The organism is Vreelandella maris (assembly GCF_013371085.1).
In the GTDB taxonomy this organism is placed as follows: Bacteria; Pseudomonadota; Gammaproteobacteria; order Pseudomonadales; family Halomonadaceae; genus Vreelandella; species Vreelandella maris.
In genome coordinates, this window is the sequence record NZ_JABWCV010000007.1 from 1 (window position 1) to 55,997 (window position 55,997).

Annotated in this window: 58 protein-coding genes and 1 other RNA gene (1 of these 59 running past the window's edge); 39 read left to right on the plus strand and 20 right to left on the minus strand. The window is 54.4% G+C overall.

All coding sequences use genetic code 11. From position 1 onward, the window contains the following. Positions 1–134 precede the first annotated feature (134 nt). From HUO07_RS07540 to sixA, 4 genes are all read left to right on the plus strand, one after another. Entirely contained in the window at positions 135–467 is a 333-nt protein-coding gene (locus tag HUO07_RS07540) for a YkvA family protein (protein WP_176303068.1), read from the plus strand. Positions 468–600: 133 nt separating this feature from the next. Then, on the plus strand, positions 601–2,535 hold the full coding sequence (gene htpG, locus HUO07_RS07545; RefSeq protein ID WP_176303069.1) for a molecular chaperone HtpG: 1,935 nt from the start codon (positions 601–603) through the stop codon (positions 2,533–2,535). Positions 2,536–2,701: 166 nt separating this feature from the next. Beyond that, on the plus strand, positions 2,702–3,805 hold the full coding sequence (locus tag HUO07_RS07550) for an NAD(P)H-dependent glycerol-3-phosphate dehydrogenase (protein ID WP_101146251.1): 1,104 nt from the start codon (positions 2,702–2,704) through the stop codon (positions 3,803–3,805). Further along, positions 3,798–4,277, plus strand: coding sequence for a phosphohistidine phosphatase SixA (gene sixA, locus HUO07_RS07555; protein WP_176303070.1), 480 nt, complete (start codon positions 3,798–3,800; stop codon positions 4,275–4,277). Before HUO07_RS07550 ends, sixA begins: the two co-directional genes overlap by 8 nt. Before the next feature lie 67 nt (positions 4,278–4,344). On the opposite strand, the gene gatB is transcribed toward sixA, so the two are convergent. The 3 genes from gatB to gatC all read right to left on the minus strand — a co-directional run bounded on the left by gatB (position 4,345) and on the right by gatC (position 7,618). After that, positions 4,345–5,799: an Asp-tRNA(Asn)/Glu-tRNA(Gln) amidotransferase subunit GatB gene (gene gatB / locus HUO07_RS07560; RefSeq protein ID WP_176303071.1), complete on the minus strand. Its 1,455-nt coding sequence runs from the start codon at positions 5,797–5,799 to the stop codon at positions 4,345–4,347. Next, complete coding sequence (gene gatA, locus HUO07_RS07565) at positions 5,799–7,259, minus strand: Asp-tRNA(Asn)/Glu-tRNA(Gln) amidotransferase subunit GatA (protein WP_176303072.1); 1,461 nt, start codon at positions 7,257–7,259, stop codon at positions 5,799–5,801. The genes gatB and gatA overlap by 1 nt, the downstream gene beginning before the upstream one ends. A gap of 71 nt (positions 7,260–7,330) precedes the next feature. Next, positions 7,331–7,618 (minus strand): Asp-tRNA(Asn)/Glu-tRNA(Gln) amidotransferase subunit GatC, encoded by a 288-nt coding sequence (gene gatC, locus HUO07_RS07570; RefSeq protein ID WP_008958637.1) that lies wholly within the window; start codon positions 7,616–7,618, stop codon positions 7,331–7,333. A 228-nt stretch (positions 7,619–7,846) separates the two neighbouring features. Here gatC and HUO07_RS07575 point away from each other — a divergent pair, with 228 nt between their 5' ends. From HUO07_RS07575 to tldD, 7 genes are all read left to right on the plus strand, one after another. Beyond that, positions 7,847–8,884: a rod shape-determining protein gene (locus HUO07_RS07575; protein ID WP_008958638.1), complete on the plus strand. Its 1,038-nt coding sequence runs from the start codon at positions 7,847–7,849 to the stop codon at positions 8,882–8,884. Between the two features lie 23 nt (positions 8,885–8,907). Next, the gene (gene mreC / locus HUO07_RS07580) at positions 8,908–9,837 is read left to right on the plus strand and encodes a rod shape-determining protein MreC (RefSeq protein ID WP_176303073.1); all 930 of its coding nucleotides are present in this window, start codon (positions 8,908–8,910) and stop codon (positions 9,835–9,837) included. Next, a complete protein-coding gene (gene mreD / locus HUO07_RS07585) occupies positions 9,837–10,325 on the plus strand; it encodes a rod shape-determining protein MreD (RefSeq protein ID WP_176303074.1) in 489 nt (162 codons plus the stop codon). The genes mreC and mreD overlap by 1 nt, the downstream gene beginning before the upstream one ends. Next, complete coding sequence (locus HUO07_RS07590; protein WP_176303075.1) at positions 10,322–10,903, plus strand: Maf family protein; 582 nt, start codon at positions 10,322–10,324, stop codon at positions 10,901–10,903. The genes mreD and HUO07_RS07590 overlap by 4 nt, the downstream gene beginning before the upstream one ends. 67 nt (positions 10,904–10,970) lie before the next feature. Further along, positions 10,971–12,434 (plus strand): ribonuclease G, encoded by a 1,464-nt coding sequence (gene rng / locus HUO07_RS07595; protein ID WP_176303076.1) that lies wholly within the window; start codon positions 10,971–10,973, stop codon positions 12,432–12,434. A 2-nt stretch (positions 12,435–12,436) separates the two neighbouring features. Then, the gene (locus HUO07_RS07600; RefSeq protein WP_176303077.1) at positions 12,437–16,291 is read left to right on the plus strand and encodes a YhdP family phospholipid transporter; all 3,855 of its coding nucleotides are present in this window, start codon (positions 12,437–12,439) and stop codon (positions 16,289–16,291) included. Beyond that, a complete protein-coding gene (tldD, locus tag HUO07_RS07605) occupies positions 16,288–17,739 on the plus strand; it encodes a metalloprotease TldD (protein ID WP_176303078.1) in 1,452 nt (483 codons plus the stop codon). The genes HUO07_RS07600 and tldD overlap by 4 nt, the downstream gene beginning before the upstream one ends. A 37-nt stretch (positions 17,740–17,776) precedes the next feature. Here tldD and yjgA read toward each other — a convergent pair whose 3' ends face one another. Beyond that, positions 17,777–18,298 (minus strand): ribosome biogenesis factor YjgA, encoded by a 522-nt coding sequence (gene yjgA, locus HUO07_RS07610; RefSeq protein ID WP_008958645.1) that lies wholly within the window; start codon positions 18,296–18,298, stop codon positions 17,777–17,779. Positions 18,299–18,406: 108 nt separating this feature from the next. On the opposite strand from yjgA, the gene pmbA reads away from it, so the two are divergent. Continuing rightward, positions 18,407–19,747, plus strand: a complete 1,341-nt coding sequence (gene pmbA, locus HUO07_RS07615; RefSeq protein ID WP_101146243.1) for a metalloprotease PmbA — start codon at positions 18,407–18,409, stop codon at positions 19,745–19,747. A 3-nt stretch (positions 19,748–19,750) separates the two neighbouring features. On the opposite strand, the gene HUO07_RS07620 is transcribed toward pmbA, so the two are convergent. From HUO07_RS07620 to HUO07_RS07665, 10 genes are all read right to left on the minus strand, one after another. Continuing rightward, positions 19,751–20,020 (minus strand): HPr family phosphocarrier protein, encoded by a 270-nt coding sequence (locus tag HUO07_RS07620; protein WP_008958647.1) that lies wholly within the window; start codon positions 20,018–20,020, stop codon positions 19,751–19,753. A gap of 45 nt (positions 20,021–20,065) precedes the next feature. Then, positions 20,066–20,998 (minus strand): RNase adapter RapZ, encoded by a 933-nt coding sequence (gene rapZ, locus HUO07_RS07625; RefSeq protein ID WP_176303079.1) that lies wholly within the window; start codon positions 20,996–20,998, stop codon positions 20,066–20,068. A gap of 89 nt (positions 20,999–21,087) precedes the next feature. Beyond that, a complete protein-coding gene (locus HUO07_RS07630; protein WP_008958649.1) occupies positions 21,088–21,558 on the minus strand; it encodes a PTS sugar transporter subunit IIA in 471 nt (156 codons plus the stop codon). Positions 21,559–21,562: 4 nt separating this feature from the next. Continuing rightward, positions 21,563–21,871, minus strand: a complete 309-nt coding sequence (gene hpf / locus HUO07_RS07635; protein WP_176303080.1) for a ribosome hibernation-promoting factor, HPF/YfiA family — start codon at positions 21,869–21,871, stop codon at positions 21,563–21,565. Positions 21,872–21,969: 98 nt separating this feature from the next. Then, entirely contained in the window at positions 21,970–23,385 is a 1,416-nt protein-coding gene (locus tag HUO07_RS07640; RefSeq protein ID WP_176303081.1) for an RNA polymerase factor sigma-54, read from the minus strand. A gap of 123 nt (positions 23,386–23,508) precedes the next feature. Beyond that, positions 23,509–24,258, minus strand: a complete 750-nt coding sequence (lptB, locus tag HUO07_RS07645; protein WP_176303082.1) for an LPS export ABC transporter ATP-binding protein — start codon at positions 24,256–24,258, stop codon at positions 23,509–23,511. 11 nt (positions 24,259–24,269) lie between these two features. Continuing rightward, entirely contained in the window at positions 24,270–24,761 is a 492-nt protein-coding gene (lptA, locus tag HUO07_RS07650; RefSeq protein ID WP_176303083.1) for a lipopolysaccharide transport periplasmic protein LptA, read from the minus strand. 11 nt (positions 24,762–24,772) lie between these two features. After that, on the minus strand, positions 24,773–25,342 hold the full coding sequence (gene lptC, locus HUO07_RS07655; RefSeq protein WP_176303084.1) for an LPS export ABC transporter periplasmic protein LptC: 570 nt from the start codon (positions 25,340–25,342) through the stop codon (positions 24,773–24,775). Then, positions 25,342–25,884 carry a KdsC family phosphatase gene (locus tag HUO07_RS07660; RefSeq protein WP_176303085.1) on the minus strand — a complete coding sequence of 181 codons (543 nt, stop codon included), beginning with the start codon at positions 25,882–25,884 and terminating at the stop codon, positions 25,342–25,344. Before HUO07_RS07660 ends, lptC begins: the two co-directional genes overlap by 1 nt. Before the next feature lie 63 nt (positions 25,885–25,947). Next, positions 25,948–26,934: a KpsF/GutQ family sugar-phosphate isomerase gene (locus HUO07_RS07665; protein ID WP_176303086.1), complete on the minus strand. Its 987-nt coding sequence runs from the start codon at positions 26,932–26,934 to the stop codon at positions 25,948–25,950. Between the two features lie 317 nt (positions 26,935–27,251). Between HUO07_RS07665 and HUO07_RS07670 the strand changes: the two genes are divergently transcribed. From HUO07_RS07670 to hisD, 9 genes are all read left to right on the plus strand, one after another. Then, positions 27,252–28,073, plus strand: coding sequence for an ABC transporter ATP-binding protein (locus tag HUO07_RS07670; protein WP_101146239.1), 822 nt, complete (start codon positions 27,252–27,254; stop codon positions 28,071–28,073). A gap of 36 nt (positions 28,074–28,109) precedes the next feature. Continuing rightward, on the plus strand, positions 28,110–28,910 hold the full coding sequence (gene mlaE, locus HUO07_RS07675; RefSeq protein ID WP_176303087.1) for a lipid asymmetry maintenance ABC transporter permease subunit MlaE: 801 nt from the start codon (positions 28,110–28,112) through the stop codon (positions 28,908–28,910). A 16-nt stretch (positions 28,911–28,926) separates the two neighbouring features. Then, positions 28,927–29,391 carry an outer membrane lipid asymmetry maintenance protein MlaD gene (mlaD, locus tag HUO07_RS07680; protein ID WP_176303088.1) on the plus strand — a complete coding sequence of 155 codons (465 nt, stop codon included), beginning with the start codon at positions 28,927–28,929 and terminating at the stop codon, positions 29,389–29,391. 74 nt (positions 29,392–29,465) lie between these two features. Then, complete coding sequence (locus HUO07_RS07685) at positions 29,466–30,107, plus strand: MlaC/ttg2D family ABC transporter substrate-binding protein (protein WP_246286601.1); 642 nt, start codon at positions 29,466–29,468, stop codon at positions 30,105–30,107. Then, positions 30,104–30,442, plus strand: coding sequence for an STAS domain-containing protein (locus HUO07_RS07690; protein WP_176303090.1), 339 nt, complete (start codon positions 30,104–30,106; stop codon positions 30,440–30,442). Before HUO07_RS07685 ends, HUO07_RS07690 begins: the two co-directional genes overlap by 4 nt. A 108-nt stretch (positions 30,443–30,550) precedes the next feature. After that, a complete protein-coding gene (locus HUO07_RS07695; protein ID WP_007114696.1) occupies positions 30,551–30,802 on the plus strand; it encodes a BolA family protein in 252 nt (83 codons plus the stop codon). A gap of 10 nt (positions 30,803–30,812) precedes the next feature. Beyond that, on the plus strand, positions 30,813–32,075 hold the full coding sequence (gene murA, locus HUO07_RS07700; protein WP_176303091.1) for a UDP-N-acetylglucosamine 1-carboxyvinyltransferase: 1,263 nt from the start codon (positions 30,813–30,815) through the stop codon (positions 32,073–32,075). Between the two features lie 76 nt (positions 32,076–32,151). Next, positions 32,152–32,805 carry an ATP phosphoribosyltransferase gene (gene hisG / locus HUO07_RS07705; RefSeq protein WP_035566316.1) on the plus strand — a complete coding sequence of 218 codons (654 nt, stop codon included), beginning with the start codon at positions 32,152–32,154 and terminating at the stop codon, positions 32,803–32,805. A 13-nt stretch (positions 32,806–32,818) separates the two neighbouring features. Then, entirely contained in the window at positions 32,819–34,135 is a 1,317-nt protein-coding gene (gene hisD, locus HUO07_RS07710) for a histidinol dehydrogenase (protein ID WP_176303092.1), read from the plus strand. A gap of 41 nt (positions 34,136–34,176) precedes the next feature. Here hisD and HUO07_RS07715 read toward each other — a convergent pair whose 3' ends face one another. Further along, positions 34,177–35,442 carry a Do family serine endopeptidase gene (locus HUO07_RS07715; RefSeq protein ID WP_176303093.1) on the minus strand — a complete coding sequence of 422 codons (1,266 nt, stop codon included), beginning with the start codon at positions 35,440–35,442 and terminating at the stop codon, positions 34,177–34,179. A gap of 129 nt (positions 35,443–35,571) precedes the next feature. On the opposite strand from HUO07_RS07715, the gene HUO07_RS07720 reads away from it, so the two are divergent. After that, on the plus strand, positions 35,572–36,333 hold the full coding sequence (locus HUO07_RS07720) for a Nif3-like dinuclear metal center hexameric protein (RefSeq protein ID WP_176303094.1): 762 nt from the start codon (positions 35,572–35,574) through the stop codon (positions 36,331–36,333). Between the two features lie 62 nt (positions 36,334–36,395). On the opposite strand, the gene HUO07_RS07725 is transcribed toward HUO07_RS07720, so the two are convergent. Continuing rightward, a complete protein-coding gene (locus HUO07_RS07725) occupies positions 36,396–36,854 on the minus strand; it encodes a ZapG family protein (protein WP_035587068.1) in 459 nt (152 codons plus the stop codon). Positions 36,855–37,062: 208 nt separating this feature from the next. Between HUO07_RS07725 and zapE the strand changes: the two genes are divergently transcribed. The 8 genes from zapE (at position 37,063) to HUO07_RS07765 (ending at position 43,433) form a co-directional block, all read left to right on the plus strand. Then, positions 37,063–38,247, plus strand: coding sequence for a cell division protein ZapE (gene zapE / locus HUO07_RS07730; protein WP_176303095.1), 1,185 nt, complete (start codon positions 37,063–37,065; stop codon positions 38,245–38,247). A gap of 185 nt (positions 38,248–38,432) precedes the next feature. Continuing rightward, positions 38,433–38,861: a 50S ribosomal protein L13 gene (gene rplM, locus HUO07_RS07735; RefSeq protein ID WP_008958668.1), complete on the plus strand. Its 429-nt coding sequence runs from the start codon at positions 38,433–38,435 to the stop codon at positions 38,859–38,861. Between the two features lie 13 nt (positions 38,862–38,874). Beyond that, complete coding sequence (gene rpsI / locus HUO07_RS07740; protein ID WP_008958669.1) at positions 38,875–39,264, plus strand: 30S ribosomal protein S9; 390 nt, start codon at positions 38,875–38,877, stop codon at positions 39,262–39,264. A gap of 209 nt (positions 39,265–39,473) precedes the next feature. After that, a complete protein-coding gene (gene petA / locus HUO07_RS07745; protein ID WP_176303096.1) occupies positions 39,474–40,073 on the plus strand; it encodes a ubiquinol-cytochrome c reductase iron-sulfur subunit in 600 nt (199 codons plus the stop codon). Further along, entirely contained in the window at positions 40,073–41,332 is a 1,260-nt protein-coding gene (locus HUO07_RS07750) for a cytochrome b (RefSeq protein ID WP_176303097.1), read from the plus strand. The genes petA and HUO07_RS07750 overlap by 1 nt, the downstream gene beginning before the upstream one ends. Beyond that, positions 41,332–42,099 carry a cytochrome c1 gene (locus tag HUO07_RS07755; protein WP_008958672.1) on the plus strand — a complete coding sequence of 256 codons (768 nt, stop codon included), beginning with the start codon at positions 41,332–41,334 and terminating at the stop codon, positions 42,097–42,099. Before HUO07_RS07750 ends, HUO07_RS07755 begins: the two co-directional genes overlap by 1 nt. Before the next feature lie 149 nt (positions 42,100–42,248). After that, positions 42,249–42,875, plus strand: coding sequence for a stringent starvation protein SspA (gene sspA / locus HUO07_RS07760; protein ID WP_008958673.1), 627 nt, complete (start codon positions 42,249–42,251; stop codon positions 42,873–42,875). 66 nt (positions 42,876–42,941) lie between these two features. After that, positions 42,942–43,433 carry a ClpXP protease specificity-enhancing factor gene (locus HUO07_RS07765; RefSeq protein ID WP_176303098.1) on the plus strand — a complete coding sequence of 164 codons (492 nt, stop codon included), beginning with the start codon at positions 42,942–42,944 and terminating at the stop codon, positions 43,431–43,433. 95 nt (positions 43,434–43,528) lie between these two features. Here HUO07_RS07765 and HUO07_RS07770 read toward each other — a convergent pair whose 3' ends face one another. The 4 genes from HUO07_RS07770 to HUO07_RS07785 form a co-directional block, all read right to left on the minus strand. Beyond that, entirely contained in the window at positions 43,529–44,101 is a 573-nt protein-coding gene (locus HUO07_RS07770; RefSeq protein ID WP_176303099.1) for a BON domain-containing protein, read from the minus strand. Positions 44,102–44,186: 85 nt separating this feature from the next. Next, complete coding sequence (locus tag HUO07_RS07775; protein WP_008958676.1) at positions 44,187–44,777, minus strand: phosphoheptose isomerase; 591 nt, start codon at positions 44,775–44,777, stop codon at positions 44,187–44,189. Positions 44,778–44,839: 62 nt separating this feature from the next. Beyond that, positions 44,840–45,211, minus strand: coding sequence for a YraN family protein (locus HUO07_RS07780; RefSeq protein ID WP_176303100.1), 372 nt, complete (start codon positions 45,209–45,211; stop codon positions 44,840–44,842). Further along, positions 45,201–46,706 carry a penicillin-binding protein activator gene (locus HUO07_RS07785; RefSeq protein ID WP_176303101.1) on the minus strand — a complete coding sequence of 502 codons (1,506 nt, stop codon included), beginning with the start codon at positions 46,704–46,706 and terminating at the stop codon, positions 45,201–45,203. The genes HUO07_RS07780 and HUO07_RS07785 overlap by 11 nt, the downstream gene beginning before the upstream one ends. Positions 46,707–46,820: 114 nt before the next feature. On the opposite strand from HUO07_RS07785, the gene rsmI reads away from it, so the two are divergent. The 9 genes from rsmI to murD all read left to right on the plus strand — a co-directional run. Then, positions 46,821–47,678: a 16S rRNA (cytidine(1402)-2'-O)-methyltransferase gene (gene rsmI, locus HUO07_RS07790; RefSeq protein ID WP_176303102.1), complete on the plus strand. Its 858-nt coding sequence runs from the start codon at positions 46,821–46,823 to the stop codon at positions 47,676–47,678. Between the two features lie 32 nt (positions 47,679–47,710). After that, an RNA gene (gene rnpB, locus HUO07_RS07795) (RNase P RNA component class A) lies at positions 47,711–48,081 on the plus strand. Positions 48,082–48,148: 67 nt separating this feature from the next. Then, on the plus strand, positions 48,149–49,105 hold the full coding sequence (gene rsmH / locus HUO07_RS07800; protein WP_176303103.1) for a 16S rRNA (cytosine(1402)-N(4))-methyltransferase RsmH: 957 nt from the start codon (positions 48,149–48,151) through the stop codon (positions 49,103–49,105). Between the two features lie 14 nt (positions 49,106–49,119). Further along, the gene (gene ftsL / locus HUO07_RS07805; RefSeq protein ID WP_101146228.1) at positions 49,120–49,455 is read left to right on the plus strand and encodes a cell division protein FtsL; all 336 of its coding nucleotides are present in this window, start codon (positions 49,120–49,122) and stop codon (positions 49,453–49,455) included. Beyond that, positions 49,452–51,158, plus strand: coding sequence for a peptidoglycan D,D-transpeptidase FtsI family protein (locus HUO07_RS07810; protein WP_176303104.1), 1,707 nt, complete (start codon positions 49,452–49,454; stop codon positions 51,156–51,158). Before ftsL ends, HUO07_RS07810 begins: the two co-directional genes overlap by 4 nt. An 18-nt stretch (positions 51,159–51,176) precedes the next feature. Beyond that, entirely contained in the window at positions 51,177–52,670 is a 1,494-nt protein-coding gene (locus tag HUO07_RS07815) for a UDP-N-acetylmuramoyl-L-alanyl-D-glutamate--2,6-diaminopimelate ligase (protein WP_176303105.1), read from the plus strand. Next, positions 52,670–54,022 carry a UDP-N-acetylmuramoyl-tripeptide--D-alanyl-D-alanine ligase gene (locus HUO07_RS07820; protein WP_176303106.1) on the plus strand — a complete coding sequence of 451 codons (1,353 nt, stop codon included), beginning with the start codon at positions 52,670–52,672 and terminating at the stop codon, positions 54,020–54,022. The genes HUO07_RS07815 and HUO07_RS07820 overlap by 1 nt, the downstream gene beginning before the upstream one ends. 14 nt (positions 54,023–54,036) lie before the next feature. Further along, positions 54,037–55,119 carry a phospho-N-acetylmuramoyl-pentapeptide-transferase gene (gene mraY / locus HUO07_RS07825; RefSeq protein ID WP_008958685.1) on the plus strand — a complete coding sequence of 361 codons (1,083 nt, stop codon included), beginning with the start codon at positions 54,037–54,039 and terminating at the stop codon, positions 55,117–55,119. An 86-nt stretch (positions 55,120–55,205) separates the two neighbouring features. Beyond that, positions 55,206–55,997 carry the 5' portion of a UDP-N-acetylmuramoyl-L-alanine--D-glutamate ligase gene (gene murD / locus HUO07_RS07830; RefSeq protein WP_176303107.1) on the plus strand. The gene runs 597 nt beyond the window's last position, so only the first 792 of its 1,389 coding nucleotides appear in the window; the start codon lies at positions 55,206–55,208; its stop codon lies off the right edge, out of view.

Here is a 55,997-nt window from a genome sequence, read left to right on the forward strand (position 1 = left end):
CATCTGTGAGCATCAGTCGGGGCATGGCAAGCTCGCAGTTTGTTGGTGTCGGAACCTGTATTCTGTGAGTTTGCCCCTATCCTGCCAATGCTATCCCTCAAAACGTCAACAGGCCCTAGGAGGATTTAATTACGATGGCCCCATTATCCACTTGGTGGTTCCTGCGTCGACTCAAATCCCGCGTTTGGGCGGCAAAACGTATTGTGCGTGCGCTAAAGCTGTTTGTACCAATGTCACGTGACGTGATCCGTGGCGATTTTCGCCCCATTCCCTGGTCGGCATTTGGCATGATGGCCTTAGCCTTGGGTTACTTGGTACTGCCGTTTGATCTGATACCCGATTTTCTCATGCTGATCGGTGTGGTGGACGATGTGCTGATTGTCGGCTGGTTGCTCAACCGGATCGACCAGCGCTTAGAAGGCTATCGTGCTTGGAAATTTGGTGACCCCGACCTAACGCCTACTTAACCTCTGTTGTTTCTTAGCCCCAGCTGCTTGAAAAAGCGCTGCTTATCCCCATATTTGATCCACGAAACCTTTTTATGCTTCTGCTGACTAGCGCAGGGGCAATTGACCAACGTGATCCAGAAGGGATAAGCGCATGACTACAGCTACCCACGAACAAGCGACTGATAAATCGGCTAACCACGAAGAAACGCTAGGCTTTCAGACGGAAGTTAAGCAACTGCTGAATTTGATGATCCACTCCCTGTACTCTAACCGGGAGATTTTCTTACGTGAGCTTATCTCAAATGGCGCCGACGCCTGCGATAAGCTTCGCTACGCGGCCCTTGATAACGATGCGCTCTATGAAGGCGACAGTGAGTTGCGTATCGAAATCGAGCACGACCACGATGCCAACACTATCACCCTGCGTGATAACGGTGTAGGCATGACTCGCGAAGATGTGATTGCTAACTTAGGCACCATCGCGCGCTCCGGTACCGCTGAATTTCTCAAACAGCTTTCCGGTGAGCAGCAGAAAGACGCCAAGTTGATTGGTCAGTTCGGCGTTGGTTTCTACTCTGGCTTTATTGTTGCTGATGAAATCGCGGTGCGTACCCGTAAAGCAGGTACCGATGCCAGCGCAGGGGTCGAGTGGCGTTCCAAAGGGGAAGGCGAGTTTACCGTTGCTGATATCGAGCGAGTCCAGCACGGTACTGAAATTACCCTGCACCTGAAAGAGGACGCCAAAGAGTTCGCCGATGATTACCGGCTACAAAGTCTGGTACGTAAATATTCGGATCATATCGAAGTGCCCGTGCGTATGCCGAAGACTGAAACGGCGAAGGACGACGAAGGCAACAGCATTGAGGGTAGTGAAGTAACCACCTGGGAAACTATTAATGAGGCCACGGCGTTATGGTCGCGTCCTAAGAGCGAGGTTTCCGACGATGAGTACAAGGCGTTCTACAAGCACGTTGCCCACGATTTTTCCGACCCGCTGACCTGGAGTCACAATAAAGTCGAAGGCAAGCTTGAATATACCAGCCTGCTGTATGTGCCAGGGCGTGCCCCGTTTGATATGTTCGACCGTGATGGGGCACGAGGGGTGAAACTCTACGTTCAGCGTGTCTTTATCATGGACGATGCTGAACAGTTCCTACCGCTTTATCTGCGCTTTATCAAAGGTGTGCTGGATACCCGCGAGCTGTCGCTCAACGTTTCTCGTGAATTGCTCCAGCAAGACCCCAATGTCGATAAAATCAAGTCGGCGCTTACCAAGCGTGGCTTGGACATGCTCAAGAAACTCGCCAAGGATAAAGAGCAGTATCAAACCTTTTGGAATACCTTTGGTAGCGTATTGAAAGAAGGGCCGGGCGAAGATCCGTCTAACCGTGAAAAAATCGCTGGTTTGTTGCGCTTTGCTTCAACCCACACCGATACCGCTACCCAGGAACATGCGCTGGCTGATTATGTCGAGCGCATGAAAGAAGGCCAGAAGAAGATTTATTACGTGGTGGCGGATAGCTTTAATGCAGCGAAAAATAGCCCGCATCTGGAGATCTTCCGTAAAAAAGGCATCGAAGTACTGCTCTTATCGGATCGTATTGATGATTGGCTGATGAGCCATCTGACTGAGTTCGATGGCAACACCTTTGCCGATGTCGCCAAGGGCGAGCTTGATCTTGGCGATGTAGAAGACGAAGCAGAGAAGAAAGCCCAGGAAGAGACCGCTAAAGCGAAAGAGGATCTGGTTAAGCGCGTCAAAGAAGCGCTAGGCGACGGCGTACAGGAAGTGAAAATCACGCATCGCCTGACCGACTCGCCCGCCTGTGTAGTGTTACCTGAGCATGAGATGGGCTATCAGATGCGCCGCATTATGGAAGCGGCAGGGCAGCCGCTGCCCGAGGTGAAGCCTATTCTTGAGCTGAACCCCAGCCATGCGCTAGTGGCCCGCTTGGAAGGGGCTGAAGGTGATTTGTTCACGCAGCTTTCCTACATCCTGCTGGATCAAGCCATCATTGCTGAAGGCGGTCATTTGGATGATCCTGCCGCCTACGTGAAACGCCTTAACAGTGTGCTGACCGCCTAGAAGGTTCTTACACCAAGGCGCTATGGCTTAGGCGTTAGTAACTAACGCTCATATTTATCAGCGCCCAAAACGGCCCGTTTGGTTACCCAAGCGGGCCGTCTGTTTTAGTAGGCTAGTTTTGATAAAGTGGGCGTGTACGTTCTGCGAGACTTATTAGGACACCATCATGGCTGAGCAGCAAATTAAGGTCGCCGTACTCGGAGGCGGTAGTTTCGGTACGGCATTAGCAAGTATTGCCGCCGATAATGGCGCCCACGTCCGTCAGTGGATGCGTGACGAAACGCTGGTCGCGCAAATAAATAACGAACACCGTAACGGGCGCTATCTGCCGCATTACGCAATGAATCCAGCCGTAGAAGCCTCAACCGATATGCAGGCTGTATTAGCTGATGCCTCCCTGGTACTGATTGCGATTCCCTCAAAGGCCTTTCGCAGCGTGGTGCAAGCAGCAAAAGCGTGGCTGAGGCCTGAGCAAATTCTGGTAAGTACCACCAAAGGGATTGAGCAGGACGGCTTCTTGCTCATGAGCCAGGTGCTTGAACAGGAGACAGGCTTTAGCCACATTGGTGTGATTGCAGGGCCTAACTTGGCATCTGAAATTGCCGATAAACAGTTAACCGCTACGGTCATTGCTAGCGCTGACCCGTTAACCCGCACGCGGGTTCAGCAAGCGCTGGGCTGCCGTTATTTCCGCGTTTACGCCAGCGATGATCGCCACGGTGTTGAGTTAGGTGGCGCACTAAAAAATATTTACGCCATTGCGGCGGGCATGGCGGCGGCGCTGGGTATGGGTGAAAACACCCGCAGTATGTTGATGACCCGCGCGCTGGCTGAAATGAGCCGCTTTGCGGTTGCCCAGGGCGCTAACCCGATGACTTTTTTAGGCTTGGCAGGCGTAGGAGACTTGATCGTTACCTGCTCGTCTAATTTATCGCGTAACTACCGGGTTGGCTATGCCATGGGAGAGGGGCGGACGCTTGAAGAAGCCGTTGATGCACTTGGCCAAGTGGCGGAAGGCGTTAATACAGTGAAGCTGGTATGCGCCAAAGCGAGCGAGATGGGTGTTTATATGCCGTTGGCGGAAGGGCTTCATCACGTACTGTTTGACGGCGTGCCTGCTCAAGAGATGGCGCGCACCCTGATGATGGGCGAGCAGAGTAGTGATGTAGAGTTTATTCTGCCCCGTGAGGCTGTTCAGCAGGCTCATCGCGACCAAGCCCATCATGACCAGGCTCCTCCCTCTCAAAAAAACGGAGGCTCGAATGCCTGATATGTTGATCATGCGCCATGGCGAGGCTGGGCCAGGGTATCCCGATCACGCGCGCCGCTTAACATCGCGCGGTGAGCGTGAGGTCGAAAAAATGGCGCGCTGGCTGGCCGAGCGTGTGGCTGCTGGTGAATTGCCAATGCCAACGCTTTATGCCAGCCCCTACGCACGAGCGCAGCAAACCGCGCAAGCGCTGTGCGACGGGCTGGGTACTCCCCTTGAGACGCTAGATTTTATCACCCCAGAGGACTCACCCAGCGCTGTGAGCGACTGGCTGCTTGAACAGCCTGAGGGCACGCCGATTATGCTGGTGAGTCATATGCCGCTGGTGGGCGATTTGGCGGGGCTGTTGGTCGAGGGGAGTCCAGCCCAAGGCATTGGTTTTCCTACCGCCGCCATCGCTGAGTTTGAAGCCGAGGTCTGGGCGGCAGGCTGCGCGCAGCTGAAGCGTTTTACCCAGCCCAGCCAGCTTTGATGGCCATAAAGACCAAAAAGCGGCTGCCGGGGCAGCCGCTAATGTCGTGCATCGCCCACCGCTGATATTACAACAGCGCGTCGAGCTTCTCTTTTAGCAAGCCATTCACCTGCTGCGGGTTGGCGGTGCCACGCGATGCTTTCATTACCTGACCGACAAAGTAGCCGATCATCTTGCCGCGTTTTTCCGGCTCCGAATCACGATACTGGGCAACCTGGGCGGGACTGTCGGCGATCACTTGATCAATCATCGCTTCAATCGCGCCGGTATCCGTTACTTGTTTGAGCCCTTTGGCATCAATAATATCGTCGGCGGATTCGCCCTGGCCATTCCAAAGCGCCTGAAAAACCTCTTTTGCCGCTTTACCGTTGATGGTGTTGTCCAGCACGCGACTGATCAGCTGGCCTAGCTGGCGCGCCGAAATCGGGCTGTTGGCAATGCTTAGGTTTTCGCGATTAAGGGCGCCGGAAAGCTCACCCTGTACCCAGTTAGCCGACTGCTTAGCGTCGCCGCACTCGTTATGCACGGCCTCAAAGAACTCGGCCATATCGCGGCTGGCTGAAATGACATTGGCGTCATAGGCAGATAGCCCCAGCTCGTTTTGGAACCGTTCGCGCTTATCGGCAGGCAGTTCAGGTAACTGGCTGCGTAAGTGATCCAAGTAGGCTTGATCAAGAACTACTGGCAGCAGGTCGGGGCAGGGGAAGTAGCGATAGTCGTTGGCTTCTTCCTTGGTACGCATGCTGCGGGTTTCATCGCGATCCGGGTCGAATAGGCGCGTTTCTTGAACCACGCTGCCGCCATCTTCGATCAACTCAATTTGACGCTCAACTTCAAACGCAATCGCACGTTCGACGAAGCGGAAAGAGTTAACGTTTTTAATCTCTGCGCGCGTACCAAAGGCCTCCTGACCCGTGGGACGCACTGAAACGTTAACGTCGCAGCGCATGGAGCCTTCCGCCATGTTGCCGTCAGAAATGCCCAGGTAGGTGACGATCGAGTGAATCGCCTTGAGATACGCCGCGGCCTCTTTCGCGCTACGCATATCGGGCTCTGAAACGATTTCCAGCAGTGGGGTGCCAGCCCGGTTCAGGTCGATACCGGTCATGCCATGAAAATCTTCATGCAGCGATTTACCAGCATCTTCTTCAAGGTGGGCATGGTGAATGCGGATAAGTTTGGTGGCGCCATCTTCCAGGGTAATTTCAACATCGCCCGGCCCGACAATGGGGTGATACATCTGGCTGGTCTGATAGCCCTTGGGTAGGTCAGGGTAGAAGTAGTTCTTACGGTCGAATACCGATACTTCTGCGATATCCGCATGCACGGCCAAGCCGAACTGCACGGCCATCGCCACGGCCTGTTCGTTGAGCACCGGCAACGCACCGGGCAGGCCTAAATCGACCGCACACGCTTGGGTATTGGGCTCAGCGCCAAACGCCGTTGAGGCACCGGAGAAAATTTTTGAACGCGTTGCGAGCTGAACGTGGACTTCAAGCCCAATCACGGTTTCCCATTGCATTAGGCGTACTCCTCGGCAAAGGCAGGACGTTGTAGGTGCCAATCGGTCGCTTGTTGAAACTGGTGAGCGACATTTAGCAACTGCGCTTCGGCAAAGTGGGTGCCGAGAATTTGCAGGCCCACCGGCCGACCATTGGAAAAGCCAGCCGGTACGCTGATGCCGGGGATGCCCGCCAGGTTAACCGCGATGGTGTAGATGTCCTGTAAGTACATTGATACGGGATCTTTTTTAGCGCCTAGGTCGAAAGCAGGCGTGGGGGAGGCCGGTCCCATCAGCACATCCACATCTTCAAAGGCGTCTAGGAAGTCTTGGCGGATCAGGCGACGTACTTTTTGAGCCTTGGTGTAGTAGGCGTCAAAGAAACCTTCCGACAGCGTATGAGTGCCGATCAGGATGCGCCGCTTGACCTCTTCACCGAAGCCCTCAGCCCGTGAGCGGGTATACAGATCAATCAAATCGCTGGGATTGTCGCAGCGATAACCAAAGCGCACACCGTCGTAGCGTGACAGGTTCGAAGAGGCTTCGGCGGGGGCGATAACATAGTAAGCCGGAATCGCATAGTGGGTGTGCGGTAGGCTGACTTCGCGCACGGTCGCGCCCAGAGATTCGTACACTTTCACTGCTTCGCGTACGGCCTTTTCAACATCGGGATCTAAGCCATCGCCAAAATACTCTTTAGGCAGGCCAATCTTTAAGCCTGAGAGCGGGGCGTTAAGGTTTTCCACATAATCCGGCACGCCGCGGGTGACGCTGGTGGAATCGCGGCCGTCGTGGCCGGCAATGACTCCCAGCAGGTGCGCGCAATCTTCGGCGCTGCGCGCCATGGGGCCTGCCTGGTCAAGGCTTGAAGCGTAGGCAATGATGCCAAAGCGTGACACACGACCATAAGTGGGCTTTAAGCCAGTGATGCCGCAAAACGCCGCCGGTTGGCGGATGGAGCCGCCGGTATCGGTGCCCATGGCGGCAGGTATCAAGCCAGCCGCGACCGCTGCCGCGCTGCCGCCAGAGCTGCCGCCCGGTACCGCGGTCAAATCCCAAGGGTTTTTAACCGGACCGTAGTAGCTGTTTTCGTTGGACGAGCCCATGGCGAACTCATCCATATTGGTTTTGCCCAGACTAATCGTGCCCGCCGCGTTCAGCTTTTCAACGACGGTGGCATTGTAGGGGGCGATAAAATTATCCAGCATTTTTGAGCCGCAACTGGTTTTTACATCGCGAGTACAAAAAATATCTTTAAGCGCCAGAGGAATGCCTGCCAGCGGCCCTGCAGTGCCCGCCGCCCGGGCGTTATCTGCTATTTCAGCGTGCTTCAGCGCTTGCTCAGCGGTCACGCTGATAAAACTGTTCAGTTTGCCGTCAGCTTTTTCAATGCGCTGCAAATAGTGAGCGGTCAGCTCTCGGCTTGAGAACTCGCCGCTTTTTAAGGCAGCAGCGAGTTGCGTTAATGTTTTCTCATACATGACCCGGAAGCTCCGTTCAGGGGCGAAAAAAAGAGGCGGTGTGGGTGGCTCGGGTTAGCTCGGCAACGTTATTATTCAACGACGCGAGGCACCAGATACAAGCCGTTTTCCACTGCCGGAGCACAGCGCTGAAAGGTATCACGCTGGTTAGATTCGGTGACTTCATCGGCGCGCAGTCGCTGAGTCGCATCTAACGGATGAGCGAGCGGCTTAACACCTTCAGTATCAAGGCTTTGTAGCTGATCGACCATGTCCAGAATCCGGCTTAGGTCTTCTACAAAGCCGCTGGCTTGGTCATCGCTGACGGCGAGTCGGGCCAAGTGAGCGGCCCGGCGCACATGAGATTCTTCAAGCGCCATGATCGATATTCCTCGTAAACGTAATTGAACAATATCCGCTTTAAGCGGTATACATACCGGTATCAAAAAAACGTCTTGTGTAGCAGACGTGGAAAATAGCCGCAAAAGGTACCACATATTGGCCTTCACGGGCAGTATTAGGCACGACTCGTGCTTGCTGCCAGGGGGTTGCGGTGATACCGTTTGCATCCGCACAGGGTTCCCGGTCTGCACTAGGTAACAACATCCATGTTTAAACGTTTAAGGGGGCTGTTTTCCAGCGATCTATCGATTGATCTGGGTACGGCCAACACACTGATTTATGTACGCGGTCGCGGCATCGTGCTTGATGAGCCGTCCGTGGTTGCTATCCGCCAGTCGGGCAATATGCGTAGCGTCGCGGCAGTCGGTACTGATGCCAAGCGAATGCTGGGGCGTACGCCTGGCAACATTACGGCAATTCGGCCGATGAAAGATGGTGTCATTGCCGACTTCACCGTCACCGAGCAGATGCTTCAGCACTTTATCCGCAAAGTGCACCAGAGCACCTTTTTAACCCCCAGTCCACGTGTGCTGGTATGCGTTCCTTGCATGTCAACTCAAGTCGAGCGTCGGGCGATTCGCGAGTCAGCGGAAGGTGCCGGTGCTCGCGAGGTGTTCTTGATTGAAGAACCCATGGCAGCGGCTATTGGTGCGGGTCTTCCGGTTGATGAAGCGCAAGGGTCGATGGTGGTCGATATCGGTGGTGGTACCACTGAAATCGCGATTATTTCACTTAATGGCGTGGTCTATTCCGAGTCTATCCGGGTGGGCGGCGACCGCTTTGATGAAGCGATCACTGCTTACGTGCGTCGCCACTACGGCAGCTTGATTGGTGAAGCGACGGCCGAGCGCATCAAAGAAGAGATCGGCTGTGCCTACCCAGGGGGCGAGCTACGTGAAATTGATGTGCGTGGCCGTAATCTGGCTGAAGGTATCCCGCGCAGCTTTACGCTCAATTCCCACGAAATCCTGGAAGCATTGCAGGAGACGCTGGGTTCCATTGTGGCAGCGATCAAAAGCGCGCTTGAACAGTCGCCCCCTGAATTGGCGTCCGATATCGCCGAGCGTGGCTTGGTGTTAACGGGTGGCGGTGCTTTATTGCGCGATTTGGATAAGCTCATTGCTGAAGAGACAGGTTTGCCGGTGATTGTGGCTGAAGATCCGTTGACCTGCGTTGCTCGTGGCGGTGGTAAAGCGCTGGAAATGATTGATCAGCACACCTTTGAGTTGCTGTCGAGCGACTAATCGCAGCGGTTAATTGCGGGGGATTGCCTATTAAACCGCTGTTTTCGCACGGGCCACTGCCGGGCTATCGGCTGTTTTTTTGCGTATTGGCTGCCAGTGCTTTGATGTTTGTCGACCAGCGTTTCACGCGTATGGAACAAGTGCGTGCGCAACTGTCGACAGTTGTTGCCCCTATCCAATGGGTGGTTAGCGTGCCTAGCGACCTGTTGAACTGGGGGTCGCTGGCGCTTTCTGATCAACAGGCGCTGGTGGATGAAAACCGGCGTTTGCGTGAGCAGATTCTTACCCTTTCCCATCGTGGTCAGCGAATGGCGAATTTAACAGCGGAAAACAGCGAGCTGCGCGAATTGCTGAGGGCCGCTGAACGTCGTAATATTCCCTATATCACGGCGGAGCTTTTATCGCTGGATAATGACCCTTTTAGTCATCAAATGGTGGTCAACCGTGGGCACCGTAACGGCGCCTACGTGGGGCAGCCGGTGATTGATGCCTCTGGCTTGGTGGGCCAAATTACCGCTGTCTCTGCCTACTCCAGCCGTGTGCTGCTATTGGCGGATGCCAGTCATGCCTTGCCGGTTCAGCTAAACCGCAATGGATTACGCTTTATTGTTCAGGGGGCAGGGCGTTACAGCAGTGTTAATGTGATGCATGTTCCCGATACGGCGGATATTCGCGAGGGGGACTTGCTGACCACTTCAGGGTTAGCGGGGCGTTTCCCGCCGGGTTATCCCGTCGCACGCGTAACAGAGGTTTTCCACGACCCTGGCCAGCCCTTTGCGCGTGTAACGGCCGAACCCATGGCGCAGTTACAACGCTCGCGCCACTTCTTGCTGCTTTTCCCACCTCCGCGTGTGGAAGTGGAAGAGCATGCGTGGGATGAAACGCTGGATATCTCGGCAGAGGCGTTACGCTCCTCGCTACGGCTTGCTAATCCCGATCAAGAGGTGCCCTGATGGCGCGCGCACCGGTTGTGCCTATTTTAGCTATTTGGCTAAGCCTGCTATTGGCGTTATGTTTGCAAGTCATGCCGCTTGCCGATGGCTGGCAGGTATATCGGCCTGAATGGCTGGGACTCATGCTAATTTACTGGTGTATGCGAACTCCCGACAGAGTCGGCGTTTTTCATGGCTTTGTACTAGGCATTCTGATGGATTTAATCGAAGGCACTGCGCTGGGGCAGCATGCCCTCATCTATTCGCTCTTAGCGTTTCTTTGTGCATTGGTGTACCCACGCTTCCGGGCTTATTCACTGGTACAACAGTCGGCTCTTGTGTTGGTGTTGCTCGGCTTAGTGCAGCTCGTCGCGCAGTGGCTGCGCACCATCGTGGGTGATTTTTCAATTCACCTGGCCTTTTTAATTCCCTCGCTGATCAGTGCATTTTTATGGCCGTGGCTGTCTACCATGTTCCAAGCATTCGAGCGCCGGTTGGCCGCTTCATGACCGCACCTGTTTTATGCTTAGCGTCTGCCTCACCACGCCGTCGGGCCTTGCTGGAATCTATTGGTGTGTCGGTCACGGTTCACCCCTGTGATATTGATGAGACACCACTGGTTGGTGAGTCGGCCCAAGCGTATGTGCAGCGCTTAGCGATTGCCAAAGCCAAGGCGGCAGCCCCCCTAACTGACTTACCTACGTTAGGTTCAGATACCGCTGTCGTCGTTGATGGGCGAATTCTAGGTAAACCGGTGGATGCCGAGCAGGGGGCTGATATGCTGCAGCTGCTTTCCGGGAGGCAGCATGAAGTGCTTACCGCCGTGGCGGTGAGTGGACCTAAAGGTATGCTCTCCTGCTGCGTGACCACCCAGGTGACCATGCGAGAAATAGAAGCGCATGAGATTGCTGCCTACTGGCGTACCGGCGAGCCCACTGATAAGGCAGGTGGGTACGCCATACAGGGATTAGCAGCGATCTTTGTAAAACAGATTCATGGCAGTCATTCGGCGGTGGTAGGGCTACCACTGTTTGAGACGGCACACTTGCTACGTCGACAGGGAGTTCCCATCTGGCAGCGCGTTTAACTCCCCTTGGATGAGCGCGCCGCCTAGATCGCTGGCAAGGAATACGTCAACCAACAAGGAATTTTGCATGAGCGGTGAAGTTCTCATCAATTTAACGCCAATGGAAACCCGCGTCGCGCTGGTTGAAAATGGTGTTTTGCAAGAGGCACTGATCGAGCGTTCCCGTCGGCGTGGCATCGTGGGCAATATCTACAAAGGCAAAGTAGTGCGTGTGCTGCCTGGAATGCAGGCTGCCTTTGTTGATATTGGCTTAGAGCGGGCGGCGTTTATTCATGCCCATGAAGTAATGCCGCCAGGTACGCCTCCAGATGAGCAGCAAACTATCGGTCAGTTGCTTCACGAGGGGCAGGCTCTGGTGGTACAGGCCACTAAAGATCCTATTGGTAGCAAAGGGGCGCGCTTAACCACGCACCTTTCGATCCCTTCCCGTTATTTGGTCTACATGCCGGACTCGCCGCACCATGGCGTATCGCAGCGCATTGAAGATGAGCGTGAACGCGAGCGCTTAAAGGCATTGCTGGATAGCAGCGTGGCAGAGCAAACGCTGGAAGTAACGGGTGGCTTTATTGTTCGCACCGCCGCTGAAGGGGTGGGCGATGAAGAGCTGAAAGGTGATATGTATTTCTTGCTGCGTCTATGGCGCAAGGTGAGTGAGCGTAAAGTTACCGCAACGCCACAAAGCGTTATTTATGATGATTTACCGCTCTTTATGCGTACCCTGCGCGACGTTATGCGCGACGATATCGAAAAAGTGCGTATCGACTCACGAGAAAACTTCGTCAAGCTGGTGGAATTCGCTGAAGAGTTTATGCCTGATGCGGTCGAACGTATTGAGTACTACCCCGGCGAGCGCCCTATCTTTGATCTCTACAGCGTCGAAGATGAGATCCAGAAAGCGTTAGGCCGTAAGGTACAGCTTAAGTCTGGCGGCTATTTGGTTATTGACCCCACTGAGGCTATGACCACCATCGATGTGAATACCGGTGGTTATGTGGGGCACCGCAATCTTGAAGAGACTATTTTCAAGACCAATCTTGAAGCAGCGACGGCGATTGCCCGCCAGCTTCGGCTGCGTAATCTGGGCGGCATTATCATTATCGACTTTATCGATATGATTGACGTTGAGCATCAGCGGCAGGTATTGCGGGTGCTGGAAAAAGCCTTAGAGCGCGATCACGCCAAAACCAAGTGTACCGGCGTCACTGAACTAGGCCTTGTTCAGCTTACTCGTAAGCGTACCCGGGAAAGTTTGGAGCAGACGCTCTGTGAAGCCTGCCCCACCTGCAGTGGCCGTGGAACGCTGAAAACCCCGGAAACGGTCTGCTATGAAATCTTTCGCGAGATTCTCCGAGAGGAGCGCGCCTACAGTGCCGAAACTTACATGGTGCTTGCCTCGCAGTCCGTCGTTGATCGTCTATTGGATGAGGAGTCAGCTGCGGTAGCAGATCTGGAGACATTTATTAATAAAACGATCCGCTTCCAGGTTGAACAGCACTACTCCCAAGAGCAGTACGATATCGTACTGATGTAATCATGCAGACTCGTTCGCTAGTGCGTTGGAGTTTACTGATAGCGGCCTGGCTGCTAGGCAGCACCGCTATGTTGCTGCTATTGCTCCGCTTGGCCTTCAGTCAATCCGACGCTCTTACCCCTCGCATTGAAGCGCTGCTTGAAGCGCGTATTGGTGTGCCGGTCACTATTGAGCGGTTATCGCTTTCCTTTGCCCGGAGCGACCTGCTGTTACGCCTTGATGGGTTGAGCGCAGAAACGCCTGATGGCCAAGCACTGTTTTCCCTGGAGCATGCGGGGCTGCGTTTGGATACTTGGGCATCGCTTGTCAATAGGGCGCCGATTTTTAGTGACGCACGCATAAGCGGAACCGAGTTTCATCTCTATCAAGGCACGGGAGCCTCTTGGCAATGGCCTGAGCCTGCCGAGCTACCGTTATTAATGGCCGCTGAACCGGATGTCGATCTGGCGACTATTGATGACTGGGCCGGACTCATATTACGCCAGCGTCTATGGGTAGATGACACCCGCGTGGTGCTGCATGGTAGGCACGACACCGTGATGTTACATGCCGAGACACTGTTGCTGACTGGCGATGAGCGGCGCACACGGCTGGAAGGCGCGATCAATATTGCGGAATCTTTACAGCAAGCGCGCAAGGTTGCCCTTCCCGCGGCTGAAGTGAAGGTTGAGATGCAGCCCGGTCAACATGGCTTTAGCGACTTTTCTGCCGCACTGCAGCTGGATATTCAGCTTGACCAATTGGTAGTGCTGGCCGCTATGTTCCGTCCTGATCATGCGGCCTATTTAGAGCAGGCCGGGGGGAGTGCGCGGCTATGGGGCCGCTGGAGCGTTGGGCGTCTTGAGGAGGCCCGTGTTGCCGTCGATGTGCCCCAGTTAACCCTTCGCCATAATGTTCAGTACGCGGTGCTAAGGGATATTGAAGCGGATGGCTTATGGCAGCGTGACGGCGACGGAGGCGAGGCATGGCTGAGCGGTGACGCTGATAGTGTCGAGTGGGCGCAACCCCCCGGGGGCAGCGTTGGCCCGGCCTTGCCGCGATACTGGCACGCCACCCATCAACCAGGGAGGTGGGAAGTTCGCACCAGTGCCTTTGAACTCGCCTCGCTGACAGCCTGGCGCGATTATGTATTGCTACCTGAGTCAGTAACGCGAGTATTGCAAACCCTTGCCCCCCGCGGGCAAGTCCAGGGATTGCACGTTGGGCAGCAAGAGGGCCGCTGGGGAGTCGATGCGGCCCTAACCGGTGTCGAGGTCTCGCCTTGGCAGCAGGCCCCTGGCGGCGGCCCGTTGGATGCCTGGGTGCAGGCGCGGGATTTTCGTGGCCGTGTACTGTTTAGTAGCGACGGCGACAGTTCCCTCTATTTCCCCGAGTTTTTTACCGCTCCCATGCAGTTAAGACGTGCCGAAGGGGAAGTGGAGTGGGTATACGATGGCCCCAATACAATGGTGAGTGGCAAGAACCTCAGCGTTGACTGGGATGGCGCTCAGGTGTCGGGTGGTTTTGGTTTAGTCACCGGTAATCAGCGCGGCCATTTTGGCTTAGATCTAGATTTTAGTGAGGTGGACGCGCTAGACCGACCGCTGGCTCAGTGGCTGCCGCTTAGCGTGATGGATAAAGGACTACGCGATTGGCTGCTCAACGATATCGGTGGCTATGTCACCGAGGGGTCGTTACAGCTAAGCCAACTCTTAGGAGAAACGGTAACCGCTGAGGATTTTACCGCCACACTTGCGCTGGCAATTACACAAGGCCATTTACCGATTGCGCCAGGCTGGCCACGCCTTGATGACGTTGAAGGCCGTCTAAAATGGCAAAATAAGGTGTTAGAGGCTGAAGTTGAACATGCCCAAAGCCATGGCGTGACTGCTTCAGAGGGTGAAGTGGTGATGGAGAATGAGATACTTAATCTATCGGGCCAGCTGCAGGCGGATGGTTCAGCGTTAACGACCTTTTTACAGGCGATGCCCGATATTGATCTTTCCCCACTGAGTGATTTGCGCGTAACGGGCGATGTTAATGGCGATATTGCCTTGTCGCTGCCGCTGGAAACGCCTGATGCGCTGCAACTGGAAATTAATGCCTTGCCAAGCTTCTCCGAAGTGGTTTATCAGCCGTTGGATTTACGGCTTCAGTCGGTCGAGGGTGACCTCGCTTGGCTGCAGGACGGAGAGAGCAGCGGGCTGGTGGGTGACGCCAGTGGCCAATTGCTAGGCGGGCAAATAGCCGCAGATTTTCACACCCAAGACGACAGAATAGAGCTGCAGGGTAATGTAGCGACCTCCGCACTTTTTGAGCTCGCTGGGTTGGATGACAGCCAAGGGCGCCTGCCGCTAGAAGGGCAGCTACAGTGGCAAGGCAATGTCAGCTTAATGCCCACGCCAACCCTGCGCCTGGAAAGCCGTCTACTCGGTGTCACCAGCCATTTACCGGCACCGTTTGCCAAGTCGGCCCAGCAGCCATGGCCCTGGAGTGTGGCGGCTGACATTGAAGCTGGACGGATCCAAAGCCGTTTGGCTGATATTGCTTCCGCACGACTTCAGCAGCGTAATGGCTCTCTTGCCGGGTCGCTATATCTAGGCAATGAGGCAGCGCGCACGCACGCTTGGCCTACGAAGGCTGGGTTAAGCATTGATGCCGATGTGCCGCGTATTGACCCGCTGGCTTGGCAGCAGGCGATTGCACCGTTAATGGCAAAAGGCGCGTCTACGCCCAGCAGTGGCAACGGCCAGGTGCCCTTAACAGTAGCGTTAACGACACCCTGCGTGGTTTATCAAGATGAGTGTTTAGGCAGCCTTAGTGCCATCGGCGGCATGAACGGTGGCCTTATAGATATGGATTTAAGCGGTAATCTTGTGACCGGGCGTTTGCAGTATAATGCGCAATCGCCGCAGCCCTTGGATATGACGATTGAAGCGTTGTCACTTGATCGTTTGCTGGCGTTAGCTAACAAGCAACATGACAGTGATGCGCCTACGCCAGACTCCTGGATGCAAGCGGTTAAAACCCAGCGCCAGGCGCCAGCCGCCATTCCCGATTGGCTGGCCGATGTGCCTAATGGGCGATTGCGATTAGCCGAAATTTCCATGGGGCCACGCCGTTTCGGTCCGTTGACGGCCTACTGGCAAACCGATGGAGAGCGCTTTTCGCTCACTCCGGTTGGGTTGACCCTTGGCCAGCTCTCAGCGCGAGGCGAGTTGTACTGGGAGGGTAATGCCTCTTCCAGCCACACCCGTGCGGATATCTCAATTCAAGGTGGGGATATCGGCACCGCCCTTGAGCGCCTAGACCAGCCTGTGGCCATGCGCAGCCGCAGCACCGATGTGGTGGCCTCGCTGGATTGGCCAGGCGCCCCCTGGCAACTTGCGTTAAGGCATGCCGATGGCTATATCAGCACCGACATTCGTGACGGCAGCTTCGTCACCCTGGAATCGGCACCGGCGCGGTTAATCGGCTTGCTCAATTTCGATAACATCTTACGACGGCTGCGCTTGGATTTTTCTGACGTTACCGGCCAGGGCACTGCATTTGACCGGGTAAACGGTACCGCCGATGTAACCGGTGGACTGCTAACACTTCGCGGCCCATTGCAAATTGACGCCCCGGCCACCACCCTAACGCTAACAGGCAACGTCGATCTTGTAACGCGTGAACTTGACCAGCGGCTTGGCGTCACACTACCAGTGACGCAAAGTTTGCCGATCGCGGCCATTGCCGTTGGTGCGCCCATCGTCGGCGGCGCGCTATTTCTCGCCGATCAACTGTTTGGCGACGCCCTTGATCGCGCCACAACGCTTCATTATCGCGTGCGAGGCCCATGGACTTCGCCGCAGGTTACTTTAGAAGGCCCCCAATGACCGCATATAAAAGTGATGTAGATACCGCTGCAGCCATCCTGTTGACTCCCGGAGGGTTGGATTTAGACGCTCTGGAAACAGGGTTGGGCTACGCCATGGGCGCGGGCATTGACTACGCCGACCTTTATTTCCAGCGGACTTGGCAAGAGGGCTGGGTGCTGGAAGATAGCGAGGTAAAAGAGGCCAGTTATAATATCGATGGTGGTGTCGGCGTGCGTTCGCTGGCGGGTGAGAAGACTGGTTTTGCCTACTCCAACCAAATTACCGCCGATGCATTGATGGATACCGGCCGCACCGCGGCTGGCATTGTGCGCAGTGGTAAGCGCTTGCCTGGGCAACTGGTTAGTCCGGTGTCCGCCATGTCGCGCTATGCAGGGATTGATCCCTTGGCTGGCCTGAGTGCTGAAGAGAAAGTCGCCATGCTGAAACAGGCTGACCGTGTGGCGCGTGCTGCCGACCCCAGTATTAGTCAGGTAAGTGCCTCCTTATCGGGCACCTATGAAGTGGTGTTGGTGCGGGCTAGTGACGGCACGTTGGCGGCCGATATCCGCCCGCTGGTGCGCTTCAATGTCAGCGTGATTGCAGTTAAGAATGGGCGTCGCGAACGCGGCAGCGCCGGTGGCGGCGGTCGTTACTCCATGGCTAAACTGCGTGATGATCAAGTGGCGGAGCAGTACGCCAAAGAGGCGGTGCGTCAGGCGTTGGTTAACCTGGAAGCCATTGATGCACCCGCAGGGCAAATGCCTGTGGTGTTGGCATCCGGCTGGCCGGGAATCTTGCTGCATGAAGCGGTAGGGCACGGCCTTGAAGGTGATTTCAATCGTAAAGGCAGTTCCGCCTTTGCTGGCAAGATGGGCGAGCGTGTGGCCGCTAAAGGCGTCACCATTGTCGACGATGCGACGATATCGGATAGCCGTGGCTCAATGAGCGTGGATGACGAAGGGACGCCGGGTCAGTATACGCCGCTTATTGAAGACGGCATTTTAACAGGCTATATGCAGGATAAGCTCAATGCCCGATTAATGGGCATGGCGCCCACAGGAAACGCGCGGCGTGAATCTTTCGCCCACTTGCCGATGCCACGCATGACCAACACGGTCATGCTGGCTGGTCAGGATGAGCCTAGCGATATTATCAAAAGCGTTAAGCGCGGTATTTACGCGGTCAGCTTTGGCGGCGGCCAGGTGGATATTACCTCGGGTAAATTCGTGTTCTCCGCCAGCGAAGCCTACCTGATTGAAGACGGCAAGGTGACCGCGCCTGTTAAAGGGGCCACTTTAATCGGCAATGGTCCGGAAGCCATGCAGCGCGTTTCCATGATTGGCCACGACATGGCGTTGGACACCGGGATTGGTGTGTGTGGTAAAGAGGGGCAGGGCGTGCCGGTCGGTGTCGGCCAGCCCACCCTGAAATTGGATGAGCTGACCGTTGGCGGCACGCAGTCTTAAAAAGCTTTTTTCAAGAACTGCTTTTAAAGCGCCTGTTTTAAAGCGCTAAGGTTTCGCGAAGGTGTTTGAAGAGCTTACGCGAGCTGGTCGGTGGTTTGCCCTGCTCGCGTTCGCGCTGGGCGTTGCGAATTAATTGACGCAGCGTTTGGCGGTCCGCATCGGGATGCTCCGCCATGAACAGGTCAACAGCATCATCGCCTTCGTCAATTAAGCGTTCACGCCATTTTTCGAGACGGTGAAACGCGTGGTCGCGCTGTTCCTGCTCTTGATCAATGGAATCGAACACGCCTTGGATGGCGGCGAGGTCCTCTTTACGGATAAGTTTGCCGACGTACTGCATATGGCGGCGGCGGCCTTCATGAGAACGAATGCGCGAGGTTTCCTCGATAGCGCGCAGCATATCGTCAGAAAGGGGAAAGCGGGCGCGCTCTGCCGGTCGCATGGCGATTAACGTTTCCCCAAGTGCCTGTAAGGCATGCATTTCGCGTTTGAGTTGCGACTTGCTTGGGCGTTCTTCCTGCTCTTCTACTTCAACGGGGTCGGGACGTTGCTTACGCATAGTGTGGCTCACAGATAAAATTCGTTGCGGCATTATACCAGCTGCGAGTACAACATTGATTCGCCGAAGACATTCTCTTGGAGACATTCGGTTGAGAAAGGAGGCCATATGGCACAGGCATTTGATGCATCCGCGCAGCAGTCGTTACTGACCGCGCGGGCCGAAGAGGCGCTAGCGCTGGCAAAGCGCTTGGGCGCGGATGCTGCCGAAGTAGGCGCAAGCGTCGATCAGGGAATAGGTGTGAGCGTACGCCAGGGCGAAGTTGAAACGGTTGAGTTATCCCGAGATCAGGGCATCGCCGTGACGCTTTACGTAGGCCAGCGTAAAGGTAGTGCCTCATCAACGGATGCTAGCAGCGCCTCGATCCAGGCTGCGGTAGAAAAAGCGCTGGCGATTGCCCGCTATACCGGAGAAGATCCGGCCGCCGGGTTGGCCGATGCATCGTTGATGGCCACCGAGTTACCCGATCTGGAAGTGCATTACCCCTGGGCACTCACAACCGATGAGGCGATCGAGCTAGCGCTTGCTTGCGAGCAGGCGGGGCGTGATGTTGACGGTATCTCGCAGTCAGATGGCGCATCACTTTCGAGTGGCGAAGGCGTGCGCGTTTATGCCAATAGCCACGGCTTTTTAGGTACCCAAAAGGGCAGTAGTCACTCTCTTTCATGCATGCTGATTGCCCAGGATGCGAGCGGTATGCAGCGCGACTATGACTACACTTCTGCACGCGATCCCAAGGCACTGCGCGACCCCGCCGAGGTGGGCCGTGAGGCCGCCGAGCGTACGCTGCGCAGGCTCGGCGCAAAACGTCCGCCCACGGGCACCTTTCCAGTGCTATTTGACCCGTCGCTGTCCAGTGGATTGATTGGTCATTTACTGAGTGGTTTAGCAGGTGGTGCTTTATATCGCCAAGCCTCTTTTCTGTGTGATCGGCTTGGCACGCCGCTGTTTCCCGATTGGTTCAGCCTTGAAGAACGGCCAATGGAAATCGGTGCCACAGCGAGTTCGCCGTTTGATGGCGAGGGCGTGCAAACCCGTAATAATCGTTTTATCGATCAGGGCAGCATTGCCAGCTATATGCTCTCTTCCTACAGTGCTCGTCGGCTGGGTATGCAAACCACGGGCAATGCTGGTGGGGCACGAAATGTGCGTTTAGTGGCACCACTGCAATCCCGTGACAGTCTATTAAAAGAGATGGGGCGGGGTATTTGGGTAACCGAGCTGATGGGGCAGGGCGTTAACGGCGTGACCGGTGATTACTCACGTGGCGCTGCAGGGTTTTGGGTAGAGGATGGAAAAGTACAGTACCCGATCGAGGAGTTTACGATCGCTGGGAACCTGGAGCGGATGTTTGCCGGGTTAGTGGGGATTGGCGATGACACCGATACCCGTGGCAGTGTTCACACGGGTAGTTGGTTAATTGATGCCATGACCGTAGCGGGAGATTAAAAGCTACTGATCTTCCTCAAAACGAGCATCGAACAGCGCTTGAATAGCATCAAGCGCCTGTTCGGCGTCATCGCCTTCAGCGTTGATGGTTAGCTCGGTACCGCAAGGGGCCGCGAGCATCAGCAGTGACATGATGTTGGCGGCGTCAGCGACCTGTTGCTGTTTTTGAACACGTATTGTCGCCGTGAACTGTTGGCCGCATTTTACCAGTTTGGTCGCCGCGCGTGCATGCAGGCCGCGTTGATTGGTAAGTGTGAGAATTCTTTCTGGCACCCTGGTTCCTTTTCGCCGAGTGGTGTCATTAATGGATAGAAGCGCTTAAGAAGTTGCTTGCTGCTCGTCGGTTTGGGATGTGCTGGCAGGCGGAGCAGCTAGCTGTTCATTTAATGTGTACTGCAAGCCTAACTCGCGATGACGTAATTGAATTTCGCCCATACTGTGTACTAATCGCTCTGCTAGCTGTTCGACCATATAGACTGAGCGGTGTTGCCCTCCGGTGCAGCCAATCGCGATAGTCATGTAGCTACGCTGGCTATCTTGGTAAGCGGGCAGCCAGCGCTCAAGCCAAGCCTGAATATCGTTAGTCATGGCGTCTACGATGGGATAACCGCTTAAGAAGGCCACTATGTTCGCATCGCGGCCTGTGAATTGGCGTAGCGTTGGGTCCCAATATGGGTTTGGCAGGCAGCGCACGTCGAAAACCAAATCAGCATCCAACGGTACACCGCGCTTATAACCAAACGACTCAAGCGTCAGCGTGAGCTTGTCGCGCCGCTGATGGGCGACTTGGTCGGTAATGCGACGACGCAGATCGTGAACTGATAGCCGCGAGGTATCGATCAATAAATCGGCTAGATCACGAATGTCGAGCAGCGTTTCTTCTTCTTTATTGATAGCCTCTTCAAGCGTCATTTCGCTATCGCGCGTCAGCGGGTGCCGCCGCCGTGTTGCGGAGTAACGCTCAAGTAAGATGCGCGCATCAGTGGTCAGATAGATCACTTGAAAATCAATTTTACGTTGGCGCAACTCCTCTAACAAAGAGGGCAGTCGTGCCAGGGCGCCAGGCAAGTTACGGGCATCAATACTGACCGCCAAATGGGCGCGGTCGCCCTGGTCGCGTAATTCGTCCACCAACGACCCCAGCAACATAGCAGGGAGGTTATCAATCGCATAGTAGCCAAGATCTTCAAGCGCTTGTAAGGCGATAGATTTACCTGACCCAGAGCGGCCGCTAATGATCACAAGTTGCATAGAGTCTCTCTTTGCTTTGATCAAGATGCGTTAAAGGTGGTGAGCGCAAGTCAACCTGCCGTTGAGTACCGCTTGGCAGGTTTAGGCTTTCAGGAAGTTGTTTGCTCACGAATTTTAGCGGTAAGCAACTCAAGTAGTTCACGCTGGCTGCCTGCTTTACGCAGCTTCTGACGCGTATCCGCATCGTTCATGATGGTCGCTACTTGGCCTAGCAGAGAGAGATGTGTGTCATCAGCCTCTTCTGGAACTAGCAATACAAACACCAGATCCACCGGGTCGCCGTCGATAGCATCAAAATCAATCGCTTCTGCGAGTTTTAAGAACCCTGCGATGGGGGCAGAGCAGTGAGGACTACGCGCATGGGGAATAGCCACGCCGTTACCAATCCCAGTACTGCCTAAGCGCTCACGGCCAATTAAACGGCTAAACACTTCTTGGCTGTCCAGACTGGGGATATTTTGGGCAATAAAGGTGCTGAAAAACTCCAGCACCCTTTTTTTGCTGCCCCCGGGGACGTCAAAGAGAACGCGTTCCGGGGGGAGTATGGTTTCCAACGTCATTGAATTAACGCACGCCTGCGCCTTGGGCGCGAGCTTGTGCTTTTTCCTTATGTTTAACGAGTTGCCGATCAATTTTGTCCGCTAATGCGTCAATAGCGGCGTACATATCACTGTCTAGGGCTTCCGCATGTAAATCAGCACCTGCTGCGTGCAGTATGCAGGCGGCCTGCTGGCGCTCTTTCTCCACAGATAAGGTGACTTGCACCGTGGTTATGTTGTCGTAATGGCGCTCTACACGTTCAAGCTTTTCGTTGACATAGTCACGCAAGGCGTCAGTCAGTTCTACGTGATGACCAGTGATATTAACTTGCATTGACATACTCCTTATCCATCGGACTGTACTTCGATTGTAACCCTTTTTGCCGCGTTGCAAAGCCCTTGTCGAGAGTTTCCCTGAAACGTTGTCTAATGCTAGCGCAAACGACGCCGCTCGCTAGAGGAGGGAATGCCCATGGCTTCACGATATTTAGCCACCGTACGACGCGCTACTTGAATTCCCCCTTCTCCTAACAGCGTGACTAAGCGGCTATCAGAAAGCGGCTTGCCTGGCGGCTCCTCTTGAATCAATTTCTTAAGCCGAGCGCGGATAGCGGTGCTTGAATGGCTGTCACCATCCTGGCCGCTGACTTGGCTTGAGAAAAAGTATTTGAGTTCAAATACGCCGCGAGGCGTATGAATAAATTTCTGAGTGGTCACCCTGGAAATAGTCGATTCGTGCATTTCCACGGCCTCGGCGATATCGGCCAATATAAGCGGCTTCATGGCTTCTTCGCCGTGTTCTAAAAAGTCAATTTGCCGGGTAATGATCTCGCGGCCAACGCGCAGTAGCGTATCGTTGCGGCTAGAGAGGCTCTTAATCAGCCAGCGCGCTTCCTGCAAGTGTTCTTTTAAAAACTGATTGTCCTGACTTTTATCCGCACGCTTTATTAAGCTTGCGTAGTCAGGCTGAATGCGCAGTCTTGGCAATGCCTCAGGATTGAGCTCTAAATGCCAGCCTTCGTGGTCATGGCGTACGACCAGGTCGGGTGTTACATAACTATCATCGGTATCGCCATAGGCGCTGCCTGGGCGTGGGTCGAGGCTACGAATGAGGAGAATGACATCAGCCAGCTGGTCATCATCGAGTCCCAGGCGGCGTTTAAGTAAGCGCATGTCATCTTTGCCTAGTGCTTCCAAAAACTGCCGTACCAAGCGGCGGGCAGGAACCAGTAGCGGCGTATCATCGGGAAGAGTGGCCAGCTGCAGCATTAGGCACTCACGCAGGTCGCGGGCGAATATCCCTGTTGGCTCAAATTGCTGAAGCTTAAGCAGAATAGTTTCTACTTCGCGCAGGCTAAGCCCGTCGATACCTTGAGCGCGAAGCCCTTCGCGTATGTCGTTGAGCGGCTGGGTTAAATAGCCATTAGCATCTAGCGCGTCGATTAAACTTTCTGCGACAAGTTGTTCTCGTACGCCAAAATCGGTCATAGCGAGCTGCCACAGCAAGTGCCCATGAAGACTCTGGCCAGCAGCCTGTCGCTCAAAATCAGGTCCTTCGCTGCTGGTGCCGCCGTGACTCCCCATATCTTGGTAGGTATCAGACCAGTCACTATCTACCGAGAGCTCGGTGGGTATGCTCTCTGACCACTCTTCCTCTTTAGGCTCGCTAACAGCCTGTTCACTAAATTCGTCCTCTTGTTCCAGCATGGGGTTGGCATCTAGAGCCTGCTGAATTTCTTGACGTAAGTCCAGCGTTGATAGCTGTAACAGGGCAATGGCCTGCTGCAGCTGAGGTGTCATGGTCAGCTGTGTGCCGATGCGTAGTTGAAGAGAAGCTTTCATGACCATCTGAGAACCACTCGTTAATCAGAATGCTCCACCCTAGTGCGAGTAGGTCTTAGGTGCAAGTGCAATAAGCATGCCATTGGCAGTAAAGTTGTTGTAGAGCGCTAATTAGACGTGAAAAATCAGTTAGAGTCGGAAATCAGCGCCTAGATAAACCTCTCTTACTTTTTGGTTAGTGAGAATCGAGGCTGGAGAGCCGCTAGCGATAATTTGACCATCGCCCACGATGTAGGCGATATCACAAATATCCAGGGTTTCGCGCACGTTGTGGTCGGTGATCAGTACGCCGATGTGGCGCTGCTTTAATGCGCGAATAATGGTTTTGATCTCGCCTACCGAAATGGGGTCTACGCCAGCAAAGGGCTCGTCCAGCAAAATGAAAGCAGGTTCCGTCGCCAGTGAGCGAGCAATCTCCACACGTCTGCGTTCACCACCTGAAAGGCTCATGCCCAGGTTGTCGCGAATATGGGTAATGTGAAAATCTTCCAGTAGCGCTTCCAGGCGTTGCTCGCGGTCACTACGGCTGAGCTCTTTGCGCGTTTCGAGTATCGCCATAATGTTATCGGCAACCGATAATTTACGAAAAATAGACGCTTCTTGCGGAAGGTAGCCGATACCCGCCGCGGCGCGTTCATGCATTGGGGCGCGGGTTAGATCTACATCGTCGATACCCACTTTGCCAGCATCGGATTTCACCAGCCCCACAATCATATAAAATGATGTGGTTTTGCCCGCGCCGTTAGGGCCGAGCAAGCCCACAACACTGCCCTGGGAGATCTCTAAATTGATGTCTTTAACGACTCGGCGTCGCTTATAGCTTTTGGCCAAGTGGTGAGCATATAGGGTTTTGATTGGCGCAGTGTCTGTAGTTGCCAAGGCTTGGCTCCCTATTGTTCGGGCTGAAGCGTCATGCGTATGCGCTGGGTTTCGCTGCCGTCAACGTCAGAGCGCGCCTGAATCACTTCACGGTCAATAAAATACTCAAGGCGACCGCCGGTGAAGGTGTCTTCTTGTTGCGTTAATTCGGCTTGGTCGATTAGCTCAACGCGGCGTTCAGCGACATGATAAATAATGCGCCTTGCCCACCCTTCTGTAGGGCCTTCTTGCCCTTCAGCTTGATGACGTAAGTAGGCGCGCTCACCGGTGGAGGTCGCGCGGGAGAGCTCGCCTGCCTCGTTGCGTTCGATTTCTACTCGCTCGCCACGTAATTGCATTCCGCCTTGGCGAATATCGACATTGCCTGTATAGACAGCGGTCCCCGCTCGCTGGTCAAGGTCTAAGCGGTCGGCTTCGACTTCTATCGGGGCTTGGCTGTTTTGGGCCAGTGCCGAGAGCGGTAACGCAAGGGCAAAAAGGGCGATATATATCAGTGATTTCATGGCAAATCCTGTTAGCGCTGCGTAGCCGGAGGGTGCGTGCCACGCACATTGTCAGTTAAGCGCACTTGGCTTTCGTTAAGCCAGACGTCCATGCGCGACGCGTTCATTTGCTGGGGCGGCTGTTGTAGTACTACCGGTGTTTCACTCCACGCATGCTGGTTTAGCCCGTCATAGTGCAATAATTCAGTATCTAACTGCCAACCTTCATCCGGTGCGATCAGGCGAGCGGAGCCTGACATCAGCAAGACCTGAGTGGACGTGTTAAGCGTGCCTACATCGGCGCTAGCCAGCCACTGGCGGTTTTCGCTGTCGTATAAGATAGCTTCGGGCTCTTCTGTCCAGGTTTCACTACGCTGCGGCGTATGGATCAGGCGTGGGGTTTTAAGCGCCTGTAATACGCTACCATTTTCACCGAAAAGAGTGATCTCTGCGTTTTCCAGCACGTGGCCTGGCTCCTGGGCCTGCGCTTCTGGGTCAATGGCCGTGTCTTGAGGCCCCCGTGGGTCAAGCCACACCAGTAGAGCCCCCAGGGCAACGACCAGCCCGGCTAACCAAACGCGTACCTTTACCTGCTTCACCATTAGGTGCGACCGTGAAGATAAGTGTCTAGCACCGCCCCCCAGTGCCCTTGAGACTCAAGCAGTGTGTCACAGATTTCACGTACTGCGCCGTGCCCACCTAGTCGTTCCGTGGTCCAGTCGGCGTGGGTATGTATGTAATCTGGCGCATTAGGGACGGTAATGCCGACACCGCAACGCTTAATAGCGGCCAGGTCAGGCAGGTCGTCACCACAGTAGGCAACCTGCTCTAACTCTAGATCGAGACGCTGGCAAAGCCCGCGCAGGGTGGCAAGCTTGTCTTCACAGCCTTGATGGACCAGGTCGATGCCCAGTGATGCGGCGCGCTGGCTCACCATGGGAGAGTCGCGGCCCGTCACCAGTGCTACATGTATACCCACTCGCTTGAGAAGCTTCAGCCCATGACCATCCTGAGTATGAAATGCTTTGATTTCGATACCGTCAGCCTGGAAGTAGAGGCGGCCGTCGGTCAGTACGCCGTCAACATCCAACGCTAATAGGCGCACGCGGCGGAGTCGATCAAGTAGCGCATTAGGTAAGGTCATAGAACCTCCTTATCATTAAATTCGTAAAGCGGGTCGGTAATATTGCTGAATGACGCCGCTGTCTTAAATAACGCCGCTGGCAAGCAGGTCATGCATATGTAGCGCCCCGATAGGACGCTGTTGTTCATCAACCACTGCTAGCGCCGTAATGCGGCTCTCTTCCATGATGCGTACCGCTTCCGCCGCCAGGATATCGGGGGCGATGCGCTTGCCCGGCCGGGTCATTACATCGTCAACGATGACATCGCGCAGGTTGTGAAACTGGTCGAGCGTGCGTCGAAGGTCACCGTCAGTGTAGACCCCGGCTAGGCGGCCATCGCTATCTACCACGCAGGTAAAGCCTAGCCCTTGACGGGTAATTTCCAATAACGCGTCGCGCAACGGACTCCCCAGGGGGACTTGGGGCAGGCGCGCACCGTCGTGCATTAGATCTCTAACGCGCAGTAACAAGCGTTTGCCTAAACTGCCGCCAGGGTGGGAGAGGGCAAAATCTTCAGCGGTAAAGCCACGCGCCTCCAGCAGCGCCACAGCCAGGGCGTCGCCCAGAGCGAGCGCTGCCGTTGTGGAGCTGGTGGGGGCCAAGTCGAGCGGGCATGCCTCACGCTCTACGCCGCTGTTCAGGTGCGCATCAGCGTGTTTGGCCAGCGTGGAATCGGGGCGTCCTGTCATACTGACTAGCGGCGTACCCAGGCGTTTAAGCAGCGGTAAGAGCGCAGTGACTTCGGCGGTTTCCCCCGAGTTGGACAACGCCAATACCACATCGGAACGGGTGATCATGCCTAAATCGCCGTGGCTGGCTTCACCAGGATGAACGAAAAAAGCTGGCGTGCCTGTGCTGGCAAGTGTAGCCGCCAATTTGCCAGCGATATGCCCCGATTTTCCCATGCCGGTCACTACCACGCGGCCTTGGCAGGCGAGAATTAGCTCGCAAGCACGGTCAAAATTTTCATCTAGCTTGGCTTGAAGGCCGCCAATGGCTGCCTGCTCAATTTGCAGCGTACGCAATGCACTTTCGCGTAGTAGGCTGGGTGGAGCGAGAGGCTGGCGCATAGCGTTTTCTCTTAATCATTGAACATATAAAAAGTAGTAACCACCAAGAATAACATCTTGGCACCCTTTATAGGCAGTCGTTGAGATAGTAGTTGGAGACGTTAGCCCGGATGCGATTTGACGATAAGGCGGCCTGCTAACGATGCGCTATCAATAAATGGGTAGACCAGCAGAAATGCTCAAGCAGGCCGTCGTGTTTTGTAGCGTTATAGTACAATGTTTGATAATGTTTTAGAAACACTGTTTTATAATCGCGATAGCCGCAAGTAGGGTATGATGGCTAACCCAAGTGCGCCTGGTTAAGAGTCAACTGATCCATGATAGATGCTCCATTTATTGAAATTGAAGACCTCCATTTTTCACGTGGCGATCACGAGATTTTTCGCGGCATAAATATGACGATTCCCCGGGGCAAGGTAACCGCGATTATGGGGCCAAGCGGTACTGGGAAAACCACACTGCTTAAGCTAATCGGCGGCCAATTGACGCCAGAGCGTGGGCGGATAGTGATCGATGGGCAGGATGTTCATCGGCTATCTCGTAAGGCGCTATTTACGTTACGCAAGCGGATGGGGATGCTATTTCAAAGTGGCGCGCTGTTTTCCGATTTAGACGTATTCGAAAACGTTGCTTTTCCGTTACGCGTTCATACTGATTTGCCCGATACCATGGTGCGCGATCTGGTGCTACTGAAGCTGCAGGCGGTAGGGCTGCGCGGCGCGCGCCACTTGACGCCCGCAGAACTGTCGGGAGGCATGGCGCGACGGGTCGCACTGGCTCGTGCCGTGGCGCTGGACCCGGAGTTGATCCTGTATGATGAGCCCTTCGTAGGTCAGGACCCCATCTCTATGGGCGTTTTAGTGCAGCTTATTAAGCGACTTAATCAAGCGCTGCAACTCACCTCTGTGGTCGTGTCTCATGATATTAAAGAGACTCTGAGCATTGCAGATTACCTCTATTTGATTGCTGATGGTCAGGTGGTTGCCCATGGTACGCCGCAAACCTTAGATACGAATCAAGACCCTAGGGTGAGCCAGTTTATTCATGGCGAGCCTGATGGCCCAGTGCCGTTTCACTATCCCGCTGAGGCATTTTATCGCGATATTTTGGGCGAGCCCCCGATGACAAAGACAGGCTAATGGCTTCAATGCAGGGTAAATACAGGGCAGGGACAAATGCAGTCAAAATTTTCTAACGGCACCGCGCGTATTACCCGATTGGGGCGTCGAGGGTGCGATTTAATGGAAGCATTAGGCCGCGCGGGGGTGTTTCTCTTCCAATCCGCTGTCGGTGTGCCATCCCGTGAGGGTTGGCGCTTATGGTTACATCAGATGCATTTTGTCGGCGTGCTTTCACTCGCCATCGTGTTGGTGTCTGGGTTGTTTATCGGCATGGTGCTGGCACTGCAGGGCTATACCATTCTGGTCGATTTCGGCGCTGAGCAGGCGCTTGGGCAGATGGTGGCACTGTCACTGCTGCGTGAGCTTGCGCCTGTGGTGGCCGCGCTGCTGTTTGCTGGCCGTGCGGGCTCGGCATTGACCGCTGAGATTGGCTTGATGAAAGCCACCGAGCAGCTCACCAGTATGGAGATGATCGGTGTTGATCCGCTGCGCCGGGTGGTCGCTCCGCGGCTATGGGCGGGCTTTGTGTCGCTACCCATTCTAACCGTAGGTTTTAGTGTGGTGGGTATCTGGGGGGGCTACTTGGTGGGCGTAGAGTGGTTGGGTGTTTTTGAGGGCTCCTACTGGAGCAACATGCAGGCCAATGTGGCTTTTGTCAGTGATATTGGCAATGGCATGATCAAAAGCGCTGTGTTTGCGCTGGTGGTGACCTGGATTGCTGTCTTTCAAGGCTACGACCTGGTGCCGACCTCAGAAGGCATATCTCGTGCTACTACACGCACGGTAGTGTATTCGTCGCTTGCAGTTCTGGGGCTTGATTTTGTGTTGACTGCCGTCATGTTTGGCGGCCTTTAATGGGTGGAGCAGTTTCATGAGACGCAGTAAAACCATGGAGTTCGGTGTTGGCCTGTTTATGATTGCTGGCATTTTGGGACTTGTATTCCTCGGCTTGCGTGTTAGTGGGCTGACACTCTCCGCGCCCGCTCAGTCGTTTCAGTTGGAGGCCAATTTTGCCAATATTGGCAGCTTAAAACCTCGCGCTCGGGTCACTATGGCGGGAGTGACGGTGGGGCAGGTTGAATCTATTGAGTTGGATACACAGTGGTTTGATGCACGGGTGGTGCTAAGCCTTGATAGCGAGTTGGAAGGCCAGCTCTCCAGAGACACGATAGCGTCTATTCTTACTGCCGGCTTGTTAGGCGAACAGTACATCGGCCTTAGCGTAGGCGGTGACCCTGAGGCGCTAAAGGAGGGTGATACGATTCGTGATACCCAGTCGGCGTTGGTGCTGGAAGAACTTATCCAGCAATTTGTGTCCAACATGGCAAGTAATTAATGTCGCAACTAATGAGGCACGAACCCAGTGCATTAACGGGTCGGGAGATAATGATTATGAAGGGAGTAAACGGGATGGTAAGTCGTTGGTTGCTGGTGGGTATGATCTTGGTGGGGTTGGTGGCGCCGCTACAGGCCTTAGCACAGAGCCAGTCCCCTGAAACATTGGTTCGCGATAATGTTGAATCGCTAATGGAAGACCTTGAGGGGCGTAAAGATTACTACGCTAATAACCTGGGGGAGCTTGAGGCCTTAGTAGATAAAAATCTCGACCAAGTGGCAGATTTTCGCTATATCGGTGCCAGTGTGATGGGTAACTATTTCCGCAACGCCACCCCAGAGCAGCGCAGCCGTTTTGCCGATGTGTTTCGTCAAACGTTGATTGATACTTATACCCGTGGACTGGTGACATTTGATTATGACGAGCTGCGAGTGCTGGATGCCCAGCAAGCACAGCGCTATGACGACCAAGCCAGTGTCGCGATGGAAGTGGTAGCTAATAACGGGCAAGTATATCCCGTGAGTTATAGCTTAAGGCTTTCAAACGGCGAGTGGCGGGTGGTCAATGTGATCGTAAATGGCATTAACCTGGGCTTAACATTCCGCAATCAGTTCGACCAAGCCATGCGCGATAATAATCGCGATTATGATGCTGTCATCGACGGCTGGTCGCCTGAGGTGGGTGTTGAAGAGCTTGAGCAGGGAGGCGATGCGTGACAACGCTTTTTTCACGCCCCGGTGTCACGGTGGATGCTGAAGACGCTACCTTGCAGGTAGTCGGTGATGTGGATGTGGCGTTGGCGGCCGATTTGGCCGCCAGCGGCGTTACGTGGCTCAAGCAAGCCGAGTTAACGTCACTAACACTTGATTTCAGCCGCGTTGAAAAAGCCAGCAGTGCTGCCATCAGCGTGCTGTTTGAATGGTTGCGCACGTGTCGGCAGCGCGAAATCCAGGTTCAGACTATCCGCTTTTCAGCCCCTCTACGCCGACTTGCCTCATTAGCCGAACTGGATGCATTGATTGATCATCCATCAGCGACCTTGGCTGTTTAAAGCTAGGCCATTTAAAACTACGCCATCGCCAAGCGCGCTGCTTTTCTTTATTATGTCGCCCCAATTACGTTTATTAATATTGACGACCCCAAAGGAGTTTTTTGCGCCATGCAACCCAACGAGGTAAAAGCACTGCTTGAATCCCGTATTGACGGATGTCAGTTCCATATTCAGGGTGAAGGCTGTAATTTTCAGGTGATTGCGGTTGGTGATGCCTTTGAAGGTCTCTCTCCGGTCAAGCGTCAGCAGCTCGTCTATGCTGCTCTCAGTGATGAGATCGCCTCTGGCGCGCTCCACGCCATTAGTATCAAAACGTTTACTCCGGCGCAGTGGCAAACTGCACCGGAAAACGTCCAGTAACGGTCGCTTCATGGATAAATTAATCATTACCGGCAATGGTTCGGTAGACGGTGAAGTGTGGGTGAGCGGTGCCAAAAATGCAGCGTTACCCATCCTGTGTGCCAGCCTGTTGGCCGACGGCCCCGTAGTGATTGGTAATTTGCCTCACCTGCAGGATATTACCACCACCTTAGAGCTGCTGGGTCGTATGGGTGTTGAGCCGGTAATGGGTGAGAAGCTGAGTATCCAGTTAGATGGTTCTCAGGTGACCCAATGCCATGCACCTTATGAGCTGGTTAAGAAGATGCGTGCTTCCATCCTGGTGTTAGGGCCACTGCTTGCCCACTTCGGTAAAGCCGATGTGTCGCTGCCCGGTGGCTGCGCGATTGGTTCGCGCCCGGTGGATTTGCACATCCGTGGTTTAGAGGCCATGGGGGCTGAGATTCGTGTTGAAGCGGGCTACATCCGTGCGCGGGTCGATGGCCGCTTGAAAGGCGCGACGATTTACTTTGATACCGTGACAGTAACCGGTACCGAAAACCTGTTGATGGCGGCGACGTTGGCCGATGGCAAAACCGTTCTGGAGAACGCTGCCCGCGAGCCAGAAATCGTCGACTTGGCAGAGTGTTTGATCAAGATGGGCGCTAAAATCAGCGGCCAAGGTACTGACACCATTACCATTGAGGGCGTTGAGAAGCTTCACGGCTGCGAACATGATGTCATGCCCGACCGTATTGAAACGGGCACGTTTCTGGTAGCTGCTGCCATGACTGGCGGGCGAGTGAAGGTAAAGCGTACCCGGGCGGATATTCTGGATGCGGTCATCGCCAAGCTGGAAGAGGCAGGCGCTGAGATTACCAGCGGTGACGATTGGATTGCTTTGGATATGCACGGCAAACGCCCCAAGGCGGTGAATATACGCACGGCGCCTTATCCAGCGTTCCCCACTGATATGCAGGCTCAGTTCGTGGCTATGAATGCGGTGGCTGTGGGTCATTCACGGGTAGTCGAGACCATTTTTGAAAACCGCTTTATGCATGTTCAAGAGCTTAACCGCATGGGCGCCAATATTGTGCTGGAAGGTAATACCGCTTTGATTGAAGGGGTTGAGAAGCTATCCGGCGCGCCTGTCATGGCGACCGATCTACGCGCTTCCGCTTCGCTGGTGATTGCAGCGATGATGGCCGAAGGGGAGACCCTGGTCGATCGTATTTATCACATTGACCGTGGCTACGAGTGCATCGAAGAAAAATTGCAGTTCCTGGGCGCGCGCATTCGCCGTATTCCTGGCTAAACTATGCGACCAAACTCGCTTGCTACTAATTCTGCATGCTATCGGCGGTGCATGCTATTAACCACTGGCCTAAACGATGAGTAAGCAACTGATTTTAGCCCTCTCGAAGGGCCGCATTCTGGAAGAGACGCTGCCACTGCTGGCCGATGCGGGTATCACGCCCGCCGAGGATCTGAGCAAAAGCCGTAAGCTGCTGTTTGACACCAACTTGCCAGACGTCAAGCTGGTGATTATCCGCGCAACCGACGTGCCCACCTACGTTCAGTTGGGAGCCGCGGATGTGGGTATCGCTGGGAAAGATGTACTGCTTGAGCACGGCGCTGAAGGGCTTTACGAGCCGCTGGATTTGGAGATTGCCCGCTGTAAGTTGATGACAGCCGGTGTCACAGGGCAGTTGCCAGCGCGCGCCCGGCGTCGGGTGGCCACCAAGTTTGTGAATGTGGCCCGCCGTTACTACGCCGAGCAGGGCATCCAGGCCGAAGTGATCAAGCTTTATGGCGCCATGGAGCTTGCGCCCCTGATGAACCTAGCGGACGAAATTGTCGATATCGTTGATACCGGCAATACACTACGGGCGAATGGTATGGAGCCGCGTGAGCTAATCGCCCATATCAGCACCCGACTAGTGGTGAATAAGGCAGCCATGACCATGAAGCATGAGCGCATTAAGCCGTTACTGGCCCGCCTAGACAGCGCGGTCAAAAAGCGTCAGGCACAGCTTGCCGAATGACATGAGGTGACCCATGAGCGAACAACGTAATACCACCATTTCACGCCTGTCGACAAGCGATGCAGACTTTAACCATCAGCTTGATGCGCTGTTAGATTGGGAAGGGGTGTCAGACAAAGCAGTTCAGGCACGCGTAGAAGAAATTCTTGCCAGTGTTAAAAAGCGAGGTGACGCCGCAGTAATTGAAGCTACCAACCGTTTTGATCGGCTTTCTGTTAGCTCAATGGACGAATTGCAACTCACGCCTGAGCAGTTGAAGAAGGCGTTTGATCACCTGCCTTCTGAGCAGCGTGAAGCGCTTTCCAGTGCTGCCGAGCGCATTAAGCAGTACCACGAGCGCCAAAAGCCCAGCTCCTGGCAATACGAAGAGGCTGACGGCACGGTGCTGGGGCAGAAAGTCTCCCCACTGGATCGCGCCGGTATCTATGTGCCGGGTGGAAAGGCGGCCTACCCCTCTTCGGTGCTGATGAATGCGATTCCTGCCCATGTGGCCGGTGTCCGTGAAATTGTCATGGTAGTGCCTACGCCGGATGGCGTGCTCAATGAGTTGGTATTGGCTGCGGCTCACTTGGCTGGGGTCGATTATGTATTCACCATCGGTGGGGCTCAGGCGGTGGCTGCGCTTGCTTATGGCACAGAAACGGTGCCTCGCGTCGACAAGATAGTTGGCCCAGGCAATATTTATGTGGCCACGGCTAAGCGCGCGGTGTTTGGGCAGGTGGGTATTGATATGATTGCCGGCCCTTCAGAAATCATGGTGGTGTCCGATGGGCTGACTGATCCTGATTGGTTGGCGATGGATCTGTTCTCCCAGGCTGAACACGACGAAGACGCGCAGGCGATCTTGGTAAGCTGGGATAAGGCGCACTTAGCTGCCGTTGAGGCTGCGATTGAGCGTCTGCTGCCGACACTAGAGCGCGAAGAGATTGTGCGGGAATCGCTACGCCGGCGTGGGGCGTTAGTGCTTTGTCAGGACACCCAAGAAGCGATTACGCTGATTAACCGGATTGCCCCTGAACATCTGGAGCTTTCGGTCGCTGAGCCAGACACTTGGTTGGACGATATCCGTCACGCCGGGGCGATCTTTATGGGGCGCTACACTGCTGAAGCGCTGGGAGATTATTGCGCGGGGCCCAATCACGTGCTGCCTACCTCTGGAACGGCACGTTTCTCGTCACCGCTAGGTGTCTACGATTTCCAGAAGCGTTCTTCAATTATTCACTGCTCGGCAGGCGGTGCATCTGAGCTGGGCAAAATTGCCTCGGTATTGGCGCGAGGCGAGTCATTGACCGCCCACGCCCGTTCAGCTGAGTACCGTATTCGCGATTGAGGCCCACCAAGTATCGTGCCAACGCGTTCAAGCTGTTACCGCTATGAGTCGCGTTGGCCGGGCACTTCTTCATTAATCGGAATCGCGGGAAGCGGGCGTTCCCCTACTTCCAATGTCATTTCCATGCGCTCGCCGCTGCGCACAATGGTTAGAGGCAGCGACGTGCCGGGGGGGATTGAGGCGATTTCGCTCATCGTGGAGCGAGCATCCAGAATGGGCTCTCCGTCCACGGCGAGTAGTACATCGCCAGGCTCTAGACCTGCTTGCGCAGCCGGACCACCGCTGACGACACCGGCAACAATGACGCCTTGAGGTGTTTGCAGCCCAAAGGAGGCCGCGAGTTCGCGTGATAGCGCTTGTGCCTCTATACCCAGCCAGCCACGAATCACACGTCCTTGAGTAACCAGTTCATCTAGGATGCTGTGGGCAAGGTTGGCGGGGATCGCAAAGCCAATACCCTGGGAACCCCCTGAGCGTGAGAAAATGGCGGTATTAATACCCACCATGGCACCGTCAGGGTTGACCAGCGCGCCGCCAGAATTACCTGGATTGATCGCAGCATCTGTCTGAATAAAATCTTCATAGGCGTTGAGCCCTAGGTGATTACGTCCCGTGGCGCTAATAATGCCCATGGTGACGGTCTGGCCCACCCCAAAAGGGTTACCAATGGCTAGCGCTACGTCGCCCACTGCTACGTCGGCAGAATCGGTCAGTTCAATAACCGGCAAGTCGTCCAAATTAATGCGCAGCACGGCTAAATCACTTTCAGGGTCGGTGCCAATCACTTCGGCCAACGTTTCGCGCCCATCACGTAACGCCACCTGAATTTCGTCGGCGCCATTGATAACGTGGTGATTGGTTAATACGTAGCCGTCTTCACTCACAATAACCCCAGAGCCTAGGCTGGAAAGCATCCGCTGGTGAGTCGTCGCATCGTCGCCCTGGCTATCAAAAAATTGCTGGAAGAAGGGGTCCGACATCAGTGGGTGCTGATCGCGTTCCACAATACGTGATGAATAAATGTTAACCACGGCCGGCGCTGCTTGTTCGACTGCTCGTGAATAGCTCACCGGGCCCTTATTGCGGGATAGAGGTGCAGCCTGGTGTATTTCTGGAGCTGGGCGATTAGGGTTGGGTTCCACTGCCGCTGGGACCGTAGAGATCACCGGGGCCGGAGATTGAGGCGCCTGTGGCGGTGAATCACGAAATGGGTTGGGAAGTTGCTCGGGGAGCGCAAACAGGATCACCACAGCGAGCAGTACGCCAGTAACAACAGGCCATAGGTAAGGCAGCACATAGCGTCGCATGTAATAAATTCCTTAACGAGTCAGTCTCACTGTTCGCGATAAAAAGCAGCGAGTTTTACAATGGTTTAATGGTAACACTTTCTTAGCAAGTTCCTCACGGGTGCATTTAAATCAATAAAAGGACGCAATATGATTCATCGTGACCAATTAGTGGCAGCCTGTGACCATCAGCTGCGGGCTGCTCAGTTTAAAGATTATACGATTAATGGTTTGCAGGTAGCGGGTAGTGAGCACGTTAAACGCGTTATAACGGGAGTGACAGCCTGTCAGGCTTTGCTGGATGAAGCCGTTGCTTGGCAGGCGGATTTGGTGTTGGTGCATCATGGCTATTTCTGGAAAAACGAGCCCGTTGCGATCACCGGCATGAAGCAGAAGCGGATTAAAACACTGCTTGATAACGATATCAGCCTGCTGGCGTACCACCTACCGTTGGATGCTCACGCCGAAATGGGCAATAACGCCGAATTGGCTAGGCGTCTAGGCTGGAAAGTGGAGGGGTGTATTGATGGCGGGCTAGGAGAAGGGCTTTTATGGTCAGGACGTTTAGCGCAGCCACTTTCTGTACAGGATCTCGCAGTGCAAATTGCGCACACCCTTCAGCGTGAGCCTTTGGTCATTGAAGCCCCGCAGGTGGGCGATATTGAGCGCATTGCCTGGTGCACCGGTGGGGCGCAAGACATGATTACGGCAGCCTTTGAGGCGGGGGCGCAGGCCTTCGTATCGGGTGAAATATCCGAGCGAACTACCCACTTGGCGCGCGAAATGGGGATCCATTATATCGCCGCTGGCCATCACGCTACAGAGCGTTATGGAATCCAGGCCATGGGTGAGTGGTTAAGCGATGAGTATGATGTTGAGCATCGCTTTGTGGATATTGATAATCCTGCTTAACACATTAAGCGCCCCGAAAGATCGTTGACGAGAATCGGGGCAGCTTATTGACGTTTGGTTACTTAATAGCGGGGCGGTTGAGGCGTTGCCACCTCGTTACTTTTCAAGCCAAAGTCCTCAGATAACGTTCCGCCTTTACCGTCGGCGTAGTCGCGCGGGGTAGCGGGAGCCGCTGTATCAGCCTGTGCCTGCTGTTCAGAGGTAGAATTGATGCCAGAAAGATCAAGGCTTGGCTGAATCGCCGCATCGCGAATGTCCCATTCCTCAGCATCCTCTTTTAGCTGAAGTTCTAGTTGGTTGGCTTCATCGCGAATATTGCTGAGCCGCTGATAGATCCCGGTCAAATGGCTGCCCACGCTGTTCTTCATTTCAGCGATTTGATGTTCGCGTTCGAGTAGCTTTTGACGCATGGAAGCAGCCTCACGCTGGCTTTTGCTGAAGAGGCGGTAACTGCCCAATCCAACGATTAAGCCGACGATAAAACCGATAATGGCAAAGGTTAATGGTGAGCTTGCGTCCACAGTGTTCTCCCTGGCGCCTTGAATATAACCGCAGACTGCATTAGCCAGCAGCTTTTGAATTAAACAGGCTGCCATTATAGGCGTCAGTCTGCCGGTTGGGTCAATCCACTCATGCGCTTAGACGTCTCTACGGGTATAATCACAGCCTTTCTTAGGGTTGCCAGTCGTTGTGCTGGCTACTGCCTTACATGCTGAGGGAGGCGATTGCATGTCATCAACATCTGCGGATAGGGCAATGTCTAAAACACGCCCAGCATCGCCTATTGAGCGCTACCGCGCGGATTTAGAGCGTGAGGATTTTCAATATGATGCGGCGCAGGAATCAGCAGTAAAACATTTGCAGCGGCTTTATGATGAGCTTGTAGCTGCACCGACGACCGTGCCGAAGACCTTGGTTGCCCATAAGGGCTTGAAAGCCAAAATGGCCGGCTTAATGGGTAAAAAATCTTCCTCTGCCGATAAACCGGTCTTGCCTCAGGTAAAAGGGCTCTATTTTTGGGGAGGGGTAGGACGTGGCAAAACCTATTTAGTTGACACGTTTTACGAATCCCTTCCTTTTCCTGACAAAATGCGTACCCATTTCCATCGCTTTATGCAGCGCGTCCATAACGAGCTGACACACTACAAGGGTGAAAAAAATCCCCTCACGCTAATTGCGGGTAAATTTGCCACTGAGGTGCGTGTGATTTGCTTTGATGAATTTTTTGTCAAAGATATTACCGATGCCATGATACTTGCCAACCTGCTGGAGGCGCTTTTTGAGCGCGGGGTGGTGCTAGTGGCAACCTCAAATATCGTGCCTGATGACCTGTATAAAGAGGGTCTGCAGCGGGCCCGTTTTCTGCCTGCCATTGAGCTTGTCAACCGGCATTGCAGCGTGGTGAACGTCGATTCAGGCGTTGATTATCGTCTGCGCGCACTTGAGCGGGCTGCTATTTTTCACTCACCGCTGGAAGAAGCGGCTGAGCATGAACTTTCGCGTAGCTTTCGTGAAATAGCGGGGCAGGCGGGCGAAGTAGATGCGTCGCTAGAAATTAACCATCGTGTGCTCAAAGCCCGCCGTTTGCATGATGATATTGCTTGGTTTGAATTTCTTGAGTTGTGTGACGGTCCGCGTAGTCAAAATGACTATATTGAGCTGGCCCGTGAGTTTCACACCGTGTTGGTCTCCAATGTAATGCGAATGGATGCCAAAAAAGACGATCAGGCGCGACGTTTCATCAATATGGTCGATGAATTTTATGATCGCGGTGTGAAGCTGCTAATGTCGGCAGAAGTGCCGATTGAGCAACTTTACAGCGATGGCAAGCTGACGTTTGAGTTCCAGCGTACGCTTTCCCGGCTACAGGAAATGCAGTCAAAAGAATACTTGGCGTTGGCGCATAAACCCTAGAAGGCAAAGAGTCTATCGGGCAAGTAAAAAAGTCACGATACGGCTTAACTTGTCGCTGTCCTTACTGTAGAATGCCGCCTCGCTACATGTTGCTTGCGTAAGCTGGCAACCAAAAAGAATAGGGATGGTGCTTCGCCGTATAGCGGTGTGAGTCACCCAATACATTTAATCTGGTGATTTTATCCATGAAGACGTTCAGTGCTAAGCCGCAGTCCGTCCAGCGCGACTGGTATGTTGTCGACGCTAAGGACAAAACGCTCGGTCGCCTGGCAACCGAGATTGCTCGTCGCCTACGCGGCAAGCATAAGCCCGAATTTACCCCTCACGTTGATACTGGCGACTACATCGTTGTTATCAACGCAGAGAAAGTCCATGTGACCGGCAACAAGGCGAAGGCTAAAACCTACTACCGCCACACTGGTTACCCGGGCGGTCTGCGCTCTATGACATTCGACAAGATGCTTGATCATGCGCCTGAGCGCATCATTGAGTCTGCCGTTAAAGGCATGTTGCCGAAAGGTCCTTTGGGTCGCGCCATGTACACTAAGTTAAAAGTGTACGCCGGTGCCGAGCATCCGCATGCTGCCCAACAGCCGCTTGAACTAGACATCTGAGGAAATCTTCGCCATGACACAGCAGTATTACGGTACCGGGCGCCGCAAGACTTCCACCGCTCGCGTGTTTATGAAGCCAGGCTCTGGCAAAATTACTGTCAATAACCAAGACCTAGACCTTTACTTTGGTCGCGTTACTGGTCGTATGGTTGTTCGTCAGCCGCTTGAGTTGACCGAAACGCTAAGTCAGTTTGACATCTTCGTGACTGTCGCTGGCGGCGGTGGTTCATCTCAAGCAGGTGCTATTCGTCACGGCATTACACGTGCCCTGATGAACTACAATGAAGACCTGCGTCCTTCGCTACGTGCCGCTGGCTACGTAACGCGTGATGCACGTCAAGTTGAACGTAAGAAAGTCGGCCTGCGCAAAGCACGTCGTCGTCCGCAGTTCTCTAAGCGTTAATTCTTTACGCTATGCGGCAAAACGCCCAGGTCATCGACCTGGGCGTTTTTTATTGAAATATCATAAAATTATATTGCTCGTACCACTATGGTCACGGGCGGTTGTTCTTGTGCATAGCGCTTTGTTTTTTTACCATAGAGCGTATTTGATATTCGTCGCCGCAAGACGCCTTTGCGGCGAAGCGGGTAAGCTGATGGGAGAAACCTGAAATGGCAGATAACGGCGTAAACAAAGGCCGACGCCGTTTCCTCGTAGGCGCCACCTCCGTTGTGGGTGCGGTAGGTGCTGTCGGGGTTGCGGTACCCTTTGTGGCTTCTTGGCAGCCTAGTGCCAGGGCAAGAGCAGCGGGTGCTCCTGTTCAAGCGGATATATCGAGGCTTGAACCAGGACAGCGTATGACCGTTGAGTGGCGTGGTCGTCCTATATGGATTATCAATCGTACACCAGAGATGATTGAGCGCACTGAATCGCTGGGTAGTGACCAGTTAGCTGATCCTGATTCGGAAGTGCCGCAACAACCCCCGTACATCGATGGTGGGTTGCGGTCGATTCGACCTGAGATTGGGGTGCTGATTGGTATCTGTACGCACTTAGGTTGCTCGCCACTTTTTCGCCCTGAGCCTGATGCAGAGGGCGTAGGCGTCGATAATTGGCCGGGTGGTTTCTTCTGTCCTTGCCATGGTTCTCGCTTTGACTTAGCTGGTCGTGTGTTCAGTAACGTTCCTGCGCCGACTAACCTCGAGGTTCCACCCTACCGCTTTGAGAATGACGACATCATTGTCATCGGCGAAGATGAGGAGAGTGCCTAATGGGTAACCCGAATAAAGCCAAAGCGGAAAAGGGCGTCATGCGGTGGGTAGATGATCGCTTTCCTGCGACTCAAATGTGGCAAGAGCATCTATCTAAATATTACGCGCCAAAAAACTTCAACTTCTGGTACTTCTTTGGCTCGTTAGCGCTGCTGGCGCTAGTTAACCAAATCCTAACCGGGGTTTGGCTGACGATGAGCTTTAATCCCTCGGCTGAAGGTGCGTTCGATTCTGTCGAATACATCATGCGAGATGTGGAGTGGGGCTGGTTGATTCGCTATATGCACACCACCGGCGCCTCTGCTTTCTTCCTCGTTGTTTACCTGCATATGTTCCGTGGCCTGTTATACGGTTCTTACAAAGCCCCCCGCGAGTTAGTGTGGGTCTTTGGCATGACGATTTACCTGGTGCTAATGGCGGAAGCCTTTATGGGCTACCTGCTTCCTTGGGGCCAAATGTCCTATTGGGGCGCGCAGGTTATCATTTCGCTATTCTCTGCCATTCCCGCTATTGGCCCTGATTTAGCGCAGTGGGTGCGCGGTGACTTCCTGATCTCAGGGATTACCCTTAACCGTTTCTTTGCGCTGCACGTGGTGGCCCTGCCCATCGTTATTTTGGCGCTTGTAGTGCTGCATATCATTGCCCTGCATGAAGTCGGTTCAAATAACCCCGACGGTATTGATATCAAGCAGAAGAAGGATGAGGCCGGTGTTCCGTTGGACGGGATTCCTTTCCATCCCTACTACACGGTTAAAGACTTGGTAGGTGTTGCGGTATTCCTGTTTGTTTTCTGTGTGGTGGTGTTCTACTTCCCAGAAGGCGGAGGTTACTTCATTGAACGGCCTAACTTTGATCAGGCTAACCCACTGCAAACACCTGATCACATTGCGCCCGTTTGGTACATGACGCCGTTCTACGCCATTCTTCGCGCTATAACTTTCTCGGTGTTTGGCTTAGACGCTAAGTTCCTGGGCGTTATCTTTATGGGCGCGGCGATAGCAATATTGTTTGTTCTGCCCTGGCTGGATCGTAGTCCGGTGCGCTCTATGCGTTATAAAGGCTGGATGTCGAAAGTGATGTTGCTGCTGTTTGCCATCAGCTTCGTTATTCTCGGTATTTTAGGTGTGTTGCCATCAACGACAGGGCGAACCATTCTGGCGCAAACATGCACCGTGATTTATTTCGCCTTCTTTGTCTTGATGCCTGTCTACACCAAGCTTGAGAAGACTAAACCCGTTCCAGAAAGGGTGACTGGCTAATGAAAAAGCATCTATTAGGACTCCTTTTCGCCTTAGTGCCAGTAACCGCGATGGCTGCAGGAGGCGCAAGTGTGCCTCATTCGATGGAGCCTGATCTTCACGATCAAGCCTCGCTGCAAAACGGCATGAAGCTCTACGTTAACTACTGCATGGGTTGCCACTCGCTTCAGTACCAGCGTTTTGCCCGTGCGGCTGACGACTTGGGGATGCCTCAGGATCTGGTGGAAGAGAATCTGATTTTCTCACCTGAGTTGGCCTATAACGACCAAATGCACATTGCTATGGACAGTGGCGATGCAGAGGGTTGGTTTGGTGCGCCGCCGCCTGATCTATCGCTGAAAACACGTGTGCGAGGAACCGATTGGATCTACTCCTATCTGCTCGGTTTTTATAAAGATCCCAGCCGTCCAACCGGCGTCAACAACACGGTATTCGATTTGGTAGCAATGCCTAACGTGTTGGAGCCTCTGCAGGGCGTGCAAGAGCTGGTGTGCGCTGAAACGGATCATCCGGTAGAAGGGCAAGAGCCGGATGCGCTATCAGGTAAGTATCAGTCTTGTGACGTGCTGCAAGTCACAGAGCCTGGTGAACTCGAACCTGCTGAGTTTGAGGAAGCGGTGTATGATCTTACTAACTTCCTGGCTTATGTAGGCGAGCCCTCCAAGCTCCAGGCCCAAGCACTGGCGCCTAAGGTACTGATCTTTATTTTCATTTTTGGTGTGATTGCTTACCTGCTCAAGCGTGAGTATTGGCGAGATATCCACTAATTAGTAGTAGCTGATCGTCAGTAGGGCGCACGGCGTGAGCTGTGCGCCTTTTTCTTGTCAGCATGACAATAAAGCAAAGCAAGCTAGCTTCCCCTAAGGGTGTGCTGGCGTGTTATTATCCAAGATTGTTTTGAAGTGAGGATGCTTTCATGGGTGTTGTGGCCAAGCGGTCGTCGATGATCTTTTACTCAGGTGGTGATGATCATTTCAGTCATCGTGTGCGCATTGTGCTGGCCGAGAAGGGGGTCGCCGTTGATATCGTCGATGTTCTCGACGAAAAACCACCAGAAGAGCTGGCAGACCTCAATCCGTACAACAGTGTACCGACACTGTTAGATCGTGACCTTGTGCTTTATGAGTCAAAAGTCATGATGGAGTATCTGGATGAGCGTTTCCCGCATCCGCCGTTATTGCCTGTTTACCCAGTGGCTCGGGCGCAAAGTCGTCTATGGATGCACCGCATTGAGCGTGAGTGGTGTCCAATGGTTGATCAGATTCGCAGCGGTGGAAAGAAAGAAGCGGATAAAGCGCGTAAAGAGCTACGCGAAAGCTTAATTGGTATATCGCCAATTTTTGAAGATATGCCGTATTTCATGAGCGAAGAGTTTACGCTAGTGGATTGCTGTTTAGCGCCTGTGTTGTGGCGTTTGCCGGATCTCAATATTGAACTGCCTGAAAAGCAGGTTAAGCCGTTGCTGGCATATATGTCACGTGTATTTGAGCGTGAAGCGTTTAAGGCATCTTTAAGTGAGCGTGAAAAAGAGATGCGCGCTTGAATTCATTCGGCTTCCGTTCGCTTGTTAGAGGCAGGGAGCCTTACTTGTAAGGAGGAGGGAGTCTAGATGAAATCGAGTCGCCCCTATCTCGCCAGAGCGCTTTATGAGTGGCTGCTGGATAATGAGCTAACGCCTTATCTAGTGGTGGATGCTACTTTGCCAGGCGTCGAGGTGCCTCGCCAGTTTGTTCAGAATGGTCAGATCGTTTTGAACGTGGCACCTACCGCCGTGCGCGATCTTTTTATGGAGAATCAGGCAATAGGCTTTAATGCCCGCTTTGGTGGGCAGCCGATGCAGGTGATGATTCCGACGCCGGCTTTAATTGCTATCTATGCCCGGGAAAATGGCGCTGGAATGGTTTTTGGCCATGAGCCTGAGCTGGGTGAAGACGCCGAATCTTTTGGGGATATTGAAGACGACGAGAAAGCCTCTGGTAAGCCTGAGCTTTCGGTCACTGAGCCAGTTCATGATGAGCATGGCGATCCCAAAACTTCAGCCGAAACCTCTGATAAAGCTTCTAGCACTAAGAAAAAACCAACACTGCGGGTTGTTAAATAACGCTAGTTAAATAACACCTGTGGTATGTATTAAAAAGCCTCGCTTTTATCAAGCGAGGCTTTTTTATGCGAGCTGAAAATGAAAGGGCGTACAGATTAGTCGAGGTAGTCAAACACCTTGACGATTCGTTGTACGCCGCCAACTGCGGAGGCGGCATTGACGATGCGGTCGGCTTCTGCACGCGTCACGCTGCCCATCAGGTAAACGCTGGCGTTTTCTGTAGTCACTTTTAGTTTAGAAGAATCGATGTGGTCATTAGTTGCCAGGTGGCTAATAACGTTGGTGGTTAGCCATGTGTCCGTCAGGCGCTGGCTAGCCGGTAGGCGAGCGGCAATGGTGAGTTCGTTATGAACTTCATTGACACCACGTAAGCTGCTGGTGACTTCGCCCGCCATCGCGCGTAACTCTTCACTAGGCACTTGTCCCACCAATAGCACCACGCCGTTATAGGCATGGGCGCGGATACGGGCGTCGCCGAGTCGCGCATCGGCACGCTCAAGTGCGTCGTCAACTTCACGCTCTATGGTGGCATCAATGGCTTCAACGTCGTCGCTACGTTGGGCATAGTTTGACTGATTGGAAGCGGAGTTATTGGCACAGCCGCTGATAAACATTACCGCGCAAAGCGCAGCAGCGATAAAACCGCGAGAGAAGAGGTGCTGAGGCATCGGTATGACTCCTTGGTGCTAGCTAGCTGTCAAAAATTAATCAAAGTCCGTTTATATTAACGCTATAAACAAGGACTGCGGGTGTTTAAGCGCTGCCAAACAGTTGTTCGTCGATAAGGTCGCATAGGCAGTGAATGACCAAAAGATGAACCTCTTGGATGCGCGCCGTCGAGGTGGCAGGAACGCGGATTTCACAATCATCCTGGCCTAGCAGCGAGGCCATATCACCGCCATCGCGACCGGTAAGGGCGACGACGGTCATATCACGATCATGCGCTGCCTGAATAGCTTGCACAATATTGCCTGAATTGCCGCTAGTTGAGATAGCCAGCAGCACGTCACCCGGTTGGCCCAGTGCGCGGATCTGCTTTGAAAATACCTCATTATAGCTATAGTCGTTAGCGATAGACGTTAGCGTGGATGTGTCGGTGGTGAGCGCTAACGCAGGTAGGCTTGGCCGTTCACGTTCGAAACGGTTGAGCAGTTCAGAGGAGAAGTGCTGGCTGTCGCCTGCACTGCCGCCATTGCCGCAGCTAAGTATTTTTCCTTCGCTAACAAGGCACTGCACCATCATTTGGCTTGCCACTTCAATAAAGGGCGGAAGCACTTCGCTGGCATACGTTTTAGTGTCGATGCTGGCGTTAAAGTGGCCGAGTATCCGAGATTGAAAGTCCATCAGGGCTTCCTGGTTAAATTAAAGTGTAAAGACCGTTTTAAAGACAGTTAATTTAAAAACAGTCAAAAGGCATCAAAAGCAGCTTTCACCCAGTGAAAATCAAGATCGGGGGACTTGCCGGTAATCGCCAGGATATCAAAGCGGCATGGCGATGAAAGTCCACCGCGAGCGATATATAACCTAGCTGCACGAACCAATCGCTGCTGTTTCTGGTGGGTGACCGTTTCTAGAGGATGTCCATAGCGCGTCGTCGTGCGATGTTTAACTTCGACAAAGACGAGAATATCGCCATCTCGCATTACCAAGTCAAGCTCACCCCCTTTCACGTGATGATTTTGCGTGACGAGGGTGAGTCCCTGTTGGCGCAGCCATTGAGCAGCTATCTGCTCAATAGCTGCGCCGCGGGCACGAGCGGTATGGGCGTTATTCGTCACTGACGTTACGGTTAGGGATCAAAATAGGCGATGGAACACCGTTTTGGAATTTTGCCCAAGGCAGCTCACGGTAAATGCGGCCGTCGTCGTTTAAGTAAAGCATGCCGGTACTGCCGTTCAAGCCGTTGAGCTCGTTAAGATTCGAGAAGCGAAGCGCCAGCTCGTAAGCATCAACACCCATGGCCATTAGCCGGAACATAGACGCATCCGATTCATCGCGTAGGCTCTGATAGGTGGATGCAAAAGGAAGCGCTTCTTCACCACCAACCGCAGCATCGGGAATTTGCCAGGGGATATCCATAAACATGACATCGTTTAAATCTTGATCAAGGCGCGTTTGCAGGCGGCCTTCATGTAAATGTGATGTGGCATAAATTGGCAGATCAGGGGCGTAATAATAGTCCATGGTGGGCGGCACTTGGCGCGCATATTCAGGTAACGCGAGTAGGAAAAGTGCGTCAATATTGCTTAGGCGGGCGCGTTCGCCGCTGACATTGAGAGCGGTTTGTACTGCACTAGAGACTGAACTATCAGGGTTGTAGCGTACGGCATTGGCAACTTCACCGCCTTGGCTGTGCCACTCATTCCAAAAGGCTTCACCTACGCGGCGCCCCCAATCGTTATCAGGCACCATCATGGACATTTGGCGGTGACCATCCTGCCACGCACGGCGAGCCGCTTGGCGTGCTTCATCTTCAGCGGAGAGGCCGTACTGGAATAGCCGCTGTGCTTGGTTGTTATCGCCACTGCCATAGTTAAGCGCCAGCGTAGGAAGGGGAACACTATCGCGTTGCTCTAGCTGGGTGACTTGGCTTTTATCTAATGGGCCAATCATTAGCTGCGCATTCATTTGCTGTGCGCGGTCATAGAGCTCATCAAGTGAGTAGCGCGACGCGTCGAGAAAGCTGAGTTCGGTATTACCCCCTTTTACATCATGGTGCTGACGCATGGCGGTGGCGATGGTGTTAGCGACGCTACTAAGCGGGCCGGATTCGGGTAGTGCCACCACGATACGGCGTATTGCCTGACCTTCAAGCTCAGGCAGCGCGACCGTTACCGCGCCAGGTTGGCCAAGCGCTTCACGAGCCCAGCGCTGACGCTCTGCAAGCCGCTCTTGCTGGCTAGCCTGCATTGGCAGTTCGTCGTCGAGTACTTGTGTGGCGCGTAACACGGCGCGTGGTTCGTCCAGTGCGCGGGCAAGTTCGGAAAATAGCAACGCCCAGCGCACACGGTCAGGCTCTGATAGCAGGCTTTCATCGATTCCGTCGGCGGCTTCAAAGGCTCTTTTGCGCTCGCCTTGCCTCGCCAGAATGTTGGCTGCTTCCAAGCGCGTTTTTGCTGCTTGTTCGGGTGCCTGCTGTTCCGCTTGGTTGAGTAATTGACCTGGGTCTTCAACAGGCACGCGGTCTACCACGCTTGGTGACTGCATCGCACAGCCAGCAACGAGAAATGCCACAAGGGCAGCGGCGAGTAAGCCACGTAATGACTGTTTCATGTATCCTTCCTTAAGTTTCCATTTGCGCTGTCGCTGCTTGCCAGCGTTTGCCGAGGCTACGGCACAAGCATAGCGCACCGATAGAGCAAGCCATCAACGAATTGAGAGTCAACAATGCCAGACCATAATCCGGGTACATTGTACGTGGTTGCCACGCCAATTGGGAATTTGGACGACTTAACCGCACGTGCCGCTCGGGTATTAGGGCAAGTCGCGCGGGTTGCAGCTGAAGATACCCGCCATAGCGGCCGCCTGTTGGCGCACTTAGGCTTGAATAAGCCGATGGTCTCCTTACACGAACACAATGAAGCGCGTCGTGTGGATACCTTGGATAGCTATCTCGCCGCAGGAGAAGATATTGCCTTAATCAGCGATGCAGGAACACCGTTGATTAGCGATCCAGGTTTTGTGTTGGTTCGTGAGTTGCGGGCGCGAAACCGCCATATCGTGCCGATTCCTGGCCCCTGTGCGCTGATCACCGCGCTTTCTGGAGCGGGTCTGCCCACCGACCGGTTTGTATTTGCTGGCTTTTTGCCCGCTAAGCCGGGCGCTCGACGCCAAGCGCTAGCGGGTTGGAAAACCCGTGAAGAGACGTTGGTGTTTTACGAGTCGCCTCACCGTATTGTGCACACCCTTGAGGCGCTGCAGGAGCAAATGGCCGGGCGAGATGTGGTATTGGCGCGTGAGCTAACCAAAACTTTTGAGACATTTTTGCACGGAACGCCTGAGAGTTTGCTTGAGCAGTTGGCGGCTGACCCTAATCAAGCCCGTGGAGAATTTGTCATTATTGTGGCGGGTGCTCCGCCGGTTGAGCAGAGTGAACACCAGGATATATCCGCGGACGCCTTGCTAGAGGCGCTGCTGGCAGAGGGCGTGGGCGTTAAGCAGGGCGCTGCCATTGCCGCGCGAATGCTCGGTGGCCGCAAGCAAGTTTGGTATGCTCGTTTGCAAGCAATTAAAGGCGAGCATTGAGGCAAGTCGAGGGCGCTGGTATGCTTGCCGCCGGAGTTGGCCAGACAGTCGCCGCTAATACCCCTTAAAAGGTGTTGGGGGAGGAAAGTCCGGGCTCCATAGGGCAGAGTGCCAGGTAACGCCTGGGCGGTGTGAGCCGACGGAAAGTGCAGCAGAGAGTAGACCGCCTAAGCCCCAGAAATAAACCGCTGGGGCCGGTAAGGGTGAAAGGGTGCGGTAAGAGCGCACCGCGCGCCTGGTAACAGTGCGTGGCATGGTAAACCCCACTCGGAGCAAGACCAAATAGGGACCCAATGGCGTGGCCCGCGCTGGGTCCGGGTAGGTTGCTTGAGCGCTGTGGTAACGCAGCGCCTAGAGGAATGGCTGTCCACGACAGAACCCGGCTTATCGGCCGACTCCCCCATTTCCACATCAGGGCGTGCATGCACGCTCTTTATTACGTTGTCTCTAACATCTTGTGTGAGAAAAAAATGCCTTCTCCTGACGCTGAACAGGTTGCTTCCCGCTTTCGCCATACCAGCGTACTACTGGAAGGTGCTATTGATGCCCTGGTGCATGACGATCAGGGCATCTATTTAGACGGTACTTTCGGGAGAGGCGGTCACTCACGGGTAATTCTTGACCGTCTGAGCGAGCAAGGTCAGCTGCTCGCCATGGATCGCGATCCTCAAGCCATTGCCGCAGCGGCTGACATTGATGATTCGCGCTTCCAGATTACTCAGCGTGAATTTGCCCAGCTTGCCGAGTTTGCCCGTGAACAAGGCGTGTTCGGGAAGCTTTCAGGGGTGCTGCTTGATGTAGGCGTTTCCTCCCCTCAGCTTGATGATCCCGAACGCGGTTTTAGTTTTATGCGTGATGGCCCGCTGGATATGCGCATGGATCCTACCCAGGGTCAAAGCGTTGCTGAATTCTTGGCGCGTGCCAGTGAAGCTGATATTGCCTACGTGTTTAAAACCTACGGTGAAGAGCGTTATGCCAAGCGTTTAGCCCGGGCAGTGGTCACTCGTCGAGTCGAGAAGCCATTCACCCATACGGTGGATTTGGCTGAAGTACTTAAAGTTGCTCACCCCGCCTGGGAAAAAGGTCGTCACCCAGCCACCAAAGCGTTCCAAGGGCTGCGTATATTCGTCAACGGTGAGCTTGAGCAATTAGACAGTGCGCTTGATGCGGCGCTTGAGGCGCTTGCCCCCGGCGGTCACTTAGTGGTTATCAGTTTTCACTCGCTGGAAGATCGCCGCGTGAAGCGCTTTATCCGTCATCATGTGCGCGGTGACACTGACCTTCCGCGTGGAGTGCCTATTCGCGACGATCAATTGAATCGGCGTCTTGAGGCGTTAGGCAAAGGCGTGCGGCCAAGTGAGGAAGAAGTGGATGCTAATCCTCGCGCACGAAGTGCCGTCATGCGGGCTGCACGCAAACGGATGTAATCACGGATGTAATCATGAGCATGGATCGGATTGAGCAGTGGGCAACCACGCTACGCACCGAATGGCCTTTCAAGCTACGCCTGCGCGCCTGGCCAGTGGTTATTAGCCTGTTATTTTTACTCTGCATGGCCTCTGGGTTAGCTGTTGTCATTACTACGCATATGACGCGGGTGCAATTTGCTCAGCTGCAACAGCTAGAGCAAGAAGAAAACCAACTGCAAACAGAGTGGGGGCAGCTGCTACTTGAAGAGGGCGCATGGTCAACCCCAGCCCGCATTGAGCAAATTGCCACTGAGCGCCTGGGCATGCGAATCCCCGATGTCCATGATGTTGAGGTGATTAGGCCATGAGAGGTGAGCGTCGAGGAGGTACCTCCCGCCAAGCGCCAATTGCGCCCCCTTTGGGTGGTGGTCGGTTCCTGTTTATCTTGTTTGCGATTGGCCTAGCATCCGCTATTTTAATCGGCCGCATTACGCTGCTTCAGGTAATTGACCGCCCCTTTCTGCAAAGCCAGGGGGATGCACGTACCCTCCGCCATGAAGCGATTCCCGCCCACCGCGGCATGATTACCGATCGTAATGGAGAGCCACTGGCTATTTCTACGCCAGTCGTCACACTCTGGGCGAATCCCCAGGAGTTGCCCGAGGATGCCATACAGCGCGTTATGCTAGCCCAAGCGTTAGGGATGACGCTGGATGACTTTGAGTCGCGTGTAGCACGCTTTAGCGAGCGTGAATTTATGTATTTACGCCGCCAAATGACACCCGCCGCGGCCCAGCAGATCCTTAACCTACGAACCCCCGGTGTCTATCCCCAGCGTGAATACAAGCGCTACTATCCTGCTGGCGAAGTGGCGGCGCAATTATTGGGCGTCACCAATGTTGATGACATTGGACAAGAAGGTTTAGAGCTCTCCTATCAGCCCTATTTGGCTGGCCACCCTGGACAGCGACGGGTAATTAAAGATCGCCGTGGGCGGCTGGTGCGTGAGCTTGGCGTGATTAACGAAGCCCAGCCGGGTGGCGAGCTCACTTTGGCTATCGATCAACGTATTCAGTATATGGCGTACCGTGAGCTGCGTGCGGCAGTCGCTGAGAATGAGGCTGATGGTGGCGTGCTGGTAATGATGGATGCGCGCACGGGGGAGGTGCTGGCAATGGCGAACTTGCCCTCCTATAACCCTAATAACCGGGCAGGACTCGATCCGCGTGGGTTGCGTAACCAAGCACTGGTGGATGTATTTGAGCCTGGTTCGGTCATGAAGCCTCTGGCCATGGCAGCTATTTTGGAAAGCGGGGTGGTAGACCGCGATGTCATAGTGGATACATCGCCCGGTTGGATGCGGCTGGACCAATTTACAATTCGCGATTTTCGTAACTATGGTGAGTTGGATCTGGCCGGTATCCTGGAGAAATCATCGAATATCGGTATGTCACGTTTAGCGTTGCAACTGAGCGATACCGCTATTTGGGAAAAATATAACCAGTTAGGATTAGGGCAAGCGCCCGGTACAGGTTTTCCTGGTGAGTCAACGGGTAGTTTGCCCGCACCGGTGCGCTGGTCGCGCAGTGAGCGAGCAGCGCTCTCTTATGGTTATGGACTCTCTGTTTCCGCGGTGCAGCTAGCGAGTGCTTACACGGCGTTAGCTAATGATGGTGTTCGTTTGCAGCCCTCTCTTTTACGCCTTTCTGAGCCCCCTCAGGGCATTCCTGCTATATCGCCCACGGTTGCGAATGATCTGCTCAATATCTTGGAAACCTCGGTAGCCGCTTATACCGGTGGTCGGCGAGCCCGGGTGGAAGGTTATCGCGTGGGAGGGAAAACGGGCACCGTACGTAAGACCGGACAGCAAGGCTATACCACCGATGCTTATCGCAGTGTGTTTGCGGGGATTGCGCCTATTTCTGATCCGCGTATTGTCACTGTAGTCATGATTGATCACCCCAAGGCTGGCGAATTTTATGGTGGTGCTGTCGCCGCCCCGGTTTTTTCCAGCGTAACGGGTAATGCTTTGCGCTTGTTGGATGTTCCGCCGGATCACGATGCTGAGTAGTTTTTCTAAGGAGTTTGCATGACGCTGAGTTCAGTCGATGTGGTGTCGGCGCTTGCGCACGTATGGCCTAATTCACCACTGCCCGTCGATTTGCCTGAGCTGCCGGATCTAGTACGCATAGAAATGGATTCCCGCAAACTACAAACGGGCGATGTTTTTGTGGCAGTGCCGGGCAGTCAGCGTGATGGCCGCGATTTTATTGAGCAAGCGCTCAATGTGGGTGCTGTGCTTGTGTTAGCGCAAGGCGAGCCCGGTCAGGTGCTGCTTGAAGGCCGCGTGCTGAAACTGCCGCATCTTTCGGTGCGCTTGGGTGAGTTAGGGCGCGCCATGTTTAAAGTGCCTAATGATCTTGAAGTGATTGGCGTGACCGGTACCAACGGTAAAAGCTCCGTCACTCATTATATCGCTGCACTTAGCGAGACATTAGGAACGCCCACCGGACTGATTGGTACGTTGGGTGTAGGGCGTCCCGGTGAGTTGCGCGATAGCGGCTTAACCACGCCTGGCGCCTTAGCGCTGCAGGCGACACTGGGTGAGCTTGCCAGCCAGGGTGTGCGGCGTGTGGCGCTTGAGGCCTCTTCCCATGCGCTGGATCAGTACCGCTTGGAAGCGGTAAACGTAAGCGTAGGGGTGTTTACCAATCTGACTCGCGATCATTTGGACTACCACGGCAGTATGGCTGCCTATGCGGCATCCAAAGCGAAGCTTTTTCGGCGCTCTGAGCTCCGTCTAGCGGTAGTTAATGGCGATGACCCCTTGGCACGCTTAATGCTGGCAGGTTGCAACAGTAATGTACGGGTACTGGCGACGGGTAAAGATGAAGCCGTTACCTTGCGCGTGCTGGACTGGCAGCCCTCTGAGCAGGGGCAGCAGGCAATGATTGCGACTCCCGAGGGCGAGAAAATGCTTAGCTTAGGTTTAATGGGGCGTTTTAATTTAGATAACGTGCTGTTAGCGATGGCTGTGTTGTACGGATTAGGCGAATCACTCGACGACCTCTTCTCAGCCGCGTCTTCGCTGACGCCGGTGCCGGGCAGGATGGAGCGCTATGGTGGTGACGGCACGCCTACCGTGGTGGTGGATTATGCGCACACGCCGGATGCGCTTCATAGCGCGTTACAAGCGCTGCGTGCCCATCTGGGTGATGCTGGCAAATTGTGGTGTGTATTCGGCTGCGGGGGAGAGCGCGATACGGGTAAGCGAGCCGAAATGGCTAAAGCTGCCGAGGCGCTGGCAGACCACATTATCGTTACCGATGATAATCCTAGGCACGAGTCCGCTGAGCAAATCCGCCAACAGATTTTGTCTGGGTTCTCTGACACCGCGAACCCTATTGAAATCGGGGATCGTCGTGAGGCTGTGGCCACCGCTATTAAGCAGGCGGCTATACAGGATGTCGTGCTTATCGCCGGAAAAGGCCATGAGGCGTATCAGGATATCCAGGGAGTGCGCCATGCCTATGCCGATAGCGAAGAGATCCAGCGGGCCTTTGCTGGGCGGAGAAGTCACTAATGCAGTGGACACTTGGCCAGCTCGCCTCTGTGCTGGGTATTGAGGCGCCTGTTGATAAAGCGCAGCTGTTAGTCAGTTCAGTCGTTACCGATAGCCGCAAGATCGAGTCTGGCTGCCTGTTTGTTGCCCTTAAAGGCCCTCGCTTTGACGGTCATGATTTTGTTGCGCTTGCCAGCGAGCTCGGTGCCGTAGCGGCATTGGTCGACGCCCCCGTTGCTGCCGACTTACCCCAGCTGGTGTGCCCGGATACACGTTTGGCCCTGGGGCTGATTGCCGGCGCGCACCGGCGCGCATGGCATGGCCCCGTGGTAGCCGTCACCGGCAATAGCGGTAAGACGACCGTTAAAGAGATGTGTGCTGCTCTGCTAGCGCCTTTAGGCGACGTATTAGCCACTCAAGGTAATCTGAATAACGACTTTGGCGCGCCGCTGACCTTATTGCGATTGCGGCCGCATCATCAAGCCGCGGTGATCGAGCTGGGCGCTAATCATTTAGGTGAAATCGCCTGGACAGCCCCGCTGACCAAGCCCGATGTTGCGATTATTACCAATGTCACCGGTGCCCATGTGGGCGAGTTCGGTGGCATGGGGCAGATTGCCCAGGCGAAAAGTGAATTACTGGTCGGGCTGGGCGAGCAGGGTACTGCTGTTCTGAATAGGGATGATCACTATTTTACGTTTTGGGCTGCTCGTGCGGCTCCGCGGCGGGTGGTGAGCTTTGGTTTTCACCCCGAGGCGGATGTGAGCGCCGCAGCGCTTTCCTGTGATTCGCAAGGGCGGTATGCTTTCACGCTATTGCAGCATGGTCGAGCGCTGGGCCAAGTGCGTTTGCCGTTACTGGGCAAGCACAATGTCAGTAATGCGTTGGCTGCTGCAGCTGCAGCATTAACGCTAGGCGTGCCGGAAGAGCAAGTGATATCACGCTTGGAATCGCTGCAAGCGCTTGCCGGTAGGTTGGCCGTGGTATCCGGATGGCGCGGTGTCACTGTGCTGGATGACACTTACAATGCCAATCCTGGCGCGGTCAAAGCGGCCCTGGATACCTTGGCCAGCTTTCCTCCGCCACGCTGGTGTGCGTTAGGGGCGATGGGCGAACTGGGGGAAGCATCGGCTGCGCTGCACGCCGATATCGGCCGCTATGCCGCCGAGCTTGGTATTGATGAGCTGTTAACGCTGGGCGAGGCCGCACGTGCCGCCAGCGAAGCCTTTGGTCGTGGGCTGCACTTTAACGATCACGAGACGCTAACGCGTTATGTCACTCATACTTTGCCGCCTGACACTACGTTGCTGGTGAAAGGGTCGCGCAGTGCGGGCATGGAACATGTCGTCAATGCACTGCGTTCGGATAAATAAGGTAAACGCCGTTCATGTTACTTCACTTGGCGAATTTTCTGTCGCAGTACCAATCTGATTTTCAGGTCGTTAACTATTTAACCCTTCGCGTAATTTTAGGCGCTCTCACGTCGTTAATGCTCTGTTTATGGCTGGGGCCATGGATGATTCGGCGCCTCGTGGAAGGCCAGATCGGGCAATCCGTGCGTGACGATGGGCCGCAATCCCACCTCTCAAAAGCGGGCACCCCCACCATGGGGGGGGCAATGATTTTGCTGGCCATTGCCATCAGCACCTTGTTATGGGGTGACTTAACCAATCTCTATATCTGGGTGGTGCTGGGTGTCACGCTCGGCTTCGGCGCCATCGGCTGGGTCGATGATTACCGCAAAGTAGTGGAAAAAAATCCACGCGGTTTACCCGCTCGCTGGAAGTATTTCTGGCAGTCGGTGGTGGGTTTGGGGGCGGCGCTGTTGCTCTATTTAACCGCCTCCACGCCGGTCGAGACCAGCCTGCTGGTGCCGCTGTTCAAAGAGGTGGCTCTGCCGCTCGGTGTCTTCTATATCGTGCTTACCTATTTTGTGATTGTAGGGAGCTCCAACGCCGTCAATCTAACTGATGGCTTAGATGGCCTGGCTATTATGCCGACGGTGCTCGTGGCCATGGGCTTATCGGTATTCGCTTATGCCAGTGGCAACACCGTTTTCGCCGAATATCTGCATATTCCGTTTATTGCCGGAACCGGTGAATTAGCCGTGTTCTGCGCAACGATTGCTGGCGCTGGGCTGGGGTTTTTATGGTTTAACACTTATCCCGCCCAGGTCTTTATGGGCGACGTAGGTGCCTTGGCGTTAGGGGCTGCGCTGGGTGTGGTAGCCGTGATCGTACGCCAGGAGATTGTGCTGTTTATCATGGGCGGTGTTTTTGTCATGGAAACAGTGTCGGTCATCCTTCAGGTGGGATCCTACAAGCTCACCGGGCGTCGCATCTTCCGAATGGCGCCTTTGCATCATCACTATGAATTGAAAGGCTGGCCTGAGCCGCGGGTCATTGTTCGCTTTTGGATTATTACTGTGGTGCTGGTGCTGCTTGGCCTCGCAACGCTCAAAGTTCGTTAATGATGGTTTGTTAATGACAGTTCGTTAATGCATCTGACCATGAGTGCATCGACTGATCGTTGGCATGATGCGAGAGGGAGCTTGTAATGGTTCAAGTAGCTAAGGGAGTAACGCTGGTTGTCGGGCTGGGGCTTTCCGGTCGGGCTATCTGCCGTCATTTAAGTCGCTTAGATATACCTTACATGGTGGCGGACACGCGGACCGAACCGCCGGGGCTTGATGATTTTCGCACTGCGCATCCCGGGGTGGAAATTCACTGCGGCTCGCTTGCCGCTCTGGATCTGCGCGATGTGGAAGAGGTGGTGGTAAGCCCTGGGCTTGACCCGAGAATGCCGGGCTTGAAAGAGCTGGCGGATCAGTTAAATCCTCGCACTGGGGAGCCGATGGTAGTGGGTGAGATGGCCCTGTTCGTGCGTGCCGCGAAGGCGCCCATCGCAGCGATTACCGGTTCTAATGCGAAGTCGACGGTGACCACGCTGCTCGGTGAAATGGCAGCGGAGGCAGGCGTGAATGCGGCAGTGGGTGGTAATTTGGGCACCCCCGCGTTGGACTTGTTGGCCAGCCACCCGGATGCCGCGCTCTATATTCTTGAACTCTCGAGCTTTCAGCTGGAGACGACACCTTGTCTGGGGGCGAGCTGTGCCGCGTTCCTGAACCTGTCCGAAGATCACCTTGATCGTCACGGTGATATGCACGGTTATCGAACTGCAAAACAACGTATCTTTATCGGTGCCCAGCACGCGGTGGTGAATGGGGATGACCCTCTGTCATGGCCTGACTATCCCGTTGACCAAGTGGCCTACTTTTCCCATGACGCTCCGGTGGAGGGCCAGTGGGGGCTGGCGCGTGATCAAGGTAAATTAATGCTGATGCAGGGC

What these genes read in the sequence shown, in the direction of transcription:
- HUO07_RS07540 (WP_176303068.1), top strand. Translation starts at nt 135, where the DNA reads ATGGCCCCATTATCCACTTGGTGGTTCCTGCGTCGACTCAAATCCCGC.
- htpG (WP_176303069.1), top strand. Translation starts at nt 601, where the DNA reads ATGACTACAGCTACCCACGAACAAGCGACTGATAAATCGGCTAACCAC.
- HUO07_RS07550 (WP_101146251.1), top strand. Translation starts at nt 2,702, where the DNA reads ATGGCTGAGCAGCAAATTAAGGTCGCCGTACTCGGAGGCGGTAGTTTC.
- sixA (WP_176303070.1), top strand. Translation starts at nt 3,798, where the DNA reads ATGCCTGATATGTTGATCATGCGCCATGGCGAGGCTGGGCCAGGGTAT.
- gatB (WP_176303071.1), bottom strand. Translation starts at nt 5,799, where the DNA reads ATGCAATGGGAAACCGTGATTGGGCTTGAAGTCCACGTTCAGCTCGCA.
- gatA (WP_176303072.1), bottom strand. Translation starts at nt 7,259, where the DNA reads ATGTATGAGAAAACATTAACGCAACTCGCTGCTGCCTTAAAAAGCGGC.
- gatC (WP_008958637.1), bottom strand. Translation starts at nt 7,618, where the DNA reads ATGGCGCTTGAAGAATCTCATGTGCGCCGGGCCGCTCACTTGGCCCGA.
- HUO07_RS07575 (WP_008958638.1), top strand. Translation starts at nt 7,847, where the DNA reads ATGTTTAAACGTTTAAGGGGGCTGTTTTCCAGCGATCTATCGATTGAT.
- mreD (WP_176303074.1), top strand. Translation starts at nt 9,837, where the DNA reads ATGGCGCGCGCACCGGTTGTGCCTATTTTAGCTATTTGGCTAAGCCTG.
- HUO07_RS07590 (WP_176303075.1), top strand. Translation starts at nt 10,322, where the DNA reads ATGACCGCACCTGTTTTATGCTTAGCGTCTGCCTCACCACGCCGTCGG.
- rng (WP_176303076.1), top strand. Translation starts at nt 10,971, where the DNA reads ATGAGCGGTGAAGTTCTCATCAATTTAACGCCAATGGAAACCCGCGTC.
- HUO07_RS07600 (WP_176303077.1), top strand. Translation starts at nt 12,437, where the DNA reads ATGCAGACTCGTTCGCTAGTGCGTTGGAGTTTACTGATAGCGGCCTGG.
- tldD (WP_176303078.1), top strand. Translation starts at nt 16,288, where the DNA reads ATGACCGCATATAAAAGTGATGTAGATACCGCTGCAGCCATCCTGTTG.
- yjgA (WP_008958645.1), bottom strand. Translation starts at nt 18,298, where the DNA reads ATGCGTAAGCAACGTCCCGACCCCGTTGAAGTAGAAGAGCAGGAAGAA.
- pmbA (WP_101146243.1), top strand. Translation starts at nt 18,407, where the DNA reads ATGGCACAGGCATTTGATGCATCCGCGCAGCAGTCGTTACTGACCGCG.
- rapZ (WP_176303079.1), bottom strand. Translation starts at nt 20,998, where the DNA reads ATGCAACTTGTGATCATTAGCGGCCGCTCTGGGTCAGGTAAATCTATC.
- HUO07_RS07630 (WP_008958649.1), bottom strand. Translation starts at nt 21,558, where the DNA reads ATGACGTTGGAAACCATACTCCCCCCGGAACGCGTTCTCTTTGACGTC.
- hpf (WP_176303080.1), bottom strand. Translation starts at nt 21,871, where the DNA reads ATGCAAGTTAATATCACTGGTCATCACGTAGAACTGACTGACGCCTTG.
- HUO07_RS07640 (WP_176303081.1), bottom strand. Translation starts at nt 23,385, where the DNA reads ATGGTCATGAAAGCTTCTCTTCAACTACGCATCGGCACACAGCTGACC.
- lptA (WP_176303083.1), bottom strand. Translation starts at nt 24,761, where the DNA reads ATGAAATCACTGATATATATCGCCCTTTTTGCCCTTGCGTTACCGCTC.
- lptC (WP_176303084.1), bottom strand. Translation starts at nt 25,342, where the DNA reads ATGGTGAAGCAGGTAAAGGTACGCGTTTGGTTAGCCGGGCTGGTCGTT.
- HUO07_RS07660 (WP_176303085.1), bottom strand. Translation starts at nt 25,884, where the DNA reads ATGACCTTACCTAATGCGCTACTTGATCGACTCCGCCGCGTGCGCCTA.
- HUO07_RS07665 (WP_176303086.1), bottom strand. Translation starts at nt 26,934, where the DNA reads ATGCGCCAGCCTCTCGCTCCACCCAGCCTACTACGCGAAAGTGCATTG.
- HUO07_RS07670 (WP_101146239.1), top strand. Translation starts at nt 27,252, where the DNA reads ATGATAGATGCTCCATTTATTGAAATTGAAGACCTCCATTTTTCACGT.
- mlaE (WP_176303087.1), top strand. Translation starts at nt 28,110, where the DNA reads ATGCAGTCAAAATTTTCTAACGGCACCGCGCGTATTACCCGATTGGGG.
- mlaD (WP_176303088.1), top strand. Translation starts at nt 28,927, where the DNA reads ATGAGACGCAGTAAAACCATGGAGTTCGGTGTTGGCCTGTTTATGATT.
- HUO07_RS07685 (WP_246286601.1), top strand. Translation starts at nt 29,466, where the DNA reads ATGGTAAGTCGTTGGTTGCTGGTGGGTATGATCTTGGTGGGGTTGGTG.
- HUO07_RS07695 (WP_007114696.1), top strand. Translation starts at nt 30,551, where the DNA reads ATGCAACCCAACGAGGTAAAAGCACTGCTTGAATCCCGTATTGACGGA.
- murA (WP_176303091.1), top strand. Translation starts at nt 30,813, where the DNA reads ATGGATAAATTAATCATTACCGGCAATGGTTCGGTAGACGGTGAAGTG.
- hisG (WP_035566316.1), top strand. Translation starts at nt 32,152, where the DNA reads ATGAGTAAGCAACTGATTTTAGCCCTCTCGAAGGGCCGCATTCTGGAA.
- hisD (WP_176303092.1), top strand. Translation starts at nt 32,819, where the DNA reads ATGAGCGAACAACGTAATACCACCATTTCACGCCTGTCGACAAGCGAT.
- HUO07_RS07715 (WP_176303093.1), bottom strand. Translation starts at nt 35,442, where the DNA reads ATGCGACGCTATGTGCTGCCTTACCTATGGCCTGTTGTTACTGGCGTA.
- HUO07_RS07720 (WP_176303094.1), top strand. Translation starts at nt 35,572, where the DNA reads ATGATTCATCGTGACCAATTAGTGGCAGCCTGTGACCATCAGCTGCGG.
- zapE (WP_176303095.1), top strand. Translation starts at nt 37,063, where the DNA reads ATGTCATCAACATCTGCGGATAGGGCAATGTCTAAAACACGCCCAGCA.
- rplM (WP_008958668.1), top strand. Translation starts at nt 38,433, where the DNA reads ATGAAGACGTTCAGTGCTAAGCCGCAGTCCGTCCAGCGCGACTGGTAT.
- rpsI (WP_008958669.1), top strand. Translation starts at nt 38,875, where the DNA reads ATGACACAGCAGTATTACGGTACCGGGCGCCGCAAGACTTCCACCGCT.
- petA (WP_176303096.1), top strand. Translation starts at nt 39,474, where the DNA reads ATGGCAGATAACGGCGTAAACAAAGGCCGACGCCGTTTCCTCGTAGGC.
- HUO07_RS07750 (WP_176303097.1), top strand. Translation starts at nt 40,073, where the DNA reads ATGGGTAACCCGAATAAAGCCAAAGCGGAAAAGGGCGTCATGCGGTGG.
- HUO07_RS07755 (WP_008958672.1), top strand. Translation starts at nt 41,332, where the DNA reads ATGAAAAAGCATCTATTAGGACTCCTTTTCGCCTTAGTGCCAGTAACC.
- sspA (WP_008958673.1), top strand. Translation starts at nt 42,249, where the DNA reads ATGGGTGTTGTGGCCAAGCGGTCGTCGATGATCTTTTACTCAGGTGGT.
- HUO07_RS07765 (WP_176303098.1), top strand. Translation starts at nt 42,942, where the DNA reads ATGAAATCGAGTCGCCCCTATCTCGCCAGAGCGCTTTATGAGTGGCTG.
- HUO07_RS07770 (WP_176303099.1), bottom strand. Translation starts at nt 44,101, where the DNA reads ATGCCTCAGCACCTCTTCTCTCGCGGTTTTATCGCTGCTGCGCTTTGC.
- HUO07_RS07775 (WP_008958676.1), bottom strand. Translation starts at nt 44,777, where the DNA reads ATGGACTTTCAATCTCGGATACTCGGCCACTTTAACGCCAGCATCGAC.
- HUO07_RS07785 (WP_176303101.1), bottom strand. Translation starts at nt 46,706, where the DNA reads ATGAAACAGTCATTACGTGGCTTACTCGCCGCTGCCCTTGTGGCATTT.
- rsmI (WP_176303102.1), top strand. Translation starts at nt 46,821, where the DNA reads ATGCCAGACCATAATCCGGGTACATTGTACGTGGTTGCCACGCCAATT.
- rsmH (WP_176303103.1), top strand. Translation starts at nt 48,149, where the DNA reads ATGCCTTCTCCTGACGCTGAACAGGTTGCTTCCCGCTTTCGCCATACC.
- ftsL (WP_101146228.1), top strand. Translation starts at nt 49,120, where the DNA reads ATGAGCATGGATCGGATTGAGCAGTGGGCAACCACGCTACGCACCGAA.
- HUO07_RS07810 (WP_176303104.1), top strand. Translation starts at nt 49,452, where the DNA reads ATGAGAGGTGAGCGTCGAGGAGGTACCTCCCGCCAAGCGCCAATTGCG.
- HUO07_RS07815 (WP_176303105.1), top strand. Translation starts at nt 51,177, where the DNA reads ATGACGCTGAGTTCAGTCGATGTGGTGTCGGCGCTTGCGCACGTATGG.
- HUO07_RS07820 (WP_176303106.1), top strand. Translation starts at nt 52,670, where the DNA reads ATGCAGTGGACACTTGGCCAGCTCGCCTCTGTGCTGGGTATTGAGGCG.
- mraY (WP_008958685.1), top strand. Translation starts at nt 54,037, where the DNA reads ATGTTACTTCACTTGGCGAATTTTCTGTCGCAGTACCAATCTGATTTT.